The following is a 56,647-nucleotide window of genomic DNA, read 5'->3' as shown; positions in this document are numbered from 1 at the left end:
GGAAACCGATGATCGAGTCGGCCTCGTGCAGGAAGGACGAGCGCAGGGTGGTGTACGCGACCTTCTTCCCGCCGACGGTCGCCCGGTAGGCCACGGGTCCGTACTTCGTCCGGTAGACCTGCATCCGGTACGAGCCGGCCGCGGTGCCGTCGGCGACGGTCGGCTTCCAGGAGTTGGTCCGCTCGACCTTGTCCATCGCCGTGCAGGTGCCGTGGTAGAGGTAGTGGTGGTCGTCCTGGCAGAGTTCGACGGCGTAGGTGTCGATGATGTCCTGGCCGGATGTCGTCGCGCTCCAGGCGTAGTCCTGGCCCCGGCCCAGCTCCACGTACATGCTCAGGCCCGCGAAGGACGCGCCGCGGGCGCTCAGGCCCGGCCCCTGGAGCTCCTGGAGCATGAGCAGCTGCGGTGCGAAGTAGCCGGTCTGCGGGCCGAAGACGGCGATGGGGTGGCCGCCGGCGGTGTGCTTGCCGCTGACGACCAGGGCGTTGGACATTCCGCGCCGGGCGGAGCCGAGCGAGGTCGTCGCGGCGGCGGAGGAGGCGCCGGTGGCGCTCGCCGTCGCGGCGCTGCCGGTCCGGTCGTAGACGAGCGGCTCCGGGGTGACCGAGCCCGGATCGGGCAGCGCCTGGCCCTGCGCGGTGGCCGGCTTGCCGCCGTAGGGGAAGCTCTCGCCGTTGTGGACGGTGAGGGCCGCCTCGGGGTCGTTGCGCTCGCGGAAGGACTCCCAGACCTCGGTGCCCTCGGCGACGCCGTAGCGGGACTGCGCGGCGAGCAGCGACAGGGCGTTGTTCACCTCGCCGCCGCCCCCGGAGCCGAACAGCGAGCCGATGACGGACGCCAGCGCGACGAGGTCGGTGAGCTTGAAGTGGTCGATGGTGCCGGAGTTGGTGATGGCGTTCTTGTGCCCGGTCAGGACGTACTCGCCGGGGAAGTAGCGGCCGTGGTCGGAGGCGTCGATGTAGGCGTTGATGCCGTCGATGTACGCCTTCGCGTCGGCGAGTGCCTGCGCGCCGCGGGCACCGGCGCCGCTGGTCGCGTCGTCGATCTGGGCCTGCAGATCGGCCTCGGTGTACGGCGCGCTGCGCCAGAACTCCTGCTCCAGGCCCTGGTTCGCCGGGGCGCCGCCGGCGAAACCGGTCAGCTGGCCGCGGCCGACGTGCCGGAAGACGTCCATCAGCCAGAGCCGGTCCTGGGCGGCGGCGAAACCGGCGCCGTATTCGGTGCCGTACCGGGTGGTGCCCGTGATGTGCGGAACGCCCGTCTTCTTGTCGCGGACGATCGTGACGTCACCGCGTCCGCCGGGCCGGACGGTGGAGGCCACCTGGCCCGAGGGCACGCCGAAGGAGGCGTCGTTGAAGAAGTCGTTGATCCTGCCCTCGGTGAGCGCGGGGTAGCCGGAGGCCAGGTTGCCGTACGGGGTGAGCTGGTCCTCGGCGTGGGGGGGCTGGGTGCCGAACGCCTGGTTGAGCAGGATCTCCGCCAGGGTCGCGTTGCCGTTCTCGCCCGGCGGCAGGATGTCCGAACACCGGCTGCCGCAGTAGTCGTTCGCCGCGGCCGCGGCGGAGGTGTCGGCGGCGGCGGCCGGGGAAAGCGGCGACAAAAGACCGGCAATGAGCGCACATAGGGATGCGGCCTTGAGGAACTTGGGGAATCTGCGGGGAGTTCTCAGTCTGTCCAGGGTGGTGCGTGGGGTGCTCGGTGGCATGTCAGCTCCTACCGACTGGGGTGGGCCGGACGTTACCGCCGGTATCCCGGAGTTTGAAGATGAACATGCGTCAGTTTTGAGGACGCGCCGTGACCGATGCCGCCCGCCCCGGGCGGCCGACGACAACGACGACAACGAAAGGCGGGCCGGGGCCGTTCGGCCAGGGACGGCTCGGGGCGGCCACCGGAAGGGCGGTCGCCGGAAAACGGATGGAGCCGAATCGCGTGTCGATACGTCTACTCGGCGACGTCCGTACGAGACGGCGCCGAAGTGACCGGACTAGCAGGTGCAGGTGTGACGGAGGTGCAGGGCGATGGCCGGTTTCCGGAGTCTGGCGAGACAGGTGCGAGATCCGAGGTGTGATCTGGCGCTGCGGCGGTACTCACTGCGCAAGTGCCTGGAGAGATTCGCCCCTTACGGGCACCGGGCGACCTGGGACCATCTGTGCTCCCGGGCCGGGTTCGGTCCCGAGGACCGCTCCCCCGATCCGGTGCGGCTCGTGGCCGCGCTGGAGGAGCTGGAGGAGGCCCGGTCCGTCTGGCTCGCCTACGAGGTCGCGTTCGCGCAGCGCCGCAGGAAGGAGAAGCACGACGGACTGCGCAGGCCGGGCAGCGTCGACGACTGGCACCGGCTGACCTGGGGCGGGTTCGGGGTCGCCTGGTGCGACGATCCCCGCGTCCATCCGCGGGGCCCGCTGGCCGAGGTGCTGCGCCGGCTGATCGCCGCGCTGGAGCGCTCTCCCGGCGCCGCCTGCCCGGTGTGCGCGCAGAGCAACCTGGTGTGGCGGTACGACCTGGCCCACGAACCCTCGTCGGGTCCCGTCTGCACGAGCTGCGGCATCGTGGTGCCGCGGCCCGTCCTGACCCCGGAGGCCCTGGCGGGCGCCCGGCGCGGCCGGCTGCTCGTGTCGGCGTGAGCGTGAGGTGAGGCCCGGCGGCCACGGCGCCGCCGGGCCGCACGGCGGGCGCGGGAGCGGCGGATGACGCGCCGCTCCCGCGTTCGGCGGCGCCGGGCGCGCCCGTCCCGGGCGCCGTCGGAACCGGGCGCCCCGGGTGTCCGGATCTCGCCCCTCGGGCCGGCGGCCGACGGACCGTCACCGGGGAGCGGGCCCGGTGCGCCCCGACGGCGGGGTCGGTTGGGCGTCCGTGCCGTGGCGCGTCAGGTGACCGGCGGACGCCGGGGACGCCGCCCCGCCGGACCCTCCCGCCGCGCCGCACCGCTCCGCGCGGCCCGGACCCGCGACTCCCTCTCCCCCGACCGCGCCGGCCGCACGGCGCCGGGGGGCTCCTCCATCAGCCGGGACCCGGCCCGGCGCTCGCCGACGACGTCGTCGGGGTTGGAGAGCACGCAGTTCTCCAGCGAGAGGCAGCCGCAGCCGATGCAGTCGGTGAGGTGGTCGCGCAACCGCCCCAGCTGCCGGATCCGCTCGTCGAGCTCGGACCGCCACGCTGCGGACAGCCGCGCCCAGTCCTCCCGGGTGGGGGTGCGCTCCTCGGGCAGTTCGGCGAGCGCCTCGCGGATGGTGGCGAGCGGGATGCCCACCCGCTGGGCGGCGCGCACGAAGGCGACCCGGCGCAGCGCGTCCCGGTGGTAGCGCCGCTGGTTGCCCGCCGTCCGGCGGCTGCTGATCAGGCCCTTCGCCTCGTAGAAGTGGAGAGCGGAGACGGCGGCGCCGCTGCGGGCCGACAACTGGCCGACGGTCAGCTCGTGGATCTTCTCGGGGATCTGGGGCACCCGCCCAACCTACCCACCGGGTCACCCGTCCGGTCCGTTGACATGCGCCGCCCACCCGAGCATGCTAAGCAGTCGCTTAGACTATGAGATGCGGGAGGCCGACAACATGGCAGAGCCGAGGACGTTCGCGACGGTCGACGAGCTGCGGGGCGCCGTGGGCGAGCCGTTGGGGTACACCGACTGGGTCGAGATCGACCAGAAGCGGATCGACCTCTTCGCCGAGGCGACCGGCGACCACCAGTGGATCCACGTCGACCCGGAGAGGGCCGCGACGGGGCCGTTCGGCACGACGATCGCGCACGGCTACCTCACGCTGTCGCTGCTGCCGCTCTTCGGCCCCCAGCTGATCGCGGTCGCGGGGGTGAAGATGGGCGTCAACTACGGGACGAACAAGGTCCGTTTCCCCGCACCCGTACCGGTCGGCTCCCGGCTGCGCTCCACCGCCGCGATCACCGCGGTGGACGACGTGCCCGGCGGCGTCCAGGTGACGGTGGCCTTCACCGTGGAGCGCGAGGGCGGCGACAAGCCGGTGTGCGTGGCCGAGTCGGTCTCCCGCTACTACCTCTGAGCGGCGGCCCCGCCGGGTCCGGCCACCGCACCCGGCGGGCGGCCCGAACCGCCGTCGAGGCGCGGCGCCCGGAGGGAGCCACGTGCCGGGGCGGACGCCGGGCGGTCGCGGAGTACGGCGCCGGGCACCCGCGTGGCGGCTACGCCCCGGCCCCGACCATCCGCAGCACCAGGTCGGCGTAGAGAGCGCCCACCTCGTCCGGGGTCCGGGGCCCCTCGACGTTGAACCAGCGGGCCACGTCGATGCAGAGGGAGAGGACGGCGAGCGTCGTGCCGGGCACGTCCGGGACCTCGAAGTCGCCCGCCGCGACGCCGTCCTCCACGATGCCGCGCACCTCGGCGTCCACCTGGCGGCGCAGCGCGATGATCTCGGCGCGCGCGTCGGTGCCGAGGGCGTCGAGCTCGTACTGCACGACCCGGGCGGTCGTGTGCTGCCCCGCGTGCCAGCGGACGAAGGACCGGACCGCGTCGGAGAGCCGCTCGGCCGCGGTGCCCTCGCCTGCCGCGGCCGAGCGCACGATGTCGAGGGCCTTGTCGTGGCCGATGCGGCTGATCCGGTGGAGCAGCTCCTCCTTGGTCTTGTAGTGGATGTAGAGCGCGGCCGGGCTCATCCCGGCGCGGCCCGCGATGTCCCGGGTCGTCGTCGCGTGGTACCCCCGCTCGGCGAACGCCTCCACGGCGGCGACCAGCAGCCGCCGTGCCGCGTCCGGGGTCACCTCGGCCCACGGCTGCGTCTCGCCGCCGGGCGTCTCCTGCGCCGTACTCATCGCTGTTCGCCCCTTCTCCACTGCCAGGGTGAACACCATACCCCCAACCTGAGCGAGCGCTTAGTTCTGGCGCCGGGTCCGGTCCCGCGCGGTCAGTGCTTGCCGAAGGGGTCGTACGCCCGGCCGCCGGGGCGCCGGACGTCCTGGCGGTCCCGGATGACCTTGGCGAGCGTGAACGCGGACGTCACGAGGTAGAGGACGGCGATGGCCAGGAACCCGCGCACCCAGGCGTCGGCCCGGAGCTTGAAGATGCCCACGGCGGTGGCGGCCATGGCGACGGAGAAGGACGCCACGGCCTGCCCGTAGAAGGCCGCCGTGTTCTGCTGTTCGACCGGTGTCTCACTCATGACGGAAGCATGCGGCCGAGAACCCACCGGCCACATCCGCCGTCGTACTCAGCGGCGTACTCGGGTACGGGCCCCGCTCCGCCCCCCACGCTGCCCGTGCGAGCGCGGGGCCGGTCAGAAGGCCGAGACCCCGGTCAGGGCGCGCCCGATGACCAGCTTCTGGATCTGGCTGGTGCCCTCGTAGAGGGTCATCACGCGGGCGTCCCGCAGCAGTTTGCCCACCGGGTACTCGTCGATGTAGCCGTAGCCGCCGAACACCTGGAGGGCGTTGTTGGCGGCCCGGACGGCCGCCTCGGAGGCGAACAGCTTGGCCTTGGAGGACTCCGTGGCGAACGGCAGACCGCGATCGACGAGGTCGGCGACCCGCCAGGTCAGCAGCCGGGCCGCGTCCACGTCGACGGCCATGTCGCTCAGCAGTTCCTGGACGAGCTGGTGATGGGCGATCGTTCTGCCGAACTGCTCGCGCTCGGTCGCGTACGCCACCGCCGCGTCCAGCGCGGCCTGGGCTATCCCGACGCAGCCGGCCGCCACCGACATCCGCCCCTTGGCCAGCGCCGACATGGCGACCGCGAAGCCCTTGCCCTCGGGCGCCAGCAGGGCGCTCGCCGGCACCCGCACGTCCTCGAGGACGAGTTCGGCGGTGGCCTGGCCGCGCAGTCCGAGCTTGCCGTGGATCGTGCGGCGGGTCAGCCCCGGGGTGTCGGTCGGCACCAGGAACGCGGAGACGCCGCGGTGACCCGGGGCGTCGGTGGAGCGCGCGAAGAGCAGCACGACGTCCGCCCAGGTGCCGTTCGTGATGAACATCTTGCTGCCGTTGACGACCCAGTCGTCCCCGTCGCGCACCGCCCGGGTCGACAGCTGCCCCGCGTCCGAGCCCGTCCCCGGCTCGGTGAGACCGAAGCAGCCGACGTACGCGCCGGAGGTGAGCCCCGGCAGCCACCGGCGCTTCTGCTCCTCGTCACCCCAGTGGGCGATCGTCTTGGCGACGAGCCCGAGCGAGACGGAGACGATGCCGCGCACGGAGGAATCGCCGCGCCCCAGCTCCTCGGTGACCAGACAGTACGCCAGATGGTCGCCGCCGCTGCCGCCGTACTCCTCGTCGACGGTCAGACCGAGGAAGCCGACGTCGCCGAGCTTCTTGACGATACCGCGGTCGACCTCCTCCGCCCGGTCCCACGCGACGGCGTGCGGGGCGATCTCGCGCTGCACGAAGTCCCTGGCGAGCCGCCGGACGGCGGTCTGCTCCTCGCTGAGACCGAGGTCCATGCCGAGTCACCCCACAGAGAACGATTGGCGGCCCTTGAAAGCCGTACATTTAAATTAGCACTGCTAGTTTCCTGGTGCAGCCCTACTATGTGCGCCATGGCCCGACCGCGCAAGCCCCTCCTCAGCACCGACCGCATCGTCGACACGGCACGGGCCCTGGTGGACGCGGAGGGGCTGGCGGCGGTCTCGACGCGTCGGCTCGCCGCCGAACTGGGGGTCAGCGGCCCGTCCCTCTACAACCACTTCCGCACCAAGGACCAGATCCTGGAGGCGGTGGCGGACTCGGTGAGCGCGCAGGTCGACCTGTCGATGTTCGAGGACGGCCGCGACTGGCGGACCGCGCTGCACGACTGGGCCGTCTCCTACCGGGCGGCCCTGCGCGACCATCCGAACATCGTGCCCGTGCTGGCCCGCGGGCCCGGCCGGCGGCCCGCCGGACTCCGGCTCGCCGACGCCGTCTTCGGGGCGATGGTCGACGCCGGGTGGCCGCCCGCGCAGGCCACCTCGATCGGCGCGCTGATGCGGTACTTCATCATGGGCTCCGCGCTGGGGTCCTTCGCCGGTGGCTTCGTGGACGACCGGAGCGCCTACGACCCGGCCGACTACCCCCACCTCGGCCAGGCCCACCTGCTCGCCGACCAGCAGGAGAAGATCGACGAGCGGGCCTTCGAGACGGGCCTCGGGGCCCTGCTGGACGGCCTCGCGGTGCAGTACGCGCGGCGGGCGCCGGAGGCCTGACCGCCCCTCCGCCCACCGTCCCCGCCCCGGCGCCCGCCACGGGGGCGGCGCGCACGCCTCGCGCGACTCCCCGGCCCCGACGCGACGGCGCGCCCGGGACGGCCCGGCACCCGCGCGCCGGAACGGCGGTGAAGTGACGGCCCGTCGCCACCTCGGCGTCCGATGTCCGCGAGACCCGCGACCTCCTCCGCCCTACTCTCGGGAGCATGACGAACGCCTCCGCCGCCGGGTCGGCCGGCTCCCGCAACCGCCGTGAGGGTCTGCTCGCCGCGACCGCCGCCGCCGTCACCGTCGGGCTGTGGGCCTCGGCCTTCGTGTCGATCCGCAGTGCCGGCGCCGCGTACGCGCCGGGCGCGCTGGCGCTCGGGCGCCTGCTGGCGGGGACGCTGGTGCTCGGGGCGGTCTGTGCCGTGCGGGGCGAGGGACTGCCGCCGCGCGGGGCCTGGCGCGGCATCGTGGTGTCCGGGGTGCTGTGGTTCGGCTTCTACATGGTGGCCCTGAACTGGGGCGAGCAGCAGGTGGACGCCGGCACGGCCGCGCTGGTGGTGAACGTCGGCCCGCTCCTCATCGCCCTGCTCGGCGCCCGCCTGCTCGGGGACGCCATGCCGCCCCGGCTGCTGGCGGGCATGGCCGTGTCGTTCGCGGGAGCGGTGGCGGTCGGCCTGTCGATGTCGGGCCGCGGAGGTTCCTCGGTGCTCGGCGTCGTCCTGTGCCTGCTCGCGGCCGTCGCGTACGCCGGCGGGGTGGTCGCGCAGAAACCGGCCCTGGGCCGGGCGAGCGCGCTCCAGGTGACGACCTACGGCTGCCTGATCGGGTCCGTGGTCTGCCTGCCGTTCGCCGGGCAGTTGGTCCACGACGCGGCGGACGCCCCCCTCTCGGCGACCCTCAACATGGTCTATCTGGGCGTCTTCCCGACCGCGCTGGCCTTCACCACCTGGGCGTACGCGCTGGCCCGCACGAGCGCGAGCCGGATGGGCGCGACGACGTACGCGGTGCCCGCCCTCGTGGTGCTGATGTCCTGGCTCCTGCTGGAGGAGGTGCCGGGGCCGCTGACGCTGGCGGGCGGCGTGCTGTGTCTCGCGGGCGTGGCGGTGTCCCGGTCCCGCCCGAGGTCGGCGGCGACGATGGCGGCGGGCGTGCCGGAAGGCGCCGCGGTGTCGGGCCCGGCGGCGGTTCCGGGCTCCGCGGAGAGTGCGCCGGGCGGGCGGGCGGCCCCGACGGCCGCCGCGCCCACGGCGGCGGGCCCGGCTTCCGCGGCGGGGACGGCGGCGCGCGAGGGCTCCGCCCCGCCGCCGGGCGCCGAAGAGTGCTGACGCCGCCGCGCGGTCGCCTTGGTCACGTCTCCGCGCGTGCCTGCGCGTGTCTGCGTGTTCCTCGGGGCGGCGGCGCGGCCGGCGGGCTCCGCGTCCCGGGAGCGCCCGCCGGCGGCCGGCGGGCTCCGCGTCCCGGGAGCGCCCGCCGGCACCCCCCTGTCCCCGTCGGCGGGTCACGCCGTCGGCCCGCACGGTCCCGTGTGCCGCGGCCGGCGTGTCCGTCCCGTGCGCCGGCTCCGCCCGTCTGACGCCCGCCCGTGCAGCGGCGCGTCCGGGGCGTGTCGCGCGGGTCCCGCTCCTTCGCCCGCGGGGCGGCAGGCGGAACCCGCGTGACGCCGGGGGCGTGTCGCGAAGGTCCCGTCTGCCGCGCGACGCGGGGACTTTCGCAGGACGCCGCCCCTAGAAGACCACCAGGGCCCGGCCGCCCTTGCCGGCGATCATGTTGTCGAAGGCCGCGGGGATGCCGTCCAGGGAGATGCGGTCGGTGACCAGGCCGCCGAGGTCCAGGCGGCCCGACCGGATGTGCTCGGCGAGCACCGGGAGGTCGCGTGCCGGGTCGGAGTTTCCGTACACGCAGCCGGCGAGGGTCCGGCCCCAGTGGAAGATCTCCAGCGCGTTGAAGGTGACCTGCTGGTCCTTCCCCCCGATGCCGACGACCGTGGTCCGGCCGCCGCGCCGGGTGGACTCCCACGCGGTCCGGATGGTGACCGCCCGGCCGACGCACTCGACGGCGACGTCGACGCCCTGCTTCCCGGTGAGGGCGCGGATCTCACGGGCGGTCGCGTCCGACGCGAGCACGAAGTCGGTGGCGCCGGCCCCGCGGGCGAGCGCCTCCTTCTCCGGCGAGACGTCGACGGCGACGATCTTCGACGCACCGGCGATCCGCGCCGCCTGGAGCGCGGCGAGTCCCACTCCGCCGACCCCGAACACGGCGACGCTCTCGCCGGGCCGCACCGCGGCCGAGTGGTGCACGGCCCCGTACCCGGTGAGGACGGCGCAGCCGAGCAGGGCGGCGTCGGTGAGCGGAACGCCCTCCGGCGCGGGCAGCAGGCAGGAGACCGGTACCACCGTCTCCTCCGCGAAGGCGGCCACGTTGAGGCCGGGGTGCAGGTCGGCCCCGTCGCGGACGCGGCGGGCGTGGACGGCGCCCGCGCCGGTCAGCGCGTCGGCGCACAGCCACACCTCGCCCCGTGAACAGGCGTGGCACCTGCCGCACGAGGGGGCCCAGTTGAGGACGACCCCGTCGCCGGGCCGGACCTCGGTGACGCCCTCGCCGACGGCGACGACGGTGCCGGCGCCCTCGTGGCCGAGTACGGCGGGGACCGGGACGCGCATGGTGCCGTCGGAGAGCGAGAGGTCGGAGTGGCAGACGCCGGCGGCGGCCAGCTTCACCCGGACCCGGCCCGGTCCGGGCTCGGGGAGTTCGATCCCGGCGATCTCCAGCGGGGTACCCACGGCGGAAAGGACTGCGGCGCGAACCACGTGAACGCTCCTAGAACTGAAGGGACTTGGTCTGGAGGTATTCGGTGAGGCCGTGGGCGCCGAGTTCGCGCCCCACGCCCGACTGCTTGTAGCCGCCGAACGGGGCCAGCGGGTTGAAGCGCCCGCCGTTGATGTCGACCTGCCCGGTGTCGAGCCGGCGCGCGAAGGCGACCGCCTCGGCCTCGTCGCCCGCCCACACCGCGCCCGCCAGGCCGTACACGGTGCCGTTGGCGATGCGCAGCGCGTCCTCCTCGTCCTCGTAGCGCAGGATCGACAGGACCGGGCCGAAGATCTCCTCCTGCGCGATCGCCATGTCCGGCGTGACGTCGGCGAAGACGGTGGGGCTGACGAAGTAGCCCCGGTCGCGGGGGGATCGGGGACCGCCGGCGACGAGCCGCGCGCCCTCGGCGACACCCTTTTCGATGTACCCCCTGACGCGGGCCTGCTGTGCGGCGCTGACGACCGGGCCGATCCGGTCGCCGTACTTCCCCGCCGCCGTCGCCGCCAGTTCGACCGCCTCGTCGTAGCGCTCGGCGGGCACCAGCATGCGGGTCCAGGCGCTGCACGTCTGGCCGGAGTTGGCCATCACGTTGGCGACGCCCACGTTCACCGCCTTCGCGAGGTCGGCGCTCGGCAGGATGACGTTGGCGGACTTGCCGCCGAGTTCCAGGGCGACGCGCTTGACGGCGGCGCCCGCGCTCGCGCCGATCCGCCGGCCGACCGCCGTGGAGCCGGTGAACGAGACCAGGTCCACGTCCGGGTGCTCGGCCAGGGCCTGCCCGGCGACCGGGCCGAGGCCGGTCACGAGGTTGAAGACACCCGCCGGCACGCCCGCCTCGGCGACGGCCTCGGCGAAGAGCTGCGCGGTCAGCGGGGTGTCCTCGGCGGGCTTGAGGACCACCGTGCAGCCCGCGGCGAGCGCCGGCGCGACCTTGGCGACGATCTGGTGGAGCGGGTAGTTCCACGGCGTGATGGCGCCGACGACGCCGACGGGCTCGTGGTGGACGGTCGAGTTGCCGATCTTCTCCTCGAAGGCGTGAGTCGCCGCCAGCTCCGCGTACGAGCCGGCCACCAGCACGGGGACGGCGGCGTGCACCGCCTGGGAGAACGCCGGCGGCGACCCGAGTTCCGCCGTGACCGTCTCGGCGATCTCGTCCTTGCGGGCGGCGAGGACGTCCCGCAGGGCGGCCAGACGGGCGGCCCGCTCGGCGGGCGGGGTCGCGGCCCAGCCGGGGAACGCGGCGCGGGCGGCGCGCACGGCGGTGTCGACGTCCTCGGCCGTGCCCGCCGGGACGCGGCCGACGACCTGCTCGTCGACCGGGTTCACGACCTCGATCGCGTCCCGTCCGGCGGCGGGGCGCCACGCCCCGTCGATGTACATGCCGTCGTGTGCCTTCATCGTGTTCCTTCCGGCGGGGCAGCGTCGTCCGGAACCTAAACTAGCGATGATAGTTTTCCGGCGCCAGGGGGACGCGCGCCACCGCGCCGGGCCCGGGGACCCGGACCCGGCGGCCCGGGCCCGGCCCTGCGGACGGCCGGGGCGCGGCACGACGGTGCACCGGGCTCCCGGGCCCCCGGAGCACGGCACGCCGGCCCGCGGGCCGGCGCCGCCTCGCCCCCGGGGACCCGCCTCCCCCACCGGAACGCCCCGCCCGCCTCCTGCGCCGCCCGCCCCGCCCCCGCGCCCGGCTCACTCGTCCAGGTCGGGCAGCCGGTCCGGCGCCGGGCAGATCCGTTCGCCGCCCTGGTCGAAGACGAAGAGATGGGCGAGGTCGACCAGCAGTGGGACCTGCATGCCGTGGCGCAGGTCGAGGTCGGGCGTGGTCCGCACGACCAGGTCGCCGGGCAGCCGCCCCTCGGCCGGCGCCCCGTCCTGGACTCCCGAGCCGGCGTCACCGTCCGCGGGGTGGTCGAGCACCACGACCGGACCGGCCCGCAGCGCCTCCGCCCGCTCCCACAGCCGGCCGAGGACGGTGCCGTCGCGGCGGCGCCGTCGGGCCGCGCGGGCCGGCCGCGGGGACTCCAGGTCGGGCACGAGGGCGGGCCGGGAACCGGTGTTGAAGTGGACGAGCACCTCGTGGCCCTGGAACTCCACGTGCTCGACCAGCCCGGTGATCGCCACCTCGCCCGGCCGCGCCTGCGAGGCCCGCGCGAGCCGGACCGCCTCGGAGCGCAGCCCGACGATGACCTCGCGGCCCTGCTGCACCCGGAGCAACTGGTGGTCGAGGGACAGCGGCTCGGGCAGCCGCAGGAACTGCTTGCCGAGGCTGATCGTCATCGCCCCGTCCAGCGGGGCCCGGACGACGCCGCGCAGCAGGTTGATCCGGGGTGTGCCGATGAAGGCGGCGACGAAGACGTTGGCGGGCAGCCCGTAGACCGTTCGGGGCGTGCCGACCTGCTGGAGGACTCCCCCGCGCAGCACGGCGACCCGGTCGCCGAGCGACATCGCCTCGGCCTGGTCGTGCGTGACGTACACCGTCGTGGCGCCCAACTCGCGGGTGAGCCGCGCTATCTCGGTCCGCAGGTGGTTGCGGAGCTTGGCATCGAGGTTGGACAGCGGCTCGTCCATCAGGAAGGCGGAGGGGTGCCGGGCGATGGCCCGCCCCATCGCGACGCGCTGCCGCTCGCCGCCGGAGAGCTGGCTGGGGAAGCGGTGCAGGAGGTCCTGGATGCCGAGCATGTGGGCGGTGGCGTCCACGCGCGCCCGGGGGTCCTCGTGGGGCGACTCGATCCGCAGCGGGAAGCCGATGTTGTCGCGGCCGGTCATGCTGGGGTACAGCGCGAAGTTCTGGAACACCATGGCCATGTCGCGCGCGGACGGGGCGAGTTGGTTGGCGTACTCGCCGTCGAGCCGGATCTCGCCGTCGGTGACCTCTTCGAGGCCGGCGATCATCCGCAGCACGGTGGACTTGCCGCAGCCGGAGGGGCCGAGCAGGACGAGGAACTCGCCCGGCCGGATGTCCAGCGACAGCCGTTCCACCACGCGGACGCCGCGCGTGTACGACTTGCTGACGTGGTGCAGGGAGATGGCGCGTGTCATGACAGGTGCCCCCGGGGGCGTGCAAGGCGCTGTTGCTCCGCGGTCGGTCGTCCCGCCCGAGTCGTACGGGACGTTTGAGTCACGGAAGCTAACGGACCGCGCACGTCTGAGGGAAGACACCTGCCGGTATCGGACGCCCCGGTTCGGTACGGGCGGAAACGGACGATCGTCTACCGGCCAAGGGCGGGGGCCGCCGGCGCCGGGGCGGGGCGGGGCGGGGCCCTGGGGCGGGACGGGGCCCCGGGGGCGGTCGCGGTGTGCCGGTCCGCGACGGGACCACCGGCGGGCCGGCCGCGCCCCCCGCCCGGCGCTCCTGCGAGCGCCCCGGCCGGGGGACGACGGCCGACGGGGCTCCTCGGGCGGACCCGCCCGGGCGCCCGCCCGAGGGCCGTGCAGCGCGCCGCCCCGCCGGGGCGTTCGCGCGGCGGGGGCGGTGGATCGGAGCGCCCGGGGCATCGCCGTCCCGCGGGCCCGGTCCGGCCGGGCGCTCGTGGGCCGCCGCCGGGCCCGGCGAGGAGGTGCGGCCCGCGCGCCGCGGTGCGCGGGGCGGGGCCGCGCCGATCCGGTGGTCCACGGCCTCTCAGTGCGCGGTGCAGGCCGTGAGTTCCACGGGGAAGCCGTTGAGCACGGCCGTTCCGGACAGCGGGTCCAGCAGCGAGCCGTCGAGCAGCTGGTTGACGTTGACGCCGGGGTCCAGGGAGGCGTGGCTCATCCGGGTGCCGGGGCGGTCGTGGCCCCAGCCGTGCGGAAGACTCACCACGCCCCGCCGCACGGTGTCGGTGACCTCGACGGGCGCGACCACTTCTCCCCCGGCGCCCTTGACGCGCACCGCTCCGCCGTCGGCCAGCCCGAGACGGGCCGCGTCGTCGGGATGGACGTGCAGCGTGCACCGGTTCGAACCGCCGGTCAGGGCGGGGACGTTGTGCATCCAGCTGTTGTTGGAGCGCAGGTGGCGGCGGCCGACCAGGACGATCCCGGCCGGACGCTCACGCAGCGCGTCCCGCAGGCGGGGCAGATCGCCGGCGATCGGCGCGGGCAGCAGCTCGATCCGTCCGCTGCGGGTCTTGAGCCGCTGCGGCACCCGGGGCGCGAGCGGGCCGAGGTCGATGCCGTGCGGGTGGGCGAGCAGCGATTCCAGGGTCAGCCCCTCGGGGCGGGCACCGAAGGCGTCGCCGTACGGGCCGAGGCGGAGCATCATGTCCAGTCGGCGCTCGGGGCCGTTCTCGCCGGTGAGGGCGTCGGCCAGCTCTCCCGGATCGCGGCCGTGGACGGGGGATGCGGGATCGGCGACCGCTTTGCCGAGGGTGCCGTCGATGACCATCCGGTCGACGGCGGAGGGGTCGGCGCCGTGCATGCCGGTGGCGGCGAGGACGAGGCGGGCGAGGATCTCCGTCTCCGCCATGGAGCCGTCGTCCAGCGGGACGGCGGGCCGGTTGTAGCGGACCTGGTTGCGGATCGCGAGGGTGTTGAAGGCGAAGTCGTGGTGGGCGCTGCGCGAGGGCGGCGGCGGGGGCAGGACCACGTGGGCGTGCCGGGAGGTCTCGTTCAGGTAGGGGTCGACGCTGACCATGAAGTCCAGCGAGTCGAGCGCCTTGTCCAGGCGGTGCCCGTCGGGCGCGGACAGCACGGGGTTGGCGGCGACGGCGATGACGGCGCGTACCGGGGTGCCCTCGCCGGTCGCGGTGTCGATCTCCTCCGCCAGCGCGGCCAGCGGCAGTTCGCCCTTGGCCTCCGGGTGCCGGCTCACCCGGCTGTGCCAGCGGCCGAGCGCGAAGCCGTGGCCGGGCGCGGCCGGCCGCGGCGCCCGGTCGGTGGCGGCCAGCGGGAACAGGGCGCCGCCGGGCCGGTCGAGGTTGCCGGTCAGGATGTTCAGGACGTCCACGAGCCAGCTGGCGAGGGTGCCGTGCGGGACGGTGCAGCTTCCGATGCGTCCGTAGACGGCCGCGGTGGGCGCGGCGGCCAGCTCCCGCGCCAGCGCCCGGATGGTCTCCGCGTCCACGTCGCAGGCCGCGCTCGCCGCCTCGGGCGTGAAGTCCTCCAGGGCGGTGCGGAGTTCGTCGGTGCCCTCGACGTGCGCGGCGAGGTCGCCGAGGTCGACGAGGCCCTCCGTGAACAGGACGTGGGCCATGGCGGCCAGCAGGGTGGCGTCGGTGCCGGGGCGGATGGCGACGTGCCGGTCGGCGAGTCGCGCGGTGCGGGTGCGCCGCGGGTCGATGACGGTCAGGGTGCCGCCGCGGGCCCGCAGGGCCCGGAGCCGGCCGGGGAAGTCGGGGGCGGTGCACAGGCTCCCGTTGGACTCCAGGGGGTTGGCGCCGATGAGCAGCAGATGGTCGGTGCGGTCCAGGTCGGGGACGGGGATGGCGTTGGCGTCGCCGTAGAGCAGTCCGCTCGACACGTGCTTGGGCATCTGGTCGACGGTGGAGGCGGTGAAGACGCTGCGGGTGCCCAGCGCCCCGAGCAGCACCGGCGGGTAGAGGGCGCCCGCCATGGTGTGCACGTTGGGGTTGCCGAGGACCACGCCGACGGCGTTCGGCCCGTGCCGCTCGATCAGCGGGCGCAGCCCGGCGGCGACGGCGTCGAAGGCCTCGTCCCAGCCGGCCTCGCGCAGGACGCCGTCCTCCCGGACGAGCGGGGTGCGCAGCCGGTCGGGGTCGCCGTCGGCGGCTCCGAAGGAGGCGCCCTTCGGGCAGATGAACCCCTTGCTGAACACGTCGTCGCGGTCGCCGCGGGCGCCGGTGACCCGGGTGCCCTCGATCGTCAGCGTCAGCCCGCAGGTGGCCTCGCAGAGGGGGCAGACGCGTACGGCGGTACGGGCGTCGGGGGTACTGCCGGCGGTGCGGGACACGGGTCCTCCCGGAGGGCGTGACGTCGGTGGCACACGGACACGCCGAGCATACCGACCGGTATGCACGGCGGGGAGGGGGCACCGGCAGCGGTTCAGTCGAGTACCCGGCCCAGGTAGGCCCGCAGCAGGACCCGCGTCTCGGCGATGATCGCCTCGTCGCCCTCGGGCGCCACCCGGAAGGCCAGGTGCACCAGGCTGTCGGCGCTCTCCACGGCGACCAGGAAGCAGCGGCGCAGCCGCTCGTCCGGGGTGCGGCCGAGATGGCCCGAGACGAGGTCGGCGAGGCGGTCGGCGACACGGGTGTTGGGTTCGGTGTGCGGGCCGCCCACCGGGATCTGGTTGCCGAAGTCCACGAGGGCGAAGCCCGGGGCGGTGCGCTTCATGGCGAGGTACTCGTCGAGCACGGCGTCCATCGCGGTCCGCCAGCCGGTTCCGCCCGACTCCGCAAGGCGCCGGGTGACGCGCTCGGTGTAGCGCTCCAGGTTGCGCTGGGCGAGCGCGTCGGCCATGGCGCGCTTGTTGCCGAAGAAGCGGTACACGGAGCCGATGGGCACGCCGGCCCGCTGGGCCACCGCGCGGGTGCTCAGGCCGTCGTAGCCCACCTCGTCGAGGAGGTCGGCACAGGCGTCGAGGATTCGGGTCAGTCGTTCTGCGCTGCGCCGCTGGACGGGCGCTCGGCGCAGCGAGGTCGCATGGGGCACGGTCTTCATGATGCCTCTCCGCCGGGGTCCGGTGAACCTCCCCCATCAGTACGCGCATCGGTGCCCCGGCCACTCATTCCGGCCCCGTGCCGCCCGGCGGCGACGGGGACCCGCCGTCCGGGCCGCTCGCCCCGGGTTCCGGTCCGGGGCCGCCGTCCCCGGGCCCGGACGCGGTGACGTCGGCGGTGCTCTGCACCGGCTCGCCGTGCACGGCCCACACGGTGCCGTCGTCCGCGTACAGGCGTGCGGTGACGTGGTGCGTGCCGCGCGGCAGCAGACCGCCCGACAGCCAGTACTCGGCGGTGCGCAGCCGGGCGACCGGCCGGCCGTCGACGGAGAGGTGGGCGGTGCCGCGCCCGACGACCGGCACGGGGCGCGCCCCCCGGGGCGAGAAGCGGAAGTGGCGGACGGTCAGGCGCACGTCCCAGCCGCCGGAGGAGTCCTGCTGGACCTCGATACCGACCTCGGGGGCGCCCCGCTCCCCCACGTCGCGGTAGAGCCGCCCCTGCTCGTCCCCCTCGTCCAGCAGGGTGCCCACGGGCGAGGCCGGCAGGTCCCCCTCCGGCCCGTGCCCGTCACCGCCGCCGCAGCCCGCGGGTCCGCCGGACAGGGCGCAGACCACGAGCGCGGCGAGCACTCCACGTGTCCAGCGCATGCCGGGGAGCGTAGAACACCCTCCCGGCGACGGGATCCTCCTGGAGTCGGGTTCTTCCCCCCGGCGACGGTCCCCGAGGACTACGCCCGCACGGCGGCCCGGCCGCCCACGCCGGCGCGGCGCCGATCCGGGGCCGGCGCGGGATCGGCGCCGGCGGTGGCCGAACCCGTTCGCTGCCCGCGACCTGCCTCTTGCGCGGAGGGAAGCCGAATCCTACGGTGATGCATAGGAATCAGGCGCGAGGGAGCGATCATGAGCGGGGACGCGAGGAAGACGGCCGAGTCACTGGCCCACCTCTCCGGATTCGGCAACGAGCACGGTTCGGAGGCGGTTCCGGGGGCCTTGCCGCACGGCCGCAACGCGCCCCAGCGCGCACCCCTCGGGCTGTACGCGGAGCAGCTCAGCGGCAGCGCCTTCACCGAGCCGAGGGCGTCCAACCGGCGTTCGTGGCTGTACCGCATCCGCCCGTCCGCCGCGCACCCGGCGTTCGTCCGCGCGGAGAACGGCGCGCTGCGCACGGCCCCGTTCACGCAGGAGGCGCCCGACCCGAACCGGCTGCGCTGGAATCCGCTGCCGGAGCCGCCGGCGGGGACGGACTTCCTCGCGGGCCTGTGGACCCTCGGCGGCAACGGCGACGCGGCCGGGCGCAGCGGCATGGCCGTGCACCTGTATCACGCCAACTCCTCGATGGAGCGGGTGTTCAGCGACGCCGACGGCGAGCTGCTCATCGTCCCCGAGCGGGGCGGACTGCTGCTGCGCACCGAGTTCGGGCTGCTGCACGCGGAGCCGGGGCACGTCGCCCTGATCCCGCGCGGGGTGCGCTTCCGGGTGGAGCTGCTGGACACCGGGACCGGGGACGCACCGGCCGCGGGCGCCCGGGGGTACGTGTGCGAGAACTACGGGGCGCCGTTCCGGCTGCCCGACCTCGGCCCGATCGGCGCCAACGGCCTGGCGAACGCCCGGGACTTCCTCGCCCCCGTCGCGGCGTACGAGGACGTGGAGGGCCCCGTCGAGGTGGTGAACAAGTTCTGCGGGAACCTGTGGACGGCGACCTACGACCACTCGCCGCTCGACGTGGTCGCCTGGCACGGCAACCACGTGCCCTACGTCTACGATCTGCGGCGCTTCAACGTGATCGGCTCCATCAGCTACGACCACCCCGATCCGTCCATCTTCACGGTGCTGACCTCGCCCTCCGACACCCCCGGCCTCGCGGACGTCGACTTCGTGGTGTTCGCGCCGCGCTGGCTGGTCGGCGAGGACACCTTCCGGCCGCCGTACTTCCACCGGAACGTGATGAGCGAGTACATGGGGCTGATCGAGGGCGCCTACGACGCGAAGGCGGAGGGCTTCGTCCCCGGCGGCGGTTCGCTGCACAACATGATGTCGGCGCACGGCCCGGACCAGGAGACCTTCGAGCGGGCGAGCGCCGCCGAGCTGCGGCCGCAGAAGATCGACGACGGGCTGGCGTTCATGTTCGAGACGCGCCGCCCGATCACGGCGACGGCCCAGGCGGCCCGGGCCGGGCACCTCCAGCAGGGGTACGACGACGTGTGGAAGGGCCTGCGGCGGCACTTCCGGGCCGGCGGCTGAGGCGGGCCGGCGTTGCCTTCCCCGCCCGCGACCGGTACGGATACCCTCGTGACCTCCTTCGCTCCGGACTCGATCGTCCTGAACCGCAAGCTGCCGCTCTGGTATCAGGTGTCGCAGTCCCTGCGCGCCTCGATACTCGGCCGGGCGCCCCGGGACCCGCTGCGCCTGCCCACCGAGGAGCAGTTGGCGGGGCACTACGGGGTGAGCGTGCTGACCATGCGGCAGGCGCTGAAGGAGCTGGAGGACGAGGGGCTCATCAGCCGGCACCGCAGGCGGGGCACGTTCATCGAGCCGAGCGCGCGGCGCGGCGCGCCGGTGCGGCTGCTCGGCTCGGTGGACGCGATCGTGGCCCAGCAGTCCGGCATGGCGACCGAGTTGCTGGAGGAGGGGCGCGGCGCGGTCCCGGTCGAACTGGCCGAGTTCTTCCCGGACGTGGACGAGGTGTCCACCTACCACCGGCTGCGCAGCGACGAGGCGACGGGCGAGCCCACCAACCACGCGCGCAACTACGTCAGGACGGATCTGGCCGCCCGGGTCGACCGGGAGGACCTGATCCGCTGGCCGATGACGAAGGTGCTGCGCGACGTGCTCGGCGTCGCCATCAGCAGGATCACCGACACCGTCGAGGCGCGGCTCGCGGACCCGGAGACGGCCCGGCTGCTGCGGGTGCCGCTGCTGAGCCCGATCCTGCGCTACACGGGCGTCACCTACGGCCAGGACGGACGCGCGCTCGACGTGGCGGTCATCCACTACCGCGGCGACCGCTTCTCGTTCACCGTCACCCTCGACGCCCACTGAGCGTGCGGGACCGGGACGGCGGGCGGCGCCCGCGTCGTACGATGCCGGGCGTGACGCACGACGACGCTCCGCTCCTCGCGGACCTCATGCCGTGGTCCGTCGCACCGCCGAGGCTGGGCCGGGGGTGGCCGACGGCCCCCGACGCGGCGTCCCTCCGGGCACGGTGGGACGTGCTGGTGAGGGCCGAGGGGAGCGAGCGGGAGTCGCTGTTCGGCCCGACCCGCTCCCGCACGACGCACTCGGCGGTCGCCCAGCTGCCCGGACAGCCGAGCGGGACCGGCCGGCTCGCCCGCGCCTGCGGCCCCTGCCCCGAACCGGTCCGGGTGCTGTGCGCGCCGTTCGACGAGCAGTGGCTCATCCCCGACCACCGGCTGATCGACGCGGCCCGCCCCGAGCTGTGGCGGGTGGCGGACCCCGCCCAGGTGTTCGCCGTCGAGCAGTCGGTGGTGCCGGAGGCGCCCGGACCGGCGCTGCTGGCCACCTCCGTACTGCCGCTGGCGGCCGGCCGCGGAGGCCGGCTGCGTCCGCTGTACCGGCGTCCCGGCGGCGCCGAGCCGAACCTGGCGCCCGGCCTGTCCGAGCACCTCGGTGCCCGTCTCGGTCACGTGCCGACGCCGGAGGACGTCCTCGCCTGGACGCTGGCGGTCGCCCGGCCCGGCCGGGAGGGCTGCGTGGTCCCGCTCACCGCCGACCCCGGCGTGTGGGCCGACGGCGTCGCGTCGGGGCGCCGTGCGCTGTGGCTGATGCGCCGCGACGGCGAGCGGCCCAAACTCCCCGGTGGCCGCCGCCCGTACGTCCGGGCGCCGCTCACCTCCCTGCCCCGCGCCGGCGCCGGGGACGAGGTGCTCGCCGAGCCGCGCTACGACCGCGCCGAGGAGGCGATCCTCCTCGGCGAGGGCCGGATCGCGCCGGTGCCGCCCGCCGCCTGGGACTTCACCGTGGGCGGGGTGCGGGTGCTGGAGCGCTGGTTCGCCGCGCGGGCCGGCGCCTCCGCGCCGGGCACACTGGAGGCGATCGGCCCCGGGGCCTGGCCGCAGACCTGGACCTCCGAGCTCCTGGAACTCGTCACCGTCCTCGCGCTGCTCGCCGAACTGCGCACCGAGCAGGCGGAGCTGCCCCTCACCTCACCGGTCACCCGGGCCGAGCTGCGAGCGGCGGGAATCCTCCCCGTGCCGGCCGGGGCGCGCCGCCCCGCATCCGTCCTCGACCATCACGAGGAGGGCCCGGAGGGGCAGTTCGCCCTGATCTGAGAGGTCCGCACGGGCGCCGGGCACCCGTGGGGCCGAACGGCCGGCTCCCGTCCGGAACGACATCATCCGGTTCGGCATGACAAAGGCGCCGCCCACGAGCCATGATCCACGGCATGCAGTCACAGCCTCTGCCCCTGGAAGGCATCACGGTCGTCGCCGTCGAGCAGGCGGTCGCGGCGCCCTTCGCGACCCGTCAGCTCGCCGATCTCGGAGCCCGTGTCGTCAAGGTCGAACGGATCGACGGCGGCGACTTCGCGCGCGGCTACGACACCGCCGCCGCGGGTCTGGCCTCGCACTTCGTCTGGTGCAACCGGGGCAAGGAGTCCGTCGCCGTCGACCTGAAGGACCCCCGCGGGCTGGAGATCGTCCGCCGGCTCGTCGCGGACGCGGACGTCTTCGTGCAGAACCTCGCCCAGGGGGCGGCGGCCCGGATCGGCCTCGACGCCGCGACGCTGTGCGCCGAGCACCCGCGGCTGATCGCCGTGGACATCTCCGGCTACGGCCCGTCCGGGCCGTACGCGGGCCGACGCGCCTACGACATGCTCGTGCAGTGCGAGGCGGGCCTGGTGTCGGTGACCGGGAGTCCGGAGCGGCCCGCGAAGGCGGGCATCCCGGCGGCGGACATCGCGGCGGCCATGTACGCGTTCTCCGGCGTCCTCGCGGCACTGGTGCGGCGCGGCACGACCGGGCGCGGCGGCCCGGTGGAGGTGTCGATGCTGGACGCGCTGGCCGAGTGGATGGGCCATCCGCTGCACCACGCGATGCACGGCGGCACCCCGCCGGAGCGCACCGGCCTCGCGCACTCCGTCATCGTGCCCTACGACGTCTACGCGACGGCGGACGGCGGCCGGGTGCTGCTGTCGGTGCAGAACGACCGGGAGTGGCGACGGCTCGCCCAGCAGGTGCTGGCGGCACCCGAGACGGCGGACGATCCGGACTACGCGACCAACCCGGCACGGGTGGCGAACCGGGAGCGGGTGGACGCCCTGGTGACGAGGGCGCTGGCGCGGCTCGGCGTAGAGGAGGCGGTGTCCCGGCTGGAGGCGGCGGGCATCGCGTGCGCGCGGCTGCGGGACGTGGGCGAGGTCGCGGACCACCCGCAGCTCGCCGCCCGGAACCGGTGGCGCGAGGTGGACTCGCCGGCCGGGCCGCTGCGGGCGCTGCTGCCTCCGATCACGCTGCCGGGCGGGGAGGAGGCGCGCATGGGAGCCGTTCCGCGGCTGGGCGAGCACACGGGGACGGTACTGCGGGCGCTGGGCATGACGGAGGCGGACATCGCGGGACTGCGCACCGACGGGGTGGTGCGCTGACCCGCACGGACCGGGGCGGGGCGTGGGAGACCCGCGCTCCGGCCGTGGCGGCAACGGGGCGCCGCTGTCCGCCGTGGGGATGACGGACGCGGGCGGACGCCACCGCGCGGGCCGGTGGGCCGCCGGAGCGCGAGTCGGGGAACGCGGGCGCGGGTCCGGGGCTCAGTGGCCGCCGAAGAGCGAGCGGCGCAGCCGCCGGAGCGGCGCGAACAGCGAGACCCGCCGCACCCGCGCACGCCGGGAGCCGCTGTCGTGCGCGGTGTCACGCGCCGTGAGCTCACGCATCAGCGACGTCGCCTCGACCGTCTCGCGTTGCGGTATGGCGGGTCCGCCGAGCACCGAGAGATGGCGGTCGAGACGCGAACTGGTCGCGCTGCTCCCGCACGTGATCGCAGGGACACGTGCCCTGCTGCGCACCGTTATCTGTTCCATGTCACTCCCCACCCGTACGAGTCCACCCGGCCCGGGCAGGCTAACTCTATCGCTCCCGCACGGCACTCGTGTATCGAGGTCGCGGGATTCACCATCCCTGCAAGGGGGTTGACGGTTACTCTCCGAATCCGACCGTTTCCAGGGGGAGTTGGACAACCGGCTGGCCGGTGGGTTGTACCGAACCACCGTGCGGTTCCACGGTCACGGCGAGTGACGTCGCGTCGGGGTTCATTCCGTCGGCGATCAGGGGCGTGTCGCGGTCGAGGAGGCCGAGAGAGCGCGGTTTCGCGCCGGGGCGCATGAGCCAGAGCTGATGCACACCTCCCCCGGGCGGGGCGGCGAGTCCGCTCAGTGTCACGACGGCGCGCCGCTCCGACACGGACGCCACCACACCCATCCCCCGGCCGCGCGCGTCCCGCCGCGTGCTCGCCCGGGCGTCCGGCGCGGAGAGAACGTGGGCGATCTCACGTGCCTGGGCGCGCTCCTGGGCGAGATTCTGCTGCGTCCGCTCCGCCTGCACGGCGAACAGGGCGGCGACCACGAGGGCCGCGGCGGCCGTGGCCGTGGCGAACGGGGCGAGCAGCGGCCGGAAGCGGGGCGGGCGGGCCGGGCGGGCCCGTCCGGCCGGGCGGGCGGAGCGGACGGGCGCGGTCCGGGCGCGGGGTGCCGGCTCCTGCGGGGTGGTGCGGACGGCGTGCAGCACGCGTTCGCGCAGCGCGGCCGGCGGCACCGCCGCGGTCGACCAGGCGAGCCGGACGGCGTCCTCGGTCAGCGCGCGCACCTCCTCGGCGCAGCGCTCGCAGCCCGCGAGGTGGCGTTCGAAACGGTGCCGCTCGCCGGGTTCCAGCGCGTCGAGGGCGTAGGGGGCGGCGAGGGAGTGCAGGTCACGGCCGAGCAGCCGGTCGAGGACGCTCACGCGGCACCTCCCAGGCAGTTGCGCAGGCGGGTCAGGCCGTCGCGCATCCGGGTCTTGACGGTGCCCAGGGGCAGGGACAGCCGTTCGGCCACCTCGCGGTAGGTGTAGCCGTCGTAGTAGGCGAGGGTGACGGACTGGCGCTGGAGGGCGGTGAGCCGGTCGAGGCACCGGCGGACCCACTCGCGTTCCAGGCCCGCCTCCACCTCCTCGGCCACCTGGTCGAATGCGGGGTGGTGGTGGCGGCGCCCCTCGCGCTGCTCGCGCTCGGTCGCGGCCCGCGCGCTGCGCACCCGGTCGACCGCCCGGCGGTGCGCGAGGGTGAGCACCCAGGACAGGGCCGTGCCGCGGCCCGGGTCGAACCGGCCCGCGGAGCGCCAGAGTTCGAGCAGCACCTCCTGGGACACCTCCTCCGACTGCGCCGGGTCGCGCACGACACGGCGCACCAGTCCGAACACGGGACCGGAGACCAGTGCGTACAGGTCCTCGAACGCCCTCTGGTCTCCTCCGGCCACCCGGATCAGCAGCTCGTCGGCCTCCACCCGTCCCCCTCTGCGGACGTGCACGGTCCGTCCCTCCCCTACCTGTTCGCGGCGAACGTGTCTTCGGATGGGTTACGGATCGCAGGGCCGAAAACGCGAGTCCGGCGCCGGGCAGTTCGGGGCGGGGCTCCGGACGACGGTCGCGCCGAGGCGGTGAAGAAGAGCGAAGAAGAGACCAATCCGCCCCCACCACCGCTCCGAATGGCGTTCCGTCAGGCAAGTTGGACACGAGGACGGACGGCATGACACCTATCTCCAGGAGTGGCGCGGGACGCGGGAACCTCGCGAAGGCCGTATGCGGCGCGCTGGCCGCCGGGGCGCTCGCGGCCGCCGGGGCGACCGCGCTGCAACCGGGGGCGGCCTCCGCCTCCAGTCACCGGGAGGCCCCGCTGATCTCGGGCACCCCGCAGTACGACAACACCGACGTGTACGCGTTCGTGAGCCCGGACAAGCCCGACACGACGACCATCGTGGCGAACTGGATCCCCTTCGAGGAGCCCGCCGGCGGGCCGAACTTCTACACGTTCGCCGACGACGCGCAGTACGACCTGCACATCGACAACAACGGTGACGCGCAGGAGGAGTTGATCTACCGGTACACCTTCCGGACGCACCGCAAGAACGGCGACACGTTCCTGTACAACACGGGCCCGGTGACCAGTCTCGACGACCCCGACCTGAACATCACGCAGACGTACGACATCGACCTGCTGCGCATGCAGCACGGGAAGCCGGTGTCCCGGACCAAGGTCGCGGACGACGTGCCGGTCGCACCGTCGAACGTGGGCAAGGCGTCGATGCCCGACTACGGAGAGCTGCGCGACCAGGCCGTGCACAAGCTGGCGGGCGGGGCCACCACCTTCGCCGGCCAGGCCGACGACCCGTTCTTCCTCGACCTGCGCGTCTTCGACCTGCTGTACGGCGGGAACCTGACCGAGGTCGGACGGGACACCCTCAAGGGCTACAACGTCAACTCCATAGCCCTCCAGGTGCCGAACGACATGATCCGCGAGTCGGCCGAGCAGCCGATCGTGGGCATCTGGTCCACCACGCAGCGCAGGGACGCGCGCGGCGGCTACCGGCAGGTCTCCCGGCTCGGCATGCCGCTGGTGAACGAGGTGGTCAACCCGCAGAAGGACAAGGACAGGTTCAACGCCTCGGCGCCCCGGGACGACGCCCGCTTCCTGAAGAACGTCACCCACCCGGAACTGCCGAAGCTCATCGAGGGCATCTACAAGATCAAGGCTCCCGCCGAGCCGCGCGACGACCTGGTCGACGTCTTCCTCAAGGGCGTCGAGGGGCTCAACCAGCCGCCGCACGTGCGGCCGGCGGAGGAACTGCGTCTCAACACCTCGATCAAACCCGCCATGCACCCCAAGCGGCTCGGCGTCCTGGACGGCGACAACGCGGGCTTCCCGAACGGCCGCCGCCTCGCCGACGACGTGATCGACGCCTCGCTCCAGGTCGTCGAGGGTGAACTGGTCGGCTCCAAGAACGACCTGGGCGACGCGGTCGACGCGAACGACAAGAAGTTCGGGAAGTACTTCCCCTACCTCGCCGAGCCGACGGCCGGTTCGCGCGGGGCCCTGGCCAAGGGCACCACCGACGGCACCGACGTCCGCAGTGGGCTCGGCGACGCGCTCCAGCCGGCCGGCGCCTCCGCCGGCGGGACGGACACCGCGCTGATCGCGGGCTCCGCCGCGGCCGGAGCCGCCGCGGTCCTGCTCGCCGGCACCGGCCTGCGCCGGTGGCGCCGACGGATGCAGCACCGGGCCTACTGACCCGGTCCCCGACCGGCGCGGCCCGCACCCCAACCCCCACGGCGCGGGCCGCGCCTCCCCGTCCCCGCCCTACCGGGCACGACCGTTTCCGCCCAGGACTTCGAGGAGAGGGCATGTCCCCGCGTACGAACGACAACGCGACCCCCGGCACGGACGGGGCCGCGCCCGCCCCGGGCACCGCGGCGCCCGGCCCGGCCGGATCGGGCGCGTCCCGGCGCCGGCGGGCGGCCCGGCTCGGCCTCTGCGCCGGCGCGCTGGCCCTCGCCCTCACCGCGGGCGCCACGGTCGCCGGCGCCCTGCGGGGCGGCGGCACGGCCCCCGCGGTCGCGGCGGCCGGCGCCGGCGTCTCCCCCGCGCTGCTCGCGAGCGGCGACCTCGATGCGAGCATCGGCTCGCTGCAGGCCCATCTCCGCGCCCAGCCGGCCGACTTCGGAGGCTGGGCCACGCTCGGGCTGGCCTACGTGGAGCAGGCGCGCACCCACGGTGATCCCTCCCGCTACCCGCAGGCGCAGAAGGCACTGGACCGATCCCTGGACCTGCGCCCCGACTACGACCCCGCGCTCGCCGGCCGGGCCGCGCTGGCCGCCGCCCGGCACGACTTCACCGGCGCCCTGAGGTACGCGGGCCGGGCGCTGGCGCAGAACCCGTACAACGAGCGCGCCCTGTGCTCGCGGATCGACGCACTGGTGGAACTCGGCCGGTACGGCGAGGCGGCGAAGGCGGCGGACCTCGCGGATTCGCGGCGTCCGGGCGTCCCGGTTTTCACGCGCTACGCCTACGTCCACGAGCTGCGCGGGGACGTGAAGACCGCGCGGCGTGTGCTGACACAGGCGCTCGCCACGGCGACCGGCCGCGGTGACGTGGCGTACGTGGCGAGCGCGCTCGGCCAGCTGGCCTGGAACGAGGGCCACTACGACGACGCACTCGGCTTCTACGCACGGGCCCTCGCCGCGGACGACGGCTACCTGCCCGCCCTCGAAGGCCGGGCGCGGGCGCAGGCGGCGAAGGGGGATCGTGCCGCGGCGATCAAGGGTATGGAAGACGTGGTACGGCGCTATCCGCTGCCCCAACCACTGGTCGCGCTGGGCGAGTTGTACGAGGAGCGAGGCGCGGCGGGCGACGCCGGCAGGGCGCGCGAGCAGTACGCGCTGGTGCGCGCCTGGGTCGCCCTCGCGCGCGCGAACGGGGTCGACGCCGACCTCGACACCGCGCTGGCCTCGGCCGACCACGGGGACCACCGGGCGGCGCTGAAGGCGGCCCGCGACGAGTGGGCGCGCCGGCACACCGTGCACACCGCGGACGCGCTCGCCTGGGCGCTGCACGTCTCGGGCCGCGACACGGAGGCGCTCGCGTACGCCCGCGCGGCCACCGCCACCGGCTACCGCAACGCCGCGTTCCTGTACCACCGCGGCGTCGTGGAGAGTGCCACCGGGCACCGCGCGGAGGGCCGCGCCTCGCTGAAGGCGGCCCTGCGGCTCAACCCCGGCTTCTCCCCGCGGGGCGCGGCGGCGGCCCGCGCCGCGCTGAAGGCGTCCCGGTGAGGGCGCTGCGGCCGGTGGCCGCCTGCGGAGCGACGCTGGCCGCCGTCGGCGCGCTCGTGCTGCTCCCGGCCGGGTCCGCGGGAGCGCATCCCCTGGGGAACTTCACCGTCAACCGCTACGACGGGCTGGTCGTGGCGCCCGGGGAGCTGCGCGTCGACCACGTCGAGGACCTGGCGGAGATCCCCGCGACCCAGGCGCGGCCGGAGATCGAGCGGCTCGGCCGGGCCGAGTGGGCCCGCCTGCGGTGCGCGAGCGCCGCGCGGGGGAGCAGGGTGACCGTCGACGGCCGCCCGGTCGCCCTCGCCGCGGGCGCGAGCCGCGCCGCGGCCCGGCCGGGCCAGGCGGGGCTGGACACCGTGCGCGTGGTGTGCCGGCTGACCGCGGCGCTGCCCGCCGGCGAACGCGGCACCGTCGCGGTGGAGTTCCGCGGGGCGGGTGCGGACCGGGGTCCCGGCTGGCGGGAGATCACCGCCCGCGCCGACCGGATGACGCTGACCGCGTCGGATGTGCCGCGCTCCTCGGTGTCCGGGGAGCTGACCCGGTATCCGCAGGCGCTGCTCTCCTCCCCCGCCGACACCGCCACCGCCACACTGCGGGTCCGTTCGGGCGGGCCCGCGCTGCGTGAGGAGGGCCGTCCCGCTCCGGCCGCCTCCGTGCTGCCGCGCGGCGCCGACCGGTGGACGCAGGCCCTGAGCGACCTGGTGGCCCGGCACGACCTCACCGTCGGCTTCGCGGCGCTGGCGCTGCTGATCGCCGTCGGCCTGGGCGGGCTGCACGCGCTCGCACCGGGGCACGGCAAGACGCTGATGGCCGCGACCGCCGCGGCACGCGGTGGCCGGGCCCGGCTGAAGGACGTCCTGCCGCTGGCCGCCTCGGTGACGGTCACCCACACCCTCGGTGTCGTCGCGCTCGGTCTGCTGGTCGCCGCCGGTTCGGCGGCGGCGCCCTCGGTGATCGGCTGGCTGGGTGTGGCGAGCGGGGTGCTCGTGACGGGCGCGGGCATCGCGCTGCTGCGCAGAGCCCGGCGGCACCGCCCGGCGGGAGACACCCGATCCGGCACCGCGCCCGACGACCACGGGCACCCGCACACCCACACCCACCCTCACCACCCGCACCCGCACCCGCACCCGGGCGATGCCGCACACGCGCACCACCACCCCCAGGTCGGGGAGCACGACCACGGCCCTGTCCCCGGCCCCGGCCCCGGCCCCGGCCACGACCACGACCTAGACCACGACCACGGCCATGCCCGGCCTCGTCCGGGCGGTCCCGCCCCCGCCCAACGGCGCGCGTATGAGCACGCGGTGGTGCTCGCCCGGATCGGCACGGCCCCGGACACCCGTGCCCCGGTCGCACCGGACTCCCCCGCCCTCCGCGGGGCGGCGGACCCGGACCACCGGCGCCCCGGGGGCGGGTCCGCGCGTTCCGGACTCTCCGGATCGGCCGCCGTCCACCGCTCCCCCGGCCGGGCCGCTCCCGTGCTCGAACACACCCACGGCGGCCGCCCGCACACCCACGAGATCGCCCCGACCCTGCGGGGAACGATCCTGCTCGGGTTCGCCGGCGGACTCGTGCCCAGTCCGTCCGCGGTGGTCGTGCTCGTGGGGGCGGCGGCGCTCGGGCAGGCGTGGTTCGGTCTGCTGCTCGTCCTCGCCTACGGCGTCGGGCTGGCTCTGACGCTGACGGCGGCGGGCTTCGCCGTCGTCCGGCTCGGAAGCGGGGTGAACCGGGCCCTGGCCGCCCGTCCGAGCTGGGCGGGGAGCCGCCCGGTACGGCTCGTCCGGCGCGCCGCGCCCCTGGGATCGGCGGTGGTCGTCGTGGCCCTCGGCGCCGGATTGGTGCTCAAGGGGGCGGCATCCGTACTCGGCTGAGCTACTTTTCGAGGAGGAACCGCGCCGAGGCGAGGGGGGACGCACGTGTCCGCAAATCCGGGCGGTGAGCGGGTGATCGCGGGCCGGTACCGCCTGCTCTCGCCGCTGGGCGAGGGCGGCATGGGAACGGTGTGGCGCGCCATGGACGAGGTCCTGCGGCGCGAGGTGGCCGTGAAGGAGGTCCGCGCCCCGTCGGGACTGCCCTCCTCCGAGGTCGAGCGGATGTACACCCGGCTCGAACGGGAGGCGTGGGCGGCGGCCCGGGTGTCCCACCCCGGTGTCGTCACGGTGTACGACGTGGCCGCCCAGGACGGCCGGCCCTGGATCGTGATGGAGCTGGTGCGGGGCATCGCCCTCTCCGATCTGCTGGACGCCGAGGGGCCGCTGACGCCGCGCCGGGCGGCGGGCATCGGGGCCGACGTGCTGTCCGCGCTGCGCGCCGCGCACGCCGCGGGGGTGCTGCACCGGGACGTGAAGCCCGGAAACGTCCTGCTGGCCAACGACGGGCGCGTCGTCCTGACGGACTTCGGTATCGCGACGGTCGAGGGGAGTTCCGCGCTGACCATGACCGGAGAGGTCATCGGATCGCCCGAGTTCCTGGCACCGGAGCGGGCGCTGGGACGCACGCCGGGGCCGGAGTCGGACCTGTGGTCGCTCGGCGTGCTGCTCTACGCGGTGGTCGAGGGCGACTCCCCCTTCCGCCGGCACACACCGCTCAGCACCCTGCGGGCCGTGGTCGACGAGCCGCTGCCCGCGCCGCGGCGGGCCGGCCCGCTCGCCGACGTGATCGAGGGCCTGCTGGTCAAGGACCCGGCCGGCCGGACGCGCGCCGACGTGGCCGAGGAGGAACTGCGCGCGCTCGCCGGCGGCCGGACGCCCACCCGCGCCGTGACCGCGCCGCCGCTCCCGGACGCGCCCACGACGGCCGCGCTCCACCAGCCGGCGGAACCCCGGACGCCGTCGGGAGCGTTCGGGCCGCCGGTGACGGCCGTGTCGTCCCCGGCGGACGCCGGGGACGGGTCGCGGCGTCGCCGCCCGGCCTACGCCCTGATCGCCGGCGTGGCCGCGCTCGCGCTCACCGTCGGCGGACTGACGTACGCGCTGACGGACCGGGACGACGACGGGAGCCGGAACGACGACGGGCCGGGCACCGCCGGCCCGGCCGTCGGTGGTGCGGGCGCGGCCTCGTCAGGGTCGGCGCGCCCGAGCGGAGCGGGTACCACCGGCCCCGCGTCCGGCGGGAGTTCCGAAGCGAGCGCGCCCGCCGGGGGCGGGTCGGCGTCCGCGCCGCCGGCCCAGTCGGTGAAGGTGACGCTCTCCGGCCGGCACACCCACTACACGGGTGCGTGCCCGCCGCCCCGCACGCAGGCGCCCTCGTTCACGGCGGCCTTCACGGTGGGACGGCTGCCGGCGGACGTCGAGTACCGGTGGGTCACGGAGACCGGCGAGGTGACCGACGGGAGCTGGAAGACGCTCTCGTTCCCCGAGGGCGGTGGCCGGACCCGGGACACGACGGTCGTGGCGACGACGTACGACGCCGGCGGGGAGTTCGCCGACAGCATCGGTGTGGAGGTGCGGAGCCCGGTCCGAACGGCGACCGCGCCGGTGGCTTTCACGATCACGTGCGCGACGGAGACCCCGACGGACGGGGCCTCCGCCTCCGCGTCACCCTGATGATGCGGGGAGAGTTCAGACCGCTCCGCCGAAGACGGGGAGGTAGCCGCCGGACTGCCCGGCCGCGGTCGGGTGGTACGACTCGCCGATGTTGAGCCAGTTCAGGCTGTGCAGCCAGGAGCTGCCGGAGCAGATCTCGTGGCCCGTGAAGGTGCCCCGGACGTCGCCGAAGGTGAAGCCGTGGGCGGCGGCGCGGGCCGCGATCGCGCTGTCCAGGTAGTCGGCGGCGCCGTTGATGGCGGATCGCTCCTTCTCCGAGAGTCCGGTCAGGCAGCTGCCGTTGAGCTTGTAGAAGCGGGGGTAGCCGAGGACGACGACGTGGGCGGAGGGCGCCTTCGTCCGGATCGCCGAGTACACCGAGTCGAGCTTGCCAGGGAGCGTGGAGTCCACGTACGCCTTGGCGGTGGCGATGCGGGCGAGGCAGGAGCTCTCGGACTGCAGGACGCAGGTGGTCATGACGTCCGAGAAGCCGGCGTCGTTGCCGCCGATGCTGATGGAGACGAGGCCGGTCGAGGAGGAGAGGGGGCCGAGCTGGTTCGCCGTCACATCACCCGTACGAGCGCCCGAGCAGGCGGTGAAGGCGAACGACGAGGGTGAATGCGCGGCCGCCCAGAGGGAGGGGTAGGCCTTCGTGCTGCGCTTGCAGTCGCCGCTGGAGCCGATGTAGCTCCCCGCGCCGACACCGGACGAGTAGGAGTCTCCGAGGGCCACATAGCCGGTGGCGGCGGCCGTCTGTGCCTGCGCCGTGGCCGCCCCGGTGAGGGTCGCGCCGACGGCGAGGAGAAGTGAGGTCACGTATACCGTAATTCGGGAACGTCTCATGGAACCTCCCTTTAGCAGGATCTCTGCCTCAACGTTCGTACCAGCTACGCGTGTTGACCGGAAGTGTCCATGCCAAAACTTCTCGGACCGCCGCGCCGGACCCCGCGAGGGCGCCCCCTGCGCGCCTTGACGGCCCCCGGCACGCTGCGCCACATTGAAGCCCGGCATCCGGCACGTCGGGGGGCAAAGTCGGCCATGCAGACCTTACGGATCAAGGCATCCACATCCGGCACCGCGAAGGGCGCACGGCACCCTCCGGGCGGAGACCTGCTGCCGGCACTCGCGGGCGGCGCGACCACGGTGGGGGCCGTGGGCGCGTACCTCGCGCTCGCCGACGCCGACACTCCGCTGCGCGGACCGCTCACGCTGTTCTTCCTGCTCGCCGCGCCGTCGGCCGCCGTCGGCGCGGCGCTGCGCGGCCTCGACCCGTTCGGCCGCGTCCTCGCGTCCGCGTCCGGCGCCGTGGCGCTCGACATGCTGGTGGCCCAGGGGATGCTCGCCGCGCACCGCTGGTCGGTGCCCGGCGGGGTCGCCGTCGTCGCGGCGGTCAGCTCCCTGTCGATGCTGGTCACCGCGGCGCGCAGCCGACACCGCCGGCGCGGACCCTCAAACGGATCGGACAAATCCGCCGGAAAGGCCGAGTGACACCCAAACCAACAAAAAGACGAGGAACCGTTTCAGGGCTTGCCATACGGGCTCAATCGTCAATACCGTCGCACATCTCACCCGCATCGGTCCATCACCAGCGGCTCAGGGGAGGGCTCAGGACCGCGATGGATCCCGGCGCGGGCGCGCGGTTGGGGGGTGCCGTTCCCGGTGACCAGAGACCTGCCGGGTCGGGCCGCGCAGTCCGCTCCGCGGTGCGGAGCGGGTCGGTTCCGCCGGCTCACCCGGCATGGCGAACATCCATTCCGGCATGCCGTCGGTGAGTAACCCCCCTTTCGAACCGGACCACGTGACGGACCGCCCGGGGGCGGGCGGTCCTCCGGACGAGAGGGACCACCATCATGAACGCAGTCCTGCGCCCGGCCCGATCGGGCGACGGCCCGTCGGTGGCCGCCGGCACCTACCGGCCGATCACCTCCCACCTGGCCATCGCGCCACCGGTGAGCGTCGTGATCCCCGCCATGAACGAGGCGGAGAACCTGCCGTACGTCTTCAAGACCCTGCCCGGATGGATCCACGAAGTCGTCCTCGTGGACGGCAACTCCACCGACGGGACCGTGGAGGTGGCCCGCGAGCTGTGGCCGGACGTCAAGGTCGTCGAACAGCGCGGCAGGGGCAAGGGCGACGCCCTGATCACCGGGTTCGCCGCCTGTACCGGCGACATCATCGTGATGGTCGACGCGGACGGCTCGGCCGACGGCCACGAGATCGTGTCGTACGTCTCCGCGCTGGTGTCCGGGGCGGACTTCGCCAAGGGCTCACGGTTCGCCAACGGCGGCGGCACGTCCGACATGACGCCGATCCGCAAGCTCGGCAACCGCGTGCTGTGCGCCACCGTCAACGCCAAGTTCGGCGCCCGCTACACCGACCTCTGCTACGGCTACAACGCGTTCTGGCGGCACTGCCTCGACAAGATCGAACTCGACTGCACCGGCTTCGAGGTCGAGACCCTCATGAACATCCGGGTCGTCAAAGCGGGCCTGAAGGTGCAGGAGATACCCAGCCACGAGTACCTCCGCATCCACGGGGCGAGCAATCTGCGCGCCGTGCGGGACGGCGTCCGGGTCCTCAGAGTGATCCTGCGGGAGCGGTCCAACCGGCGCGCGCTGCGCCGGACCCCGCACGCCCACCAGCTCGACTCGGGCCGGGGAGAGGCGTCGTGAGCCCGCACGGCGTCTCCGTGGTGGTCTGCGTCTACACCGAGGACCGCTGGGAGGACATCCTCGCGGCCGTCTCCTCGGTGCGGGCGCAGTCGCGGCCGGCGCTGGAGACACTGCTGGTCGTCGACCACAACACCGTCCTGCTGGAACGACTGACCGAACGCTACGGCGGGACCGCGGGGGTGCGGGTGCTCGCCAACGCGGGCCCCCGCGGCCTGTCCGCCGGCCGCAACACCGGGATCGCCGCCTCGCGGGGCTCCGTCGTCGCCTTCCTCGACGACGACGCGGTCGCCGAACGGGACTGGCTGCGCCACCTCGCCGAGGGGTACGCCGACCCGCGGGTGATGGCCGTCGGCGGGCGCACGGTGCCCCTGTGGGCCTCGGGCCGCCGGCCGCTCTGGTTCCCCGAGGAGTTCGACTGGGTGGTGGGCTGCTCCTACCGGGGCCTGCCGGCGGGCCGGGCGGAGGTCCGCAACGTCCTCGGCGGCAACGCCTCCTTCCGCCGCACCGCGTTCGACGCGGCGGGCGGCTTCGCGACCGGGATCGGCCGCGACGGCGACCGGCGGCCGCTGGGCTGCGAGGAGACGGAGCTGTGCATCCGGCTCCGCCGTGCCCGGCCGGACGCCGTCCTGCTCGTCGACGACCGCGCGGTCATCGGCCACCGGGTTCCGCCACCCCGCGAACGCTTCGCCTACTTCCGCCGCCGGGCCTGGGCCGAGGGGCTGTCCAAGGCCCTCGTCGCCCGCAGCGTCGGAGCCGCGAGGGGGCTGGAGTCGGAACGCCGCTACACCACCCGGGTGCTGCCCGTCGGGGTGCTGCGCGGACTGCGCGACGCGGCGCTGGCGCGGCCCGGCGGGGCCCGTCGCGCGGGCGCCATCGTCGCCGGGCTGCTCACGACGGCCGGCGGGTACCTCGCCGGAAGCGTCCGGGCCCGCCGGGGAGGCGCCGCGTTCACGGTGCCCGCACTGCCGGCGGCCGAGGACGGGTCCGCGAACGGCGAGGGGGCGGCGGCGTGAACCGGCCGGTACCGATCCTGATGTACCACTCCGTCGCCCGCTCGCCGAACGCCGCGACCCGGGCGCTGTCCGTCGCGCCCGAGGCGTTCGCCGAGCAGATGGCGCTGCTCCACGACCGCGGGTTCACCCCCGTCGGCACCGCACGGCTGGCCGCGGCCTGGCGCTCGGGCGGTCCGCTGCCCGAGCGGCCCGTCCTGATCACCTTCGACGACGGCTACGAGGGCGTGCACCGGCACGCACTGCCCGCCCTCGCCGCGCACGGCTTCGCCTCCACCCTGTTCGTCTCCACCGGATGGCTCCGCGGCGCCCACGACACCGGGGGCGGACTCGACACCATGCTCGACTGGGACCAGGTGCGCGAACTCGCGGGCGCGGGGACCGAGATCGGCGGCCACAGCCACACCCATCCGCAGCTCGACCAGGTCACCGACGCCGCGCTCCGCTTCGAGCTGCTGCGCTGCCGGGAGATCATCACCGCCGAACTCGGCAGCCGCCCGGCCTCGTTCGCCTACCCGTACGGCTACTCCAGCACGCGCGTGCGCCGTTCGGTGCGCGCGGCGGGGTTCGCCCAGTCGCTCGCCGTCGGCAACGGCCTCGCCCGGCGGCGCCAGGGCCCGTACGCCCTCCAGCGCGTCACCGTGCGCCGCACCACCGGCATCGAGGAGTTCGAGCGGCTGGTCGAGGGCCGCTCGCTCGCCCGCGCGTTCGCCCGGGACCGGGCCCTCACCAAGGGGTACGCCCTGGTCCGAAGAGCCCGACAGGTCCGCCGGAAGGCCATCCGCTCCCGTGACTGACACGACCGCCACACCCCAGGCCGGAGCCAGAGCTCCGGAGGCCGCCGCACGACGGCCGGGCCGCCGTCTCCGCCTGCCGGGCACCGGCCGCGGGGGCGGCAGCCCGCTGTTCCGCAACGCCTACGCCCTGATGCTCAACACCGGGATCTCCGCCGTGCTGGGCCTCGGCTACTGGCTGATCGCGGCCCGCTACTACACCGAGTCGGCGGTCGGCCAGGGCTCCGCCGCCATCGCCGCGATGAAGCTGCTCGCGGGCGTCACCGCGGTGACGCTCACCGGGGCCCTGGCCCGCTTCATCCCCGTCGCCGGACGCGCCACGGCCCGGCTCGTCTTCCGCACGTACACGGGAAGTTCGGTCGTGGTGGCGTCGGCCGCCGGGGTCTTCCTGCTCACCCTGAACCTGTGGGGGCCCTCGTACCGCTTCCTGCACGGCCCGCTGAACGGCACGTTCTTCGTGCTCGCGGTGGTCGCCTGGTCGGTGCTGACGCTCCAGGACGGCGTGCTGACCGGCCTGCGCAGCGCGCTGTGGGTGCCGGTGGGCAACACCGTGTTCTCGGCGGCGAAACTGGCGCTGCTCGTCGGCCTCGCCGCGGTGCTCCCCGCCTCGGGGGTGTTCGTGTCCTGGGTCGCGGCCATCGCGCTGTCGGTGCTGCCGCTCGGCGTCCTGGTGTTCCGCCGGCTGGCCCCCCGGCACTCGGCCGCGGCCGGGGAGCACACGCGGCCCCCCTCCCTCCGGGAGATCGGCCGCTTCCTCGCCGGCGACTACACCGGTTCGCTGTTCTCGCTCGCCGTCGTCTACCTCGTCCCGGTGATCGTGGCCTCGCAGGTCAGCTCCACCGACAACGCGTACTTCTACATCACCACCACGATCGGCGGCACCGTCAACCTGCTCGCCGTCAACATGGGGGCCTCGCTGACGGTCGAGGGGGCGCACGATCCGGCGCGGCTGGCCGCCAACACCCGGGCGGCGCTGCGGCGGATGGCCCGGATCATGCTCCCGGTGGGTGGGCTGCTCTTCCTGGGCGCGCCGTACATCCTGCGCGTGTTCGGACCCGGGTACGCGCACGCGGCCACCCCGCTGCTGCGCTGGTTCGCCGTCGGCGCGCTCCTGCGGGTGGTCATGGAGACCTACTTCGCCGTGCTGCGCGCGCAGAGCCGCACGTCCGGACTCGCCTATCTCCAGGGCCTGCTGTGCGCGCTCGTGCTGGGGCTCACGGTGGTCCTGCTGCCCCGGATGGGGCTGACGGGCGCCGGCGTGGCGGAGATCTCCAGCCTGGCGGTGATCGTGGCGATCGCCGCGCCCCGGCTGGTGCGCGTCCTGCGGACCGCGGCCCCCGCCGAGCAGGCGGCGGGCACGGCGCCCGACGGGGACCTCGCCGATCTCGCGCCGCCCGGCGGCGGCCGGCCGCACCCGGTCAGGCGCCGCCCCGCCTGGGCGCTCGACCCGGACACCGTGACGCTCGGTCTGCGCGTCGACGTCGACCACCCGGAGCGCCGGCCCGACGTGCGCCCGGGTCCGGGCGCACCACCGGCCGGGGTCCCCGCGGTGCCCGCCGCCGGGTCCGGGGGCCGCGCCCGCCGGGCGGGGCCGCCGCCGGTGGGCCTGCCGGTGGAGGCGCGCGAGCCGGGTTCGGAGGCCTCGCTCGGTCCGTTGCACGCGCCGGAGGTCGACGCCCCGTTCGCCGCGACGGAAGGCGCCGCCGCGGCCCGGGCGCGGACGGTGACGGCCGGGGACGCGGCGGCCGGAGCGGCCGAAGAGAGACCGGAGGAGACGCCGCGGGACCGCAGGCCGCCCGGCGGTTCCGCCGAGCCCCGGCGCGAGCGCGTCCGGCGCCCGTCGGGGCCCGGCGTCGTCCTCGGCGTCCTGCTGGCCTCGGCCCTGCTGCTGTACTGGGTGCCCGCGTCCGGGCTCGACGACGACGCGCTGGCGCGCATGGGCGGCCTGGGGCTGGTCTCCGTGCTGCCGCTGCCCACGCTGGCCGGCGCGGCCCTGCTGATCGCGGTCTTCGCGGCGCTGCTCTGGCTGCGGACCGAGCACCGGGGGCTGCTGCTGCTCACCCTGCTGGCCACCGTGGTGTCCCTGCACGCGCTGCCCGCGGTCGTGGAGAGCGAGCCGCGCTTCGCCACCGCCTGGCAGCATCTGGGATTCCTCGACTACATCGACCGCACCGGTTCGGCGGTGCCGGACCTCGACGCCCGCTGGAGCTGGCCGGGGTTCTTCGCCGTGGCCGCCTTCGTGGCGAAGGCGTGCGGGGTCACGGACCTCACCGAGGTCATCCGCTGGTGGCCGCTGACCATGCAACTCCTCTATCTGGCACCGATGTTCCTGCTGACCCGGTCGATGCGGGCGGGCTGGCGCGCCCGGTGGACCGGCATCTGGTTCTTCACGCTGTGCGGCTGGGTCGGGCAGGACTACTTCTCGCCGCAGGGCTTCACCTATCTGCTGTACCTGGCGTTCGTGGCGATCCTGCTGGTGTGGTTCCGGGCGCCCCGCGTGCTGTGGGCCCGCCGGCGCCCCGGGGAGGCGGAGGTGGAGCCGGCGGACCGGCACCGGCAGACCGTGCTCCTGGCGGTGCTGATCGGGCTGTTCGCGGCCTGCGTCCCGGCACACCAGCTCACCCCGTTCGTGATGCTCGGGGTCCTCACCGTGCTCGTGCTCGTGGGCCGCTGCGAACTGCGCGGCCTGCCGCTGCTGTTCGCGGTGCTGGTCGCCGGCTGGGTCGGCTTCCTGGCCGAGCCCTACTGGTCGGGGCATTTCGACGACCTGTTCGGCGGGGTCGGGGGCGTCGGCGGCAACGTGTCCTCCTCGGTGTCCGGCCGGATCCAGGGCGGCAGTTCGACGCACAGGCTCGTCCTGTACACCCGCGTTCTGCTGGCCGCCGGCGTCATGGCCTGCGCCTGCTGGGGCTGGTGGCGGCGGCGTGAACACGGGTACCGGGAGCGGTCCCTGCTCGTGACGGCCTTCGTGCCGTTCCTCGGCTTCGGCATGCAGTCCTACGGCGGCGAGATGGCGCTGCGGGTCTTCATGTTCGCCGTGCCGGGCGCCGCCCTGCTGGCCGGTCTCGCGCTCTTCCCCCGCACCGGGGCGACGGCGGAGGAACGCGCGAAGGACCGGCTGAGCCTCGCCCCCCTCGCCGCGCTGCTCGCGGGCCTGCTCCTGGCGGGCGGCTTCCTGGTGGCCCGTTGGGGCAACGAGCCGTTCGAACGCATCCGGCCGGGCGAGGTCGCGGCCATGGACTACGTGTACGCGCACGACGACCCGACCGTGCGGCTGCTGTGGCTGAGCAACGACACGGTCGACAACGTCACCCCGGCGATGCCCTGGGGCGCCAGGGACATGGAGAAGGTGCAGTACGTTCCCACGCTCGCGCCCGTCGACCCGGTGCTGGTCGCCGGGCTCGTCAAGGCGCTCAGGGACGCGGGACCGAACTCGTACCTGATGGTCAACCGCAGCCAGGTGGTCTACCTCCGGCTGGACGTCGGCTATTCGGCCACCTGGGAGCCGCGGCTGATCACCCACCTGGACGAGCGTCCGGAGCTGGTGCGGGTCCTGGCCAACGACGACGTCACGATGTACCGGCTGCGCGACCGCCCGGCGGGCGCGGTTCCGCGGGCCGAGCCGGGCCCGGCCGGCCCGCGGGTGACGTGGACGCCCTGGTCGGTGGTGGGAGGTCTCGCCGGGGTCGCGCTCGTCGTGCTGCTGACGGCTCGGGAGGCCGTGCGGGTGGCCATGGCGCCCGGGGTACGGCAACTGCGCCTGATCCAGGGCGGCTTCTGGTTCTCGCTGCCGCTGCTGGCGGTCCTGCTGGCGTCGCTGGTCCAGCGGTTCCTGACGATGAAGTAGGGGGTGCGGCGGGGCCCGGGGCGCTCGCACGCGGTCGGGGACGCCGCTGCGCGGCGGCGGGCCGCGGGGGTGGGGCCCCGTGGCGGTGGGCCCCGGGGGCGCCGGAGAGCGGTCCGAGCGCGGGGCGGGACCCGGACCGCTGCCGCGCTCGCCCCGGGGCGGTTCAGCGGCTCAGCCACGCCACCTCGTAGGCGCCCATCGTGAAGCGCTTCCCGTCGATCCTTGCGCTGATCGACCGGTCCCGGGTGTTGACCACGAGGACGGTCCGGTCGGTGGCGAGGACCCGCACGTTCGGCACGTCGTCGGCGGCGACGGACACCTTCTCGTAGGCCGTGCCCGGCGGGAACGCCGCGGCGAAACGGGAGAGCAGGTCGTGCATCGGAAGGTTTCGGCCGCCGCCGGCGCCGCCGGTCGGCGTCCACAGGCAGCCGGGGCAGCGGGGTCCCGTCTCCCGCTCCGGGTTCCAGTAGAAGCCCGACGAGGCACCGCCCCGGACCATCGCGATCAGGCCGCCGGCCTGGACGGCGACGCGGCGCTTCTCGGACCAGCCGGCGCGCCGGCCCTCGGCGTCGGCCGGCTCGACGTAGTACTCGGCCCACCACAGCGGCAGCCCGTGCGTCCGCGCCCGCAGCCACCTGCCGACCGCGCTGAACTTGTCGGTGGCGGCGAACTCGTCGGGCAGCGCCTCGTCGTCGTTGGTGTAGCTGGAGCCGTCCACGACCACGAAGTCGGCCCCCGCCTTGTGCTCGTTCCAGTAGGCGAAGGCGTCGAGGACGCGCTGGTCCGCGGCCCCCCAGCGCCCCTTCAGCGTCGTCGACGCGTTGTGTGCGTCACGCGGGTCGAGGCTGTCCATGACCAGGTAGGGGCCGCCCACCATGATGTCCTCGTCGACCTTCTTCAGCGCCTTGTAGACCAGGTTGTAGAGCGCGGTGTAGCCCTCGTAGTCCCAGCGGGCCTCACGGTCGTTCCAGAAGCCCTTGAACTCGTTCCACACGATGAAGTGGCGCACGTCGGGATAGCGCCGCGCGACCGTCGCGGCGAGCGCCGCGTAGTCCGCGAAGTGGGCGGGCTCCGGCGCGGTCTCCAGCGACGCCTGGCTCCAGTCGGTCCGGTCCGCGCCGGCCCGGCCGCCCTTCATCCAGTCCGGGGCGCAGCACAGGGTCACCACCGGGGTGCCGCCCGACCTGCGGACGAAGTCGATACGGCTGTCCATCTCGGCGAAGTCGTAACGCCCCTTCGACGGTTCGGGATTGCCGGCCCCCCAGCCCATGACGTGCTGGTTCTGCGGGAGCGGCACCGCGTCGCCGCCGAGCAGCCGGCCGACCCGTTCGGTGGCCGCGTCGTCGCCCTCGTCCGCGCTGTACTGGGTGTGGGTGAACCCCCAGCCGACGTCGGGGGCGGTGGTCCCGGGCGGGGTGCGGGGCGTGCCGTGCACCTTGTCGCCGTCGCCGGTCGTCCCCGCGGTGCTCCCCCGGTCCCCGGGCAGGGTGCCGAGCAGCGTCACCACCAGGGCGAGGACGGCCGCGCCCACGCCGAGCACGGCCGTCAGGCGCCACCGTCGTTCCCCCGAACTCCACTCATGACGTCCCATCACGGGCCACAGTAACGGGCGGAATCGGGCGCGCGACAGATCTCCCGCCGCACGGGCCGGTAACAGGACGGAACGGATACACCGGAAGAGCGGGACCCACGCGACACACCCGACGCACCTCGGAAACCGGGTGCAGCGGACGTCCGGGTGACGGATCATGGCGGCATGTCTGCGAACCCACACGACGCTCTGCCGATCCGGCTCAACGTCGACGACAGCGACGCGCCGTCGGACGTCGTCGACGCGCTGTTCCTCGGCCGCTTCGCGACGGGCGAGCAGCCGCACTCGCACGCCGCGAACATCGACCGCGTGCGGTCCGGGGCCACCCTGCTGCCACCCGGCGCCCGTGTGCTGCGCTCCGCGCGGGACGACGACCGCAGCGCCGTCCTCGCCGAGGGCGAGGGGTGGACCCTGCTGGTGTCCCGCTGGAACCGGGGCGCGGACGTCACCGTGACCGCGACCACCGCCGAGCTGGCCGAACGGGTGCTGAAGCAGGCGACCGACGGTGCCGCGGACGAACCGGAGCCGCAGCCGGAGAACGTGACGATGGGCTTCTGGTACGTGTCGCCGCGCCGCGGCCCGCACCGCACCACCCGGCAGATCGCCGCCGGGACGTGGGCGGAGGTGCGGGCCAACTACACCGCGCCGGTGGCGGAGGCGATGGACGGCCTGATGAAGACGACGCCCGAGGACATCGCCGGCCGGCTGCTGCTCCTGCACGGGCCGCCCGGCACCGGCAAGACCTCGGCCCTGCGCACCCTGGCCCGCTCCTGGCGCGACTGGTGCCAGGTGGACTGCGTGCTCGATCCCGAGCGGCTGTTCTCCGACGTCGGTTATCTGATGGACATCGCGATCGGCGAGGAGGACGCCGCCGGCAAGGGCCGTTGGCGGCTGCTCCTGCTGGAGGACTGCGACGAGCTGATCCGCGGCGAGGCCAAGCACACGGCGGGCCAGGCCCTGTCCCGGCTGCTGAACCTCACCGACGGCCTGCTCGGGCAGGGTCGCAACGTCCTGGTGGGCGTCACGACGAACGAGGATCTGGAGCGGCTGCACCCCGCCGTCGTGCGTCCCGGCCGCTGCCTCGCCCGCATCGAGGTCGGGCCGCTGACCCGCCGGGAGGCGGTCGGCTGGCTGGGCACGGAGGAGGGCGTGTCCCGCGAGGGCGCGACGCTGGCCGAGCTGTACGCGCTGCGCCGCGGGGTGGGGCCGACCTCCGTGCCGGACCAGCGCGAGGGCGCGGACGCGGGCCTGTACCTGTAACGGCCACGGGGGCGCCTGCGGTGCAGACGCCGCCCGGAGCGTGCGTGTCCCCGCGCGGCCGGGGCACCGCGGACCGGCCACCGGGGTGCGGCACCCACGCGGTGACCGGAGAGCCCCATCCGAGGGCGCGCGACGCCCGGTGCACTGCGACGACGCGGCGCGGGACCGTGCCGGGCGCGGTCCGTGCCGGGCGCGGGGCGCGGAGGCCGTGCAGAGCGCGGAGCCGTGCCGGGTACGCGGTGCCGCGGGCCAGCGCGTCCGCCCGGTCGAAGACTAGGCTCCCGCCGGTTCCCCGCCGTCCCGTTCGAACGCCGCACGCAGGGCGTCCCGTACCGCCTCCAGGGCGGCGGCCTCGGTCAGCCCGAGCCGGTGGGCCCGGTCGGCGTAGGTCTGCGCGGCGGACGCCGCCTCGCGCGCGGCGGCGTCTCCGGCGGCGGCCACGAACGTTCCGTTGCGGCCACGCGTCTCGATCACCCCGTCCGCCTCCAGGGCCCGGTAGGCCTTGGCCACGGTGTTGGCGGCGAGGCCCAGCGACTCGGCCAGCCCCCGCACCGTGGGCAGTTTGTGGCCGACCGGCAGTGCGCCGGACCTGGCCTGCTCGGAGATCTGGGCGCGCACCTGCTCGTACGGCGCGGCCCCCGCTGCGATGTGGATCTTCAAGGTCACCCGGCGATTGTCCCGCACCCGGGCGAAAAGCGGAGGCGCACACCGCGGGGCGCCCCGTAGCGTGCGCACCCATGACCCTGATCATCCGTGAGGTGCGCGGCGAGGACCCGGCGGACGCCGCGAGCTTCGGACACATCCGTCAGCAGGCTCTGCCGTTCATGGTCTCCACCCCGGAGTCCGTCCTGCACGACATCGAGCACACCCATCCCGACGCGCACTACCGGCCGTTGCTGGCCCTCCAGGACGGCGAACCGGTCGGCACGGCACAGGTGGGCCTCGTGCACGACAGCCCGGAGCCCGGCCACGGCTACGTCAACGTCTACGTGCACCCCGGGCGGACGGGGCGCGGAGCGGGGTCGCTGCTGGTGCGCTCCGCGGAGGAGCGGCTGGCCGCCCTCGGCGCGACCCGGCTGTCCGCATGGGTGCTGGACACGCCCGCGAACCGCGGCTTCGCCGAACGGCGGGGCTACCGTCCGGCCCGGTCCGCGCACTTCCTCCGCCTCGATCTCGCGCACGGCACCCTGCCCCCGCTGCCGTCCCCTCCCCCGGGCGTCGAGGTGCGTACCGCCGCGGACTTCGCGGACGACCCGCGCCCGCTGTTCGACCTGGACGCGGAGACGCTCCGTGACGAACCGAGCGACGTGGAGAGGGAGTTCACGGACTACGCGGCCTGGCTGGAGGAGACCTGGCAACATCCGCTGCTGAACCACGAGCTGACCTGCGTGGCCGTGGTGGACGGCCGGCCCGCCGCGTTCAGCGCGGCTCACACCGACGACGGCACCCGCTACGGCACCGTGATGACGGGCACCGCACGGGCCTTCCGTGGCCGCGGTCTGGCCAAGCTCGCCAAGAACCACTCCCTGCACCGCGCCCGTGCCACCGGCCGCACGGAGGCGTTCACCGGGAACGACACCGGCAACGGGCCGATGCTCGCGATCAACGCGTGGCTCGGCTACGCCGTGTGCGCCACGGAGGTGAAGTATGTCCGCGACCTCGGCGCGAACGGCTGACGCGGTGGAGATCGTCCTGGTGAAGGCGGGTCGCACGAAGATCCGCTATGCGGCGCGCCTGCTCGCCGACGACGGGACGCGGATCGTGGTGCGCGCTCCGTGGGCGGGCGACACCGCGCGGGACTTCGGCTTCGTGCGGTTCGAGCGGGGCGACGTCTTCACCGAGTACTACTGGCGGGACCGGTGGTACGCGGTGAAGGAGGTCCGGGACGCCGCGGGCGTGCTCAAGGGCTGGTACTGCGACGTCACCCGGCCCGCCACCGTGTCCGGGGGGCGGCTGGTGGTCGAGGATCTCGACCTGGACCTGTGGCGCTCCGCCGACGGCCGGGACGTACGGCGTCTCGACGAGGACGAGTTCGCGGCGAGCGGGTTGGCGGCCACCGATCCGGAGGCGGCGGCAGCCGCCGAGAGCGCCCTGGACGACCTCGAACGCCTGGCCCGCGGCGACGGCTTCGCGGCTCTGCTGGCGTAGCGGCCGAGGGCCCCGCCCGCCGGCGGTCCGGCCCGCCGAGGGGGCGGCGCCGGCACCGGACCCGCGCCGGTCCGTTCCGTGCTCCGGCACGGGCCGGCCGGTTCCACCGGGAGCCGGTGCGGCGAAGCCGGGACCCTCCCCGCCCCGCCGTCGCACGGCGGTGGGGCGGCGGACGGCCCCGGATGCTCAGAACGTGGCCACCACGGCGAACCGCTCGTCCTCGACCTCGCGCCCCCACAGCCGTGCGTCGCCCGACAGGGGCTCGACGTGCGGTGCGGACCCCGCGCCGGCCTCGGCGACCAGGGGCCGCAGGAGCGAGGTGAGCCGCTCGGCGGAGAGGCCCACCGGGCGCCCGGTCCCCCACACGCCCTCGACCAGCACGAGCCGGCCGCCCGGGCGCAGCAGTCCCCGCCAGTGCCGCAGCACCCGCTCGGGGGCGGGCAGCGTCCAGAGCACGTGGCGGCAGACGAGGACGTCGAACCTCTGCTCGCCCACGGGCGGCGCCGCGGCGTCGCCGACGAGGAACACCGCGTCCCGGCCCGCGAGTTTGGCCCGCGCGAGGTCGATCATGCGCGGCGAGAGGTCGACCCCGGTGATCCGGTGCCCTTCCTCGGACGCGAGCAGGGAGAGGCTGCCCGTGCCGCAGCCCACGTCGAGCAGGTCGGCCGGCCGGTCGGGCAGCCAGGTGCGCAGCCGGGAGGCCCAGGCCGCGCGCACCGCGGGGTCGCGGAGGCCGTGGTCGGGCTCCTCGTCGAACACCGCCGATTCCGCGTCCCAGTCCACGCCCGCCCCCGGTTGCGTCATGCCGTCGTTCACCATGCCCGGCATCGTGTCAGCCGCCACCGACATTCCCGCTGGGCGGACGGAGGCGGGCGGCCGGCGGGCGGGGGCGGGCGACCGGACACCGGCCGCACGTGACCGCCGCCACAGACAGATCGGCGCCGATGAGGAACTCTCCCCCGAAAGGTCCACCTCCGTGAACACGGGTCCGGTGGACTCCGGGAGGCAGCCATGCGCCGTACGACCGTACAGAAGCCCCTGAGGAAGCCCGACGCGCGCCGGGTGCGGGACGAGGCCGAGGAACGCCCGGCCGGGCGCCCGGAGATCCGCAAGGACATCGCGCGCACCTGGTGGCCGGACGGCTGAGCCGTCCCGCTCAGCCGAGCCCCGCCGGATCGGCCCGCGCCCCGCGGGCGCCCGCGGCCGTGGGCGCGGGCGCCGGGCCCGGCCGCACACGACGATCGGCCCCTCTCGCTCCCGGGTCCCGGACGCCTCCCTCGGGCGCCGAAAGCGGCACCGACCGCGCGCACGGCGGTCCCCGCGCGGCCCGGAGCCCGGGGCCGGTCCCGCGGCCGAACCCGCGGGCCGGTCGCTCCGCGCGCCCGGGGACTCCGCGGGTTTCGGGGCTCCGGGGGCCCTTGCACTCAGGGGGTCCCGGCGCTCCACTCAGGGGGTCCCGGCGCTCCGCACGCACCCTCCACGCCGCGGTGGACCGGGCCGCCCCGGAACCGCGGTCTCCCCGGGCGCCCAGGCGCCCCCGCGCACTCGTCGCGCCCCGGGCTCCCGCCGTACGGCCGGGACGCCCCGGGGCCGTACGGACCCCTCCCCCGGCTGGTTCCTGAGCCCCTCTTTAGCCCCGCCTTAACGGCGCCATAAGGATCACCGGTCGCCGTCCGCGGGAGGCGATTCCCCGGATTCCCGGGGCTAGTTTGCTGTCACCCCCCCACGGGATCCCCGCACGCAGGGCGTGCGGGTCTCGCCCCCAGGACCGTCCGAGGAGTTCCCTCATGTCTGCACGCCGCAAGGCCGCCACCGCCGCAGCCGCCGGCATCGCCGCGCTCGCCCTGTCCACGCTGGCCGCGGCGCCCGCGTCGGCGCACGGCACGATGGGCGACCCGGTGAGCCGGGTGGCGCAGTGCTACGCGGAGGGGCCGGAGCGTCCCACGTCGGCGGCATGCCGGGCGGCGGTGGCGGCGGGGGGCACGCAGGCGCTCTACGACTGGAACGGCATCCGCATCGGGGACGCCGACGGACGGCACCGGGAGCTGATCGCGGACGGCCGGCTGTGCAGCGCCGGGAGCGAGGAGTTCAAGGGGCTGGACCTGGCCCGCTCCGACTGGCCGGCGACGCGCGTCGGCAGCGGGTCGTACAGCTTCGCCTACCGGGTGACGGCCCGGCACAAGGGCACGTTCACGGTCTACATCACCCGGCCCGGCTACGATCCGTCGAAGCCTCTGGCGTGGGCCGACCTCGATCTCGCGCACCCCGTGGCGACGGCCACCGACCCGGCCGTCACCGGCGGCTTCTACCGGTTCCCCGGAACGCTCCCGGAGCGTTCCGGAAAGCAGCTCCTGTACGCGGTCTGGCAGCGTTCGGACAGTCCGGAAGCCTTCTACTCGTGCTCCGACGTGGTGTTCGGCGCCGGTGGGGCCGCGGGTGGTGGTGCTCCCGCGCCGAGCGCCTCGGCGCCCACCGACGCGCAGGTCGCGGCCGGCGGCGCCAAGTCGACCGTCGCCCACCACGGTCACGGCGACGACGCCGGCGCGTCGGCCGGACCGGCCGACGGCGCCGAGGCGGCACCGGCCGGGAGCCCGACCGGCAGCGGGGGGCCGGAGCCGGAGGCCGAGGCGGCGGACGCCTCGGTGAACCGCCCGGAGGCGGCCGGTTCCTCCGCGAACCTCGCCGAGACCGGCGGCGACTCCACCACCACCGCCTACCTCGCGGTCGGCGGTGCCTCGGTCCTGGCGCTCGGTGCCGCGACGCTGTTCGCGTCGGTGCGGCGGCGGGCGGTCACCGGCGGCCGGCGCGACCGCTGACGCACCGGGCTTCGGGGGCCGACCGGCGGCTCAGGCCGGTCGGCCCCCGACGTACGCTCAGCTGAACACGGACGCGCAGGTGGTGGCGGTGGCGTGGGCGGGGTCGAGCGCGTTCGCCACCTCGTGGTAGGCGATCCGGTCGAGGATTCCGATGGCCACGTGCTCGGACAGGTCGAGTGCGCACAGGTTCTGCAGCAGGACGTTGTGGACGTCCGGTCCGCTCAGGAACTGCGAACCGTACGGTGTGACCACCTCGTCGTACTTGGTGGCGATGACGGTGTAGTGCACGCCGGGGACGGTGTCACCGCCGGCGTTGAGCTTGGTCAGGAAGGCCGAGCCCGACACCTGGTCGGCGAGTCCCGGGGTCGCCGACGACAGCAGGTCCTCGGCTCCGGGGAAGTAGGGCAGCAGGTGGGTCAGGCCGTTCAGGGTCGTGCCGTGGTTGTCGGGGGCGATGCCGACGAGGGCGTTCACCTTGGCGGCTCCGCCGAGGAACTTCAGGTAGTAGCGGGGCATCATGCCGCCCTGCGAGTGGCCCACCAGGTCGGCCTTGGCGGCGCCGGTGGCGGACAGGACCTTGTCGACGAAGACCTGGAGCTGCTCGGCCGACTTGTCGATGGGACCGAGCCCGTTGAAGAGGGGGACGCCGGGAAGCTGGCCGTAGTCGAGGGAGAAGACGCAGTACCCGCGGCTGGTCAGGTAGGGGGCGAGGGCCAGCCAGTTGTCGATGGAGTTCCCGAAGGTCCCGTGGACGAGGACGACGGGGCGGGGATGGGCGGCGGAGGGCTTGCAGGAGTAGTTGTTCCACCCACTGCTGGGGGCGGAGGCGGCCTGGGCGGTGGCGGCGGGGACGACCGCGACGGCGGCGGCCAGGAGCAGGGCGGCCAGGGGTCTGAGCACTCGGTTCCAGGGCAGCATCGGGTGATCTCCTTGCGGCTCAGGGGAGGGTGCGACGGCATACGCCCTGTGATCCGGATCACGAGGATGCTGTTCACTCGTCAAGTTACGAGCGAGTAGTGCACATGTGAAGTTACGCGTCAGTAAAAACTTTCAGTGATAACCGGGGAGAGCTGTCGCGTTCCTTCGAACCGTCACCAGGCGGGCCTGATGGGACCGTAGGGCGCGATGCGCAGCAACCGCGTATACAACGCGCCGATGTCACCCTCACCGAGCAGTTCGCTCCACTCCCGCACCACGTCGGCCGCCGCCTCCTCGGCCGCACGCGTGCAGGCCCGCCCCCGCTCGGTCGGCACGATCAGCCGGGCGCGCGCGTCGTCGGGGTGCGGCAGGCGCCGCACGTACCCCTTGCGGACCAGCTCCTCGACGAGCTGGCTCGCGGCCTGTTTGGTGACGCCGAGATGCCCCGCGAGGTCGGTGACCGTCGCCCCGTCCGGAGCGAGCCGCGCGAAGGCGAAGCCGTGAGCCGGACGCAGGTCCTCGAACCCGCGGGCGACCACGCCCTCGTGGATACGGCGGGTGAGCTCGCCGGCGGCGGCGAGCAGGGCGGCGGACAGGGCCATGGCCTCGGAGTTCTGCACGCAGGCATTGAAACACCCTTGACGATTCAGTCAAGCTGCTTGACTATATGACACAGCCGCATGGTCAAGCAGCTTGACCATGTGGTGGCATGCCGCGGACCACCCCGGATCCGCGCCGATCCCCCTCAGGAGGCACCGTGCCCGTCGTCCGCTCCGCCGAAGCCGTCGTCCACGAGATCCACGGCGGGAGGTTCGTCTCGTACGCCGCTCCGCGCAGCGGCAGCGAGGAGTTGTGCGCCTGGCGCACGGAGATCCCCGCCGGGCTCCGCGCCCCCGTGCACACCGTCGACCGGGAGGAGATCCTCCACCTCCTCACCGGCACCCTGCTGGTGACCCTGGACGGCAGGGCGGAGCGGGTCGGCGCGGGCGACACCGTGATCGTCAACGCCGGTACCGCGTTCGGCGTCGAGAACCCCGGCGACCGCCCGGCGACCGCCTGGGTCACCACCTCGGTGGGCCTGCGGGCGGAGCTGCCCGACGGCTCGGTGCTGTCCCCGCCCTGGGCCAACTAGGGCGGGCCCGCGAACACCCCGTCCGCCGCGCGGCGCCCCGCACGCCCGCTCGCCGCACCGGGCCCGGGCGTCACGCGGCCAGCGTGCCGGGACCGATGACGTGCGGACCGAACCGGGCCCGCGCGCGGTCGGCGACCTCCTCGATGCGCCGGAGCTTGTCGTCCGCCGGATCGAAGGTCAGCTGGTGCGAGGCGTGCTCGGCGGGGGTCAGCCCCTCGGCGCGCAGCGCGATCGCACGGACCCGGGCACGCTGGAGACCGAGCGCCTCGTACAGGCCGTACGCGGTGGCCGTCAGCGCCGGGGAGTGCGCGGTGGGCTCCCGGAGCGTGCGGCTGCGGGTGGTGGCCGAGCGGTCGGCGTAGCGCACGGTGAGGGTGAGGGTGCGGCAGACCGTGTCCAGGGCGCGCAGCCGGGTGCCGAGTTCCCCGGTTCCCGACAGGAGCGCGCGGCGGTGCCGGGAGGGGTCCAACTCGTCCTGGTGGAAGTGGCGTTCGGTGGCCAGGGCGCGGGAGGCGGCGTTCGGGACGACCCGGCCGCGGTCGATCCCGGCGGCCCTTTCGCGCAGGTCGCGGCCGGCCCGGGCGCCGGTGAGGCGCTGGAGCGTGGCCAGGGGCGCTGCCGCGACCTTGCCGAGGGTGTCGAGACCGTAGGCGCACAGGGTGCGGGCGGTCGCGGCGCCGACGCCGGGCAGCGCGGCGACGGGGCGGCCGGAGAGGAACTCCGCCACGGCGGCCGGGTCCCCGGTCAGCACCCGGGGTGCCCCCGGCGCGGCGTCGCGCACGGCCATGCGCGCGAGCATCGGCCCGGGAGCGGCGCCGATGGCGCAGTCGACCCCGTGCAGGGCGAGCGCGCGGACCCGGATCAGCGCGGCGAAGGCGGCGGCATCACGCCCGAAGCAGCGTTCGGCGCCGCGCAGGTCGAGCAGCGCCCCGTCGGGCGGCAGCGCCTCGACGACCGGGGTGAACTCCTCCAGCAGGGCGAGCAGCCGGGGCGGATCCGCCTCGCGCCCCGCCGGCGGCTGGAAACGTACGCAGAGGATGGTCATCCCGCACTCCCCGGACTCTGGTGCCACAACTTCTTTCCTCCCGCGGGCCCTTCGCCTGCCGGGCGCAGATCGGCCCAGGGGTGCATCTCGTACCCCGTGGGCATCCGGATCGTCCGGCCGCCGGCCGGGCCCCCGCCACCCTCCGGCGCCTCCGGTCGCCGGGACTCCCCCGCCTCCGGCCGCTCCTCCGGCGCTTTCGGCGCGGGCTCGGCCAGTCGCGCGGCCACCACGTCAAGGCCCCCCTCGGCGCGCAGTTCGGCGAGTTCCGCGAGGTTCCAGGCGGCGGCGCCCACCACGCTGAGGCTGCGCGGTCCGCGGCGCTGCACCACGCCGCGCACCAGCAGCAGCCAGGAGTGGAAGACGGTGTGGGCGCAGGCGTCGTGGGAGTCGTCGAAGAAGGCCAGGTCGACCAGGCCCGTCCCGTCGTCCAGCGTGCTGAAGATGACCCGCTTGCCGGAGCGGATCGGCGGGGTCTGGGTGGCCGCCTTGGCGCCGGCCACCAGGACCGTCTCGCCGTGCCGGGCCGAGCGCAGCCGGTGCGCCGTGACCACGCCCAACTCGCCCAGGAACGAGCGGTGGTCGTCCATCAGGTTGCGGGAGGCGTCCATCGAGAGCACACCCAGCTCGGCGCTCAGCCGCTCCGCGGAGGACAGGTCGGGCAGCCCGGCGGACGCGGTGTCCCGTCCGCCGGACAGCGGGAGCTGGCCGCCGCGCACGCCCCGGGCCCCGCGGTGCAGTTCGGTCAGGTGCAGTTGCAGGTCGCGGCGGTTGGCGCCGAACGCGTCCAGCGCGCCGACCCGGGCGAGCCGCTGGGCGAGCGGCCGGCTCGGCCGGGCCCGCTCCCAGAAGTCGAGCAGCGAGGCGTACGGCTGCCCGTCCGCGATCCTGGCCCCCTCGGCCTCGCTGATGCCGTGGACGTCGGAGAGCGCCAGCCGGACACCCCAGCGTCCGGCGGAACCGGGGCCCGCGACCGGGCCGGAGGCCGCCCGCGCGCCGGAACCGGAACGCGGGCTCGGGCCGGCGTCCGACGCGGAGCCGGAATCCGCACCACCAGATTCGGTCACCAGTTCGATCCGATGGGCGACCGCCGACCGGTTCACGTCCAGCGGCAGGATCGGCACCCCGCGCCGCCGCGCGTCCGCCAGCAGCAGCCGCTTCGGGTACATCCCGGGGTCGTGGGTGAGCAGCCCGGCGTAGAAGGCGGCCGGATGATGGGCCTTCAACCAGGCCGACTGGTACGTCGGGACGGCGAAGGCGACCGCGTGCGCCTTGCAGAAGCCGTACGAGCCGAAGGCCTCGACGATCTCCCAGGTGCGCGCGACGGTCTCGGCGTCGTACCCCTTCGCGGCCGCGTGCTGGGCGAACCAGATCCGGATGCGCCCCTGCGACTCCGGGTCGGAGAGCCCGCGGCGCACCCGGTCCGCCTCGTCCCGCCCGCACCCGGTCATGACGGCGACGATGTCGATGACCTGCTCGTGGAAGACGACCACGCCGTACGTCTCCTTCAGCGGCCCCTCCAGGTCCGGGTGCGGGTAGCGGACCGGCGCCCGGCCGTGCCGCGCCTCGATGAACGGCCGCACCATGTCGGCCGCGACCGGCCCCGGCCGGAAGAGGGAGATGTCGACCACGAGGTCGTGGAAGGTCGCGGGCTGAAGGCGTCCGATCAGATCCCGCTGGCCGGGGGACTCGATCTGGAAACAGCCGAGCGTCTCGGCGGACCGGACGAGCCGGTACGTCGCCGGGTCGCCCGGCGGCACGGCGTCGAGGTCGGGCCGCTCCCCCGTCGCCCGCTCCACCTCGGCCACCGCGTGCGCCATCGCGGACTGCATCCGCACCCCGAGCACGTCGAGTTTGAGCAGCCCGAGGTCCTCGACGTCCTCCTTGTCGAACTGCGACATGGGCAGGCCCTCGCCGCTGGTCGGCACGACCGGCGTACGGGCGAGCAGGGAGGCGTCCGAGAGCAGCACCCCGCACGGGTGCATGGCGATGCCGCGCGGGAGGGCGTCCAGGGACTCGACCAGGTCCCACAGCCTGCCGTACCGGTCCTTCCGCCCCGCCAGCTCCCGCAGTTCGGGCAGCTCGGCCATCGCCGCGCGGGCGTCGCGGGCCCGGATGTGCGGGAAGGCCTTGGCGATCCTGTCGATCTCGGCCGGGTCCAGGGAGAGCGCGGCACCCACGTCGCGGACGGCGTGCCGGACCCGGTAGGTCTCGGGCATGGAGACGGTCGCGACCCGCTCGGCACCGAACCGGGCGATGATCGCGCGGTACACCTCCAGCCGGCGGGCGGACTCCACGTCGATGTCGATGTCGGGCAGCACCGGACGGCGCTTGGACAGGAACCGCTCCATGAGCAGCCCGTGCTCGACGGGGTCGGCGTGCGCGATGCCGAGGAGGTGGTTCACCAGGGAGCCGGCACCGGAACCGCGGGCCGCGACACGGATGCCCATCCCGCGCACGTCGTCCACGACCTGAGCGACCGTCAGGAAGTAGGAGGCGAAGTCGTGGTGGGCGATGACGTCCAGCTCGTGATGCATCCGCTCCCAGTAGGCGCGCCGGTCCGCGTAGCCGCGCAGCACCATGCCGGCCGCCGCCCGGGAGGCCAGCACGCGCTGGGCGGTGCGGCGGTCCGCGCCGACGAGGCGGGGTTCGGGGAAGTGGACGCTGCCGATGCCGAGGTCGCCCTCGGGGTCGACGCGGCACGCGTCGGCGGTGTCGGCCGTCTGCGCGAGCAGCCGGAGCGCGGCGTCGCGGCGGAAGCCGGCCGCCTCGACGATCCGTTCGGCGGCGGCGAGCATGGCGGCCCCGCCCTTGAGCCACGCCTCGCCGGAGTCCAGCTCGCCCCGCGGGTCGACGGGGACGAGCCGGCGGGCGGCGTCCAGGACGTCGGCGACCGGGCCGAGACCGGGGTCGGCGTACCGGACGGCGTTGCTGAGCACGGGGCGCACCCGCTGCTCGGCGGCGAAGCCGACCGTGCGGGCGGCGAGGCGCAGGGAGCCAGGGCCGGTGCCCTGACGGCCGTGCCAGACGGCTTCGAGGCGCAGGGCGTCGCCGTAGACCTCGCGCCAGGGCGCGAGCAGTCCGGCCGCACGGTCGGGGCGGCCCGCGCCGAGCGCGCGGCCGACGTCGGAGTCGGGGCCGAGCAGGACGGTCAGGCCCTCGCCGCGGTTGGCCGGCCAGGGCAGCAGCGGAGGGCCGCCCGCCGCCCTGTCGGCATGCGCGGCCGTGACGATCCCGCAGAGGTCCGCCCAGCCCGCCGCGCCGTCCCGCGCCAGGAAGGTCGCACGGGGGGCCGACTCGTCGACGAAGGCGCCGCCGCGCACCGGAGTGCGCAGCCGCTGCCTCCTCGCGGACGCGCCGACCGCGAGGTCCGCGCCGAACAGCGGACGGACACCCGCCTTCGCGCAGGCCTTGGCGAACCGGACGGAACCCGCGAGGCCGTCCCGGTCGGTGAGGGCGAGCGCGTCCATGCCCCGCTCGGCGGCCCGCTCGGCGAGGCGCTCCGGATGCGAGGCCCCGTACCGCAGGGAGAACCCGGAGGCGGTGCGCAGATGCGTGAATCCCGGCACGCGCACCTCCCGATCCAGGAGCCTCGAAAGGCTTTCGAACACTAGTTCCCAGTCACCCCACCTCCACCATAGACCAATTTTCGAACTCTTGTACGACATCCGTTCGGACCCGCCCCACCTGCGCAAACGTCTCCGGGCTCGGACCGTGGGGGCATGACGCAGACAGCCGGTGACGCCGATCCGCGCCCGTCCTTCCTGACCGAAACCCGGGACGCCGTCACGCCCCGGGCCACCTTGCTCGTCATCGGCGTGATCGCGCTGCAACTGCTCTTCATCGCGTCCTACGTGGGCGCGCTCCACGACCCGAAGCCGCGGGACGTCCCCTTCGGGGTGGCCGCCCCGCAGGCGGTGGCCGGGCAGACGGTGACGCGACTGGCGGGCATCGAGGGCGAGCCGCTGGACCCGCGCACGGTCACCGACGCGGCCGCGGCACGCGACCAGATCCTGGACCGGCGGATCGACGGCGCCCTGATCATCGACCCCCGGGGGTCCAGGGACACGCTCCTCGTCGCCTCCGGCGGCGGCACGGTCCTCGCCACCACCCTGGAGAGGCTCGTCACCGCCCTGGAGGCGGCCGAGGGGCGCACGGTGCGGACCGTCGACGTGGCTCCGGCCTCGGCGCAGGACTTCGACGGCCTGTCGTCCTTCTACCTGGTCGTCGGCTGGTGCGTCGGGGGCTACCTCGCCGCCTCGATCCTCGCGATCAGCTCGGGAGCCCGCCCCGCCACCCCGCGACGCGCGGTGATCCGGCTCCTCGTGATGGCCCTCGTGGCGGCCGTCGGCGGGCTCGGCGGCGCGGTGATCGTGGGCCCGGTGCTGGGCGCCCTGCCCGGATCGGTCTGGGCCCTGTGGGGGCTCGGCGCCCTGATCACCTTCGCGGTGGGCGCCGCCACCCTCGCCCTCCAGGGCCTGTTCGGGGTCGTGGGCATCGGCCTGGCGATCCTGCTGGTGGTCGTCGCGGGCAACCCGAGCGCCGGCGGCGCCTTCCCGCTTCCGATGCTGCCGCCCTTCTGGAAGGCGATCGGACCGGCTCTGCCGCCGGGTGCCGGCACCTGGGCGGCCCGCTCGATCGCGTACTTCAGGGGCAACGCCATGACGGGGGCGATGCTGGTGCTCTCGGCCTGGGCGGTGGCCGGCAGCGCGGTGACGCTGCTCGCGGCCACCCTCCGGGCCGGCCGCCGGCCCGCCGCTCCGGCCGCGGACGCCGCGGACGCCGCGCAGCCGTAGCACCGCGGGAAGAGGGTGGCCGCACGCTCCCGCGGCGCTACGGGTCCGGACCGGACCCGCGGGGCGCCCGCGCCGCCTCGCGGAGGACGGCGGAGCCCCGCTCCCGCGCGCCGTCGCGCGGGAGCGGGGCTCCGCCGGACCCGGTCGCCGTCAGCCGATCCGGGCCCCGAAGGCCGAGAGCGCCTCGGTGACCGGCTGGAAGAAGGTCTCGCCGCCGGCGGTGCAGTCACCGCTGCCGCCGGAGGTGAGGCCGATCGCGGACTCGCCGTCGAACAGCGAACCGCCGCTGTCGCCGGGCTCGGCGCAGACGTCGGTCTGGATCAGCCCGTTGACGACGTCGCCGTTGCCGTAGTTGACGGTGGCGTCCAGGCCCGTGACCGTACCGGTGTGCACCTGGGTCGTCGACCCGCTGCGGGTGACCTTCTCGCCGACGGTCGCCTCGGCGGCCCCGGTGATGGGCTGCGAGGAGCCGTTGTACAGGTTCACCTCGCTCGGGTGCTCCGCGCCGCCGGTGTACTTCACCAGCCCGAAGTCGTTGTCCGGGAAGCTGGACTGCTCGTTCGTGCCGATCTCGTTGCCGCTGGAGTCCGACCACGTGGAGATCGACTCGGTGCAGTGCCCGGCCGTGATGAAGTACGGCTGTCCGTCCTTGACCACATTGAAGCCGAGCGAGCAGCGCCCGCCGGAACCGGTGATGGCGTCGCCGCCGGCGATGAAGGGCTTCAACTCCCCCTTCGTGCGCTGGAGTTCAACCGTGTCACCGAGACGGTCGGTGACCTCGGTGAGCTTGGCCCACGCGGCCCGGGAGACCGTGCGGTCCGCCGTGACGACCACCTTGTTGCTCGCCGGGTCGGTCGCCCAGGACGTGCCCGGGATGGTCGCGTCCCGGGTGAGTCGCGTGCGGGCGGCCTTCAGTTCGGCCAGGGAGTTCTCGACGATTCTGGCCTTGGCGCCGGCCGCCGCGACCTCTTCGGCCGCTTTCGCGTCGAGCACGTTGACCACGAGGTGCCGGGTGCCGGCGTCGTAGTAGGTCCCCGCCGCGTCGGCGCCCAGGTCCTCGCCGAGGGTCGATGCGAGCTTTCCGGCCGCCGCGGCGGAGAGGGTGTGCGGGGCCGCGGCCGTCGGGGCCTCGCTCGCGTTCGCAGTCTGGAAGGTGACCGCGGCGGTGACGAGCGCGGCGATGCCCGCACCCGTCACGGCGGCACGGCGACGGGATATGCGTCGGTGCTTCAACTCACGTCCTCCTGTGGGGGGTCGGACCGGGAGGTTGTGGGGACCTCCGGGACCGGAAGGCGTACGGACAGAGACGTCCAAGACGACGAAAACCCTCGTCTCGTCGCGTCCATGCCAGTTGTTCGCGGCCCACTATTCCGAGGCGCACAGGGCACATACAAGGTCGACTTCAGGACGCGCGTACGACAACCGCCGTACGCCTCCTGCGCCGTGGCCCCTCATGGCCACGCGGTTCCGATTCCCTCCGCAAACACGCCCTGCGGATCACCGATGCGCCGGCTGTGAGGACTAGTCCTGTCTTGTTCTCGACCCCTCGGGCGGCTCGGGCGAGGGCCCGGACGCCTCCGGGCGCGGCGACGGCACGGGCTGCGGAGGCGCCGACCGCTCCGGCTCGACGTCCTCCCGCGCCGCTCCCTGCCGCCGGGGTGCCGCGTCCTGCCGGGGAGCCGCGCCCTGCTGGGCGCGTTCGAGGAAGCGCAGGAGTTCGACGGGGAAGGGCAGGACGAGGGTGGAGTTCTTCTCGGCGGCGACGGCGACCACGGTC

Annotated in this window: 47 protein-coding genes and 1 pseudogene (1 of these 48 cut by a window edge); 24 read left to right on the top strand and 24 right to left on the bottom strand. The window is 74.7% G+C overall.

Annotated elements, in window-relative coordinates; translation table 11 throughout:
* A protein-coding gene (locus tag ACGFS9_RS28215; protein ID WP_393257038.1) for a penicillin acylase family protein crosses the window boundary here: on the bottom strand, nt 1-1,705 show its 5' portion. It extends 1,088 nt beyond the left edge of the window; 1,705 of the gene's 2,793 nt are visible here — the first part of the coding sequence; the start codon lies at nt 1,703-1,705; its stop codon lies beyond the left edge, outside the window.
* A 313-nt stretch (nt 1,706-2,018) separates the two neighbouring features.
* Here ACGFS9_RS28215 and ACGFS9_RS28210 point away from each other — a divergent pair, with 313 nt between their 5' ends.
* Nucleotides 2,019-2,621, top strand: a complete 603-nt coding sequence (locus tag ACGFS9_RS28210) for a hypothetical protein (RefSeq protein WP_393257037.1) — start codon at nt 2,019-2,021, stop codon at nt 2,619-2,621.
* A 242-nt stretch (nt 2,622-2,863) separates the two neighbouring features.
* On the opposite strand, the gene soxR is transcribed toward ACGFS9_RS28210, so the two are convergent.
* Complete coding sequence (gene soxR, locus ACGFS9_RS28205; protein WP_393257036.1) at nt 2,864-3,439, bottom strand: redox-sensitive transcriptional activator SoxR; 576 nt, start codon at nt 3,437-3,439, stop codon at nt 2,864-2,866.
* A gap of 106 nt (nt 3,440-3,545) precedes the next feature.
* Here soxR and ACGFS9_RS28200 point away from each other — a divergent pair, with 106 nt between their 5' ends.
* Nucleotides 3,546-4,007, top strand: a complete 462-nt coding sequence (locus ACGFS9_RS28200; RefSeq protein WP_393257035.1) for a MaoC family dehydratase — start codon at nt 3,546-3,548, stop codon at nt 4,005-4,007.
* Between the two features lie 139 nt (nt 4,008-4,146).
* Here ACGFS9_RS28200 and ACGFS9_RS28195 read toward each other — a convergent pair whose 3' ends face one another.
* The 3 genes from ACGFS9_RS28195 to ACGFS9_RS28185 form a co-directional block, all read right to left on the bottom strand.
* On the bottom strand, nt 4,147-4,773 hold the full coding sequence (locus ACGFS9_RS28195; protein ID WP_393257034.1) for a TetR/AcrR family transcriptional regulator: 627 nt from the start codon (nt 4,771-4,773) through the stop codon (nt 4,147-4,149).
* Between the two features lie 92 nt (nt 4,774-4,865).
* Nucleotides 4,866-5,120, bottom strand: a complete 255-nt coding sequence (locus ACGFS9_RS28190; RefSeq protein ID WP_393257033.1) for a YiaA/YiaB family inner membrane protein — start codon at nt 5,118-5,120, stop codon at nt 4,866-4,868.
* Nucleotides 5,121-5,234: 114 nt separating this feature from the next.
* Nucleotides 5,235-6,386 (bottom strand): acyl-CoA dehydrogenase family protein, encoded by a 1,152-nt coding sequence (locus tag ACGFS9_RS28185; RefSeq protein ID WP_393257032.1) that lies wholly within the window; start codon nt 6,384-6,386, stop codon nt 5,235-5,237.
* A 96-nt stretch (nt 6,387-6,482) separates the two neighbouring features.
* On the opposite strand from ACGFS9_RS28185, the gene ACGFS9_RS28180 reads away from it, so the two are divergent.
* Both ACGFS9_RS28180 and ACGFS9_RS28175 read left to right on the top strand, forming a co-directional pair.
* Nucleotides 6,483-7,124, top strand: a complete 642-nt coding sequence (locus ACGFS9_RS28180) for a TetR/AcrR family transcriptional regulator (protein ID WP_393257031.1) — start codon at nt 6,483-6,485, stop codon at nt 7,122-7,124.
* 206 nt (nt 7,125-7,330) lie between these two features.
* The gene (locus ACGFS9_RS28175) at nt 7,331-8,437 is read left to right on the top strand and encodes a DMT family transporter (RefSeq protein WP_393257030.1); all 1,107 of its coding nucleotides are present in this window, start codon (nt 7,331-7,333) and stop codon (nt 8,435-8,437) included.
* Between the two features lie 399 nt (nt 8,438-8,836).
* Here the strand turns inward: ACGFS9_RS28175 and ACGFS9_RS28170 are convergent, their stop codons facing one another.
* The 6 genes from ACGFS9_RS28170 to ACGFS9_RS28145 all read right to left on the bottom strand — a co-directional run bounded on the left by ACGFS9_RS28170 (nt 8,837) and on the right by ACGFS9_RS28145 (nt 17,160).
* Nucleotides 8,837-9,919 (bottom strand): Zn-dependent alcohol dehydrogenase, encoded by a 1,083-nt coding sequence (locus ACGFS9_RS28170; RefSeq protein WP_393257029.1) that lies wholly within the window; start codon nt 9,917-9,919, stop codon nt 8,837-8,839.
* Nucleotides 9,920-9,929: 10 nt separating this feature from the next.
* A complete protein-coding gene (locus ACGFS9_RS28165) occupies nt 9,930-11,318 on the bottom strand; it encodes an aldehyde dehydrogenase family protein (RefSeq protein ID WP_393257028.1) in 1,389 nt (462 codons plus the stop codon).
* 291 nt (nt 11,319-11,609) lie between these two features.
* Nucleotides 11,610-12,959 carry an ABC transporter ATP-binding protein gene (locus ACGFS9_RS28160; RefSeq protein ID WP_393257027.1) on the bottom strand — a complete coding sequence of 450 codons (1,350 nt, stop codon included), beginning with the start codon at nt 12,957-12,959 and terminating at the stop codon, nt 11,610-11,612.
* A gap of 580 nt (nt 12,960-13,539) precedes the next feature.
* Complete coding sequence (locus ACGFS9_RS28155) at nt 13,540-15,804, bottom strand: molybdopterin oxidoreductase family protein (RefSeq protein ID WP_393257026.1); 2,265 nt, start codon at nt 15,802-15,804, stop codon at nt 13,540-13,542.
* Between the two features lie 92 nt (nt 15,805-15,896).
* On the bottom strand, nt 15,897-16,514 hold the full coding sequence (locus tag ACGFS9_RS28150; protein WP_393257025.1) for a TetR family transcriptional regulator: 618 nt from the start codon (nt 16,512-16,514) through the stop codon (nt 15,897-15,899).
* 64 nt (nt 16,515-16,578) lie between these two features.
* Nucleotides 16,579-17,160, bottom strand: a complete 582-nt coding sequence (locus ACGFS9_RS28145) for a nuclear transport factor 2 family protein (protein WP_393257024.1) — start codon at nt 17,158-17,160, stop codon at nt 16,579-16,581.
* Nucleotides 17,161-17,412: 252 nt separating this feature from the next.
* On the opposite strand from ACGFS9_RS28145, the gene hmgA reads away from it, so the two are divergent.
* The 4 genes from hmgA (at nt 17,413) to ACGFS9_RS28125 (ending at nt 22,111) form a co-directional block, all read left to right on the top strand.
* Nucleotides 17,413-18,753: a homogentisate 1,2-dioxygenase gene (gene hmgA, locus ACGFS9_RS28140; protein WP_393257023.1), complete on the top strand. Its 1,341-nt coding sequence runs from the start codon at nt 17,413-17,415 to the stop codon at nt 18,751-18,753.
* 48 nt (nt 18,754-18,801) lie between these two features.
* The gene (locus ACGFS9_RS28135) at nt 18,802-19,551 is read left to right on the top strand and encodes a GntR family transcriptional regulator (protein WP_393257022.1); all 750 of its coding nucleotides are present in this window, start codon (nt 18,802-18,804) and stop codon (nt 19,549-19,551) included.
* A gap of 41 nt (nt 19,552-19,592) precedes the next feature.
* Nucleotides 19,593-20,801 (top strand): type ISP restriction/modification enzyme, encoded by a 1,209-nt coding sequence (locus tag ACGFS9_RS28130; RefSeq protein WP_393257021.1) that lies wholly within the window; start codon nt 19,593-19,595, stop codon nt 20,799-20,801.
* Nucleotides 20,802-20,914: 113 nt separating this feature from the next.
* On the top strand, nt 20,915-22,111 hold the full coding sequence (locus tag ACGFS9_RS28125; RefSeq protein ID WP_393257020.1) for a CaiB/BaiF CoA transferase family protein: 1,197 nt from the start codon (nt 20,915-20,917) through the stop codon (nt 22,109-22,111).
* A 162-nt stretch (nt 22,112-22,273) separates the two neighbouring features.
* On the opposite strand, the gene ACGFS9_RS28120 is transcribed toward ACGFS9_RS28125, so the two are convergent.
* The 3 genes from ACGFS9_RS28120 to ACGFS9_RS28110 form a co-directional block, all read right to left on the bottom strand.
* Complete coding sequence (locus ACGFS9_RS28120) at nt 22,274-22,543, bottom strand: hypothetical protein (RefSeq protein ID WP_393257019.1); 270 nt, start codon at nt 22,541-22,543, stop codon at nt 22,274-22,276.
* A gap of 115 nt (nt 22,544-22,658) precedes the next feature.
* Entirely contained in the window at nt 22,659-23,459 is an 801-nt protein-coding gene (locus ACGFS9_RS28115; protein ID WP_393257018.1) for an anti-sigma factor domain-containing protein, read from the bottom strand.
* A complete protein-coding gene (locus tag ACGFS9_RS28110; protein ID WP_393257062.1) occupies nt 23,456-23,998 on the bottom strand; it encodes a sigma-70 family RNA polymerase sigma factor in 543 nt (180 codons plus the stop codon). The genes ACGFS9_RS28115 and ACGFS9_RS28110 overlap by 4 nt, the downstream gene beginning before the upstream one ends.
* A gap of 242 nt (nt 23,999-24,240) precedes the next feature.
* Here ACGFS9_RS28110 and ACGFS9_RS28105 point away from each other — a divergent pair, with 242 nt between their 5' ends.
* The 4 genes from ACGFS9_RS28105 (at nt 24,241) to ACGFS9_RS28090 (ending at nt 30,865) form a co-directional block, all read left to right on the top strand.
* Nucleotides 24,241-25,779, top strand: coding sequence for a DUF4331 domain-containing protein (locus tag ACGFS9_RS28105; RefSeq protein WP_393257017.1), 1,539 nt, complete (start codon nt 24,241-24,243; stop codon nt 25,777-25,779).
* A gap of 113 nt (nt 25,780-25,892) precedes the next feature.
* The gene (locus tag ACGFS9_RS28100; protein ID WP_393257016.1) at nt 25,893-27,320 is read left to right on the top strand and encodes a tetratricopeptide repeat protein; all 1,428 of its coding nucleotides are present in this window, start codon (nt 25,893-25,895) and stop codon (nt 27,318-27,320) included.
* Nucleotides 27,317-29,191, top strand: coding sequence for a nickel transporter (locus ACGFS9_RS28095; RefSeq protein ID WP_393257015.1), 1,875 nt, complete (start codon nt 27,317-27,319; stop codon nt 29,189-29,191). Before ACGFS9_RS28100 ends, ACGFS9_RS28095 begins: the two co-directional genes overlap by 4 nt.
* Nucleotides 29,192-29,236: 45 nt before the next feature.
* The gene (locus tag ACGFS9_RS28090; protein WP_393257014.1) at nt 29,237-30,865 is read left to right on the top strand and encodes a serine/threonine-protein kinase; all 1,629 of its coding nucleotides are present in this window, start codon (nt 29,237-29,239) and stop codon (nt 30,863-30,865) included.
* Nucleotides 30,866-30,880: 15 nt separating this feature from the next.
* On the opposite strand, the gene ACGFS9_RS28085 is transcribed toward ACGFS9_RS28090, so the two are convergent.
* Nucleotides 30,881-31,687 carry an SGNH/GDSL hydrolase family protein gene (locus tag ACGFS9_RS28085; protein WP_393257013.1) on the bottom strand — a complete coding sequence of 269 codons (807 nt, stop codon included), beginning with the start codon at nt 31,685-31,687 and terminating at the stop codon, nt 30,881-30,883.
* Nucleotides 31,688-31,882: 195 nt separating this feature from the next.
* On the opposite strand from ACGFS9_RS28085, the gene ACGFS9_RS28080 reads away from it, so the two are divergent.
* From ACGFS9_RS28080 to ACGFS9_RS28060, 5 genes are all read left to right on the top strand, one after another.
* Entirely contained in the window at nt 31,883-32,332 is a 450-nt protein-coding gene (locus ACGFS9_RS28080; protein ID WP_393257012.1) for a hypothetical protein, read from the top strand.
* Nucleotides 32,333-32,694: 362 nt separating this feature from the next.
* On the top strand, nt 32,695-33,516 hold the full coding sequence (locus tag ACGFS9_RS28075; RefSeq protein ID WP_393257011.1) for a glycosyltransferase family 2 protein: 822 nt from the start codon (nt 32,695-32,697) through the stop codon (nt 33,514-33,516).
* Nucleotides 33,513-34,529 carry a glycosyltransferase family 2 protein gene (locus ACGFS9_RS28070; protein ID WP_393257010.1) on the top strand — a complete coding sequence of 339 codons (1,017 nt, stop codon included), beginning with the start codon at nt 33,513-33,515 and terminating at the stop codon, nt 34,527-34,529. The genes ACGFS9_RS28075 and ACGFS9_RS28070 overlap by 4 nt, the downstream gene beginning before the upstream one ends.
* A 20-nt stretch (nt 34,530-34,549) precedes the next feature.
* The gene (locus ACGFS9_RS28065; RefSeq protein WP_393257061.1) at nt 34,550-35,323 is read left to right on the top strand and encodes a polysaccharide deacetylase family protein; all 774 of its coding nucleotides are present in this window, start codon (nt 34,550-34,552) and stop codon (nt 35,321-35,323) included.
* Complete coding sequence (locus tag ACGFS9_RS28060) at nt 35,316-39,167, top strand: lipopolysaccharide biosynthesis protein (protein WP_393257009.1); 3,852 nt, start codon at nt 35,316-35,318, stop codon at nt 39,165-39,167. The genes ACGFS9_RS28065 and ACGFS9_RS28060 overlap by 8 nt, the downstream gene beginning before the upstream one ends.
* A gap of 163 nt (nt 39,168-39,330) precedes the next feature.
* Here ACGFS9_RS28060 and ACGFS9_RS28055 read toward each other — a convergent pair whose 3' ends face one another.
* Complete coding sequence (locus ACGFS9_RS28055; RefSeq protein ID WP_393257008.1) at nt 39,331-40,758, bottom strand: xylan 1,4-beta-xylosidase; 1,428 nt, start codon at nt 40,756-40,758, stop codon at nt 39,331-39,333.
* Between the two features lie 165 nt (nt 40,759-40,923).
* Between ACGFS9_RS28055 and ACGFS9_RS28050 the strand changes: the two genes are divergently transcribed.
* The gene (locus tag ACGFS9_RS28050; RefSeq protein ID WP_393257007.1) at nt 40,924-42,018 is read left to right on the top strand and encodes a DUF5925 domain-containing protein; all 1,095 of its coding nucleotides are present in this window, start codon (nt 40,924-40,926) and stop codon (nt 42,016-42,018) included.
* 273 nt (nt 42,019-42,291) lie between these two features.
* Here ACGFS9_RS28050 and ACGFS9_RS28045 read toward each other — a convergent pair whose 3' ends face one another.
* A complete protein-coding gene (locus tag ACGFS9_RS28045; protein ID WP_393257006.1) occupies nt 42,292-42,684 on the bottom strand; it encodes a GntR family transcriptional regulator in 393 nt (130 codons plus the stop codon).
* A 71-nt stretch (nt 42,685-42,755) separates the two neighbouring features.
* On the opposite strand from ACGFS9_RS28045, the gene ACGFS9_RS28040 reads away from it, so the two are divergent.
* Complete coding sequence (locus tag ACGFS9_RS28040) at nt 42,756-43,694, top strand: GNAT family N-acetyltransferase (RefSeq protein WP_393257005.1); 939 nt, start codon at nt 42,756-42,758, stop codon at nt 43,692-43,694.
* Nucleotides 43,666-44,166, top strand: coding sequence for a DUF402 domain-containing protein (locus ACGFS9_RS28035; RefSeq protein WP_393257004.1), 501 nt, complete (start codon nt 43,666-43,668; stop codon nt 44,164-44,166). The genes ACGFS9_RS28040 and ACGFS9_RS28035 overlap by 29 nt, the downstream gene beginning before the upstream one ends.
* A 186-nt stretch (nt 44,167-44,352) precedes the next feature.
* Here ACGFS9_RS28035 and ACGFS9_RS28030 read toward each other — a convergent pair whose 3' ends face one another.
* On the bottom strand, nt 44,353-44,985 hold the full coding sequence (locus ACGFS9_RS28030; RefSeq protein ID WP_393257003.1) for a class I SAM-dependent methyltransferase: 633 nt from the start codon (nt 44,983-44,985) through the stop codon (nt 44,353-44,355).
* A gap of 192 nt (nt 44,986-45,177) precedes the next feature.
* Between ACGFS9_RS28030 and ACGFS9_RS28025 the strand changes: the two genes are divergently transcribed.
* Nucleotides 45,178-45,312 carry a hypothetical protein gene (locus ACGFS9_RS28025; RefSeq protein ID WP_393257002.1) on the top strand — a complete coding sequence of 45 codons (135 nt, stop codon included), beginning with the start codon at nt 45,178-45,180 and terminating at the stop codon, nt 45,310-45,312.
* A gap of 641 nt (nt 45,313-45,953) precedes the next feature.
* Nucleotides 45,954-46,982 (top strand): lytic polysaccharide monooxygenase, encoded by a 1,029-nt coding sequence (locus ACGFS9_RS28020; RefSeq protein WP_393257001.1) that lies wholly within the window; start codon nt 45,954-45,956, stop codon nt 46,980-46,982.
* A 57-nt stretch (nt 46,983-47,039) separates the two neighbouring features.
* On the opposite strand, the gene ACGFS9_RS28015 is transcribed toward ACGFS9_RS28020, so the two are convergent.
* Both ACGFS9_RS28015 and ACGFS9_RS28010 read right to left on the bottom strand, forming a co-directional pair.
* The gene (locus tag ACGFS9_RS28015; RefSeq protein WP_393257000.1) at nt 47,040-47,900 is read right to left on the bottom strand and encodes an esterase/lipase family protein; all 861 of its coding nucleotides are present in this window, start codon (nt 47,898-47,900) and stop codon (nt 47,040-47,042) included.
* 173 nt (nt 47,901-48,073) lie between these two features.
* On the bottom strand, nt 48,074-48,520 hold the full coding sequence (locus tag ACGFS9_RS28010) for a MarR family winged helix-turn-helix transcriptional regulator (RefSeq protein WP_393256999.1): 447 nt from the start codon (nt 48,518-48,520) through the stop codon (nt 48,074-48,076).
* A 137-nt stretch (nt 48,521-48,657) separates the two neighbouring features.
* On the opposite strand from ACGFS9_RS28010, the gene ACGFS9_RS28005 reads away from it, so the two are divergent.
* Nucleotides 48,658-49,032 carry a cupin domain-containing protein gene (locus tag ACGFS9_RS28005; RefSeq protein WP_393256998.1) on the top strand — a complete coding sequence of 125 codons (375 nt, stop codon included), beginning with the start codon at nt 48,658-48,660 and terminating at the stop codon, nt 49,030-49,032.
* A 70-nt stretch (nt 49,033-49,102) separates the two neighbouring features.
* Here the strand turns inward: ACGFS9_RS28005 and ACGFS9_RS28000 are convergent, their stop codons facing one another.
* Together ACGFS9_RS28000 and ACGFS9_RS27995 are read right to left on the bottom strand one after the other, a co-directional pair.
* On the bottom strand, nt 49,103-50,077 hold the full coding sequence (locus ACGFS9_RS28000; protein WP_393256997.1) for a hypothetical protein: 975 nt from the start codon (nt 50,075-50,077) through the stop codon (nt 49,103-49,105).
* A complete protein-coding gene (locus tag ACGFS9_RS27995; RefSeq protein ID WP_393256996.1) occupies nt 50,074-53,643 on the bottom strand; it encodes a DNA polymerase III subunit alpha in 3,570 nt (1,189 codons plus the stop codon). The genes ACGFS9_RS28000 and ACGFS9_RS27995 overlap by 4 nt, the downstream gene beginning before the upstream one ends.
* 153 nt (nt 53,644-53,796) lie before the next feature.
* Here ACGFS9_RS27995 and ACGFS9_RS27990 point away from each other — a divergent pair, with 153 nt between their 5' ends.
* Nucleotides 53,797-54,870 (top strand): DUF3533 domain-containing protein, encoded by a 1,074-nt coding sequence (locus ACGFS9_RS27990; protein WP_393256995.1) that lies wholly within the window; start codon nt 53,797-53,799, stop codon nt 54,868-54,870.
* 150 nt (nt 54,871-55,020) lie between these two features.
* Here the strand turns inward: ACGFS9_RS27990 and ACGFS9_RS27985 are convergent, their stop codons facing one another.
* Nucleotides 55,021-56,103, bottom strand: coding sequence for a S1 family peptidase (locus ACGFS9_RS27985; protein WP_393256994.1), 1,083 nt, complete (start codon nt 56,101-56,103; stop codon nt 55,021-55,023).
* A 288-nt stretch (nt 56,104-56,391) separates the two neighbouring features.
* Nucleotides 56,392-56,647, bottom strand: a pseudogene (locus ACGFS9_RS27980) (slipin family protein); the annotation flags it as partial.

The sequence above is a fragment of the Streptomyces sp. NPDC048566 genome (assembly GCF_043199735.1).
In the GTDB taxonomy this organism is placed as follows: domain Bacteria; phylum Actinomycetota; class Actinomycetes; order Streptomycetales; family Streptomycetaceae; genus Streptomyces.
This window is presented reverse-complemented; position numbering and strand designations above follow the sequence as displayed.

Bases quoted from the DNA above. Each gene is read 5' to 3' on its own strand.
- ACGFS9_RS28145 (WP_393257024.1), bottom strand. From the start codon at position 17,160: ATGCGCTGGACACGTGGAGTGCTCGCCGCGCTCGTGGTCTGCGCCCTG.
- ACGFS9_RS28050 (WP_393257007.1), top strand. From the start codon at position 40,924: ATGTCTGCGAACCCACACGACGCTCTGCCGATCCGGCTCAACGTCGAC.
- ACGFS9_RS28065 (WP_393257061.1), top strand. From the start codon at position 34,550: ATGTACCACTCCGTCGCCCGCTCGCCGAACGCCGCGACCCGGGCGCTG.
- ACGFS9_RS28030 (WP_393257003.1), bottom strand. From the start codon at position 44,985: ATGGTGAACGACGGCATGACGCAACCGGGGGCGGGCGTGGACTGGGAC.
- ACGFS9_RS28085 (WP_393257013.1), bottom strand. From the start codon at position 31,687: ATGAGACGTTCCCGAATTACGGTATACGTGACCTCACTTCTCCTCGCC.
- ACGFS9_RS28175 (WP_393257030.1), top strand. From the start codon at position 7,331: ATGACGAACGCCTCCGCCGCCGGGTCGGCCGGCTCCCGCAACCGCCGT.
- ACGFS9_RS28105 (WP_393257017.1), top strand. From the start codon at position 24,241: ATGACACCTATCTCCAGGAGTGGCGCGGGACGCGGGAACCTCGCGAAG.
- ACGFS9_RS28150 (WP_393257025.1), bottom strand. From the start codon at position 16,514: ATGAAGACCGTGCCCCATGCGACCTCGCTGCGCCGAGCGCCCGTCCAG.
- ACGFS9_RS28055 (WP_393257008.1), bottom strand. From the start codon at position 40,758: ATGGGACGTCATGAGTGGAGTTCGGGGGAACGACGGTGGCGCCTGACG.
- ACGFS9_RS28185 (WP_393257032.1), bottom strand. From the start codon at position 6,386: ATGGACCTCGGTCTCAGCGAGGAGCAGACCGCCGTCCGGCGGCTCGCC.
- ACGFS9_RS28120 (WP_393257019.1), bottom strand. From the start codon at position 22,543: ATGGAACAGATAACGGTGCGCAGCAGGGCACGTGTCCCTGCGATCACG.
- ACGFS9_RS28040 (WP_393257005.1), top strand. From the start codon at position 42,756: ATGACCCTGATCATCCGTGAGGTGCGCGGCGAGGACCCGGCGGACGCC.
- ACGFS9_RS28015 (WP_393257000.1), bottom strand. From the start codon at position 47,900: ATGCTGCCCTGGAACCGAGTGCTCAGACCCCTGGCCGCCCTGCTCCTG.
- ACGFS9_RS28190 (WP_393257033.1), bottom strand. From the start codon at position 5,120: ATGAGTGAGACACCGGTCGAACAGCAGAACACGGCGGCCTTCTACGGG.
- ACGFS9_RS28000 (WP_393256997.1), bottom strand. From the start codon at position 50,077: ATGACCATCCTCTGCGTACGTTTCCAGCCGCCGGCGGGGCGCGAGGCG.
- ACGFS9_RS28025 (WP_393257002.1), top strand. From the start codon at position 45,178: ATGCGCCGTACGACCGTACAGAAGCCCCTGAGGAAGCCCGACGCGCGC.
- ACGFS9_RS28020 (WP_393257001.1), top strand. From the start codon at position 45,954: ATGTCTGCACGCCGCAAGGCCGCCACCGCCGCAGCCGCCGGCATCGCC.
- ACGFS9_RS28195 (WP_393257034.1), bottom strand. From the start codon at position 4,773: ATGAGTACGGCGCAGGAGACGCCCGGCGGCGAGACGCAGCCGTGGGCC.
- ACGFS9_RS28200 (WP_393257035.1), top strand. From the start codon at position 3,546: ATGGCAGAGCCGAGGACGTTCGCGACGGTCGACGAGCTGCGGGGCGCC.
- ACGFS9_RS28080 (WP_393257012.1), top strand. From the start codon at position 31,883: ATGCAGACCTTACGGATCAAGGCATCCACATCCGGCACCGCGAAGGGC.
- ACGFS9_RS28165 (WP_393257028.1), bottom strand. From the start codon at position 11,318: ATGAAGGCACACGACGGCATGTACATCGACGGGGCGTGGCGCCCCGCC.
- ACGFS9_RS28130 (WP_393257021.1), top strand. From the start codon at position 19,593: ATGCCGGGCGTGACGCACGACGACGCTCCGCTCCTCGCGGACCTCATG.
- ACGFS9_RS28180 (WP_393257031.1), top strand. From the start codon at position 6,483: ATGGCCCGACCGCGCAAGCCCCTCCTCAGCACCGACCGCATCGTCGAC.
- ACGFS9_RS28035 (WP_393257004.1), top strand. From the start codon at position 43,666: ATGTCCGCGACCTCGGCGCGAACGGCTGACGCGGTGGAGATCGTCCTG.
- ACGFS9_RS28125 (WP_393257020.1), top strand. From the start codon at position 20,915: ATGCAGTCACAGCCTCTGCCCCTGGAAGGCATCACGGTCGTCGCCGTC.
- ACGFS9_RS28160 (WP_393257027.1), bottom strand. From the start codon at position 12,959: ATGACACGCGCCATCTCCCTGCACCACGTCAGCAAGTCGTACACGCGC.
- ACGFS9_RS28210 (WP_393257037.1), top strand. From the start codon at position 2,019: ATGGCCGGTTTCCGGAGTCTGGCGAGACAGGTGCGAGATCCGAGGTGT.
- ACGFS9_RS27990 (WP_393256995.1), top strand. From the start codon at position 53,797: ATGACGCAGACAGCCGGTGACGCCGATCCGCGCCCGTCCTTCCTGACC.
- ACGFS9_RS28100 (WP_393257016.1), top strand. From the start codon at position 25,893: ATGTCCCCGCGTACGAACGACAACGCGACCCCCGGCACGGACGGGGCC.
- ACGFS9_RS28075 (WP_393257011.1), top strand. From the start codon at position 32,695: ATGAACGCAGTCCTGCGCCCGGCCCGATCGGGCGACGGCCCGTCGGTG.
- hmgA (WP_393257023.1), top strand. From the start codon at position 17,413: ATGAGCGGGGACGCGAGGAAGACGGCCGAGTCACTGGCCCACCTCTCC.